We start from the raw sequence: 57671 nt of genomic DNA, 5'->3' as shown, positions 1-57671 counted from the left end.
TGCCAGCGTCTACAACGCCAGTCGCCGGAAGCGGTGGACGCGAGGTTGGCGGCACGGGTGGTGTTCGGGCACTTGCGCGCGCAGTGGTTGTATCTGGTGCCCGGCGGCCTCTGGCCGTCTGAAGCGCGGGCGATGCGCAGGGGGTAGGCTGGAGCGCGGTCAATGGCCCGCGTGGTTTCAGCGCAGAAGAGCGCGAGGGGGCACCAGGCGTACAGGTCACGAGGGCCCGACCGGTGGGACTGGGGGCGCAGGAAGCCGTACTGGAACAGGACGTTGCGGTAGAGGTCGCTGAGTGGGGATGGTGGTGGGAGTGAAGCGGGATCAGGTTGACCCCGCTGCGTGGCCGCGCAGTCAGCTCCACCAGGAACCGGGAGACCGGCGGGTGTTCACGAACGTGAGCCGCCGGGTGGCGGCGGAAGTGCATGTGGACCTGCTCCGGGTGAACGGACCCCAGCCGGGCGCGGGGGCGGTGACAGGCCTTCTGGGTCCTGCTTTGCACGGGCAGTCGAGGAGGAGCGCGCGGCGCGCGTGGCCGCGGATGGCGGATCGTCTCGCCTGCCCCCCGGCCCTCGCGGTTGTCTGGTCGCCCTGGCCATCCTCCTGATCTGGAGAGGTGGACGGCAGTTGCCTGGAGGCCTCCGCGCATGGACCCAGCCGTCGGAATAACTTCAGTGTCGGAAAAGCGTCTCTGTCCAACGGCCCTCAAGCGGGATGTAGAGCATGTGTCAACGTGCGGGCTTCTTTTGGACCGGGCCTGGCGAGCGGAATGCGCACGGGGGAGAATGGGGCGCCGTGAGGGCTGCCCCTTCCACGCGCGGCGCCATTCGGACAACTGCTCTAAACGGAAGCGGCCAGTGCCCGAGCCAGAATTTCGCGCAACAACGCAGCTTTGCCGTTGTTGTATTGAAACGCGTACTCGTACTCACGCTCCGCGACGGCCTTCTTATGCTCCCCGTACGCCCCCCGGTCCGTCTCATTTGCCCGGAGCCAGTCACGAAAGATGAGGTGCCGCTGCGCCTCCGGGCTCCCCACCGTCCACACGTGCAGATTGATGTCCGTGTCCGGCCCCTTGAACAAGCGGTGTTCGTGCCACTCCGGCTCGCGAATCGTCAGCCGGTACCCTGCCGCTTCCAGGACAGGCACATACGCGGCTTCATCCGCAGAATCGTCCAAGGTCAGGTCCACGTCGATGGTTGGTTTGGCAGCCAAGCCAGGGACCGACGTCGAGCCGACGTGATCCAGTGCCCTGACGCGCTCCCCCAGCAGGGCACGCAGCCTTGCCGCTTCCCGCTCGTACCACTGCGGCCACTCCGGGTTGTAGTCAACGACTTGCAGTTTGCTGGTGAGCTTCGGCATCCCGCCGACGAAGGCTGCCTCGACCTGCGCTTGGCTGAGAGGGGCGTCGGTGGGCATCAGTTCGTGGCGTTCCGGTTCCATGTCGCCGGGATTGTCTCTCGCCCCTCCCGGCTGAGCAATACACCGATTGCGCTATCTGCTGGTGTGGAAGCGAACTCGGCAGCTTCAGGCCAGATGCGGCAGGGGTGTGGAATAGAACTCCGCGGTGAAAGTCCCCCGTGGGTCCTACCGAGTCCATGACCACCACGTTCTCTCCCCGGCCATCCAGCCCCTGCACAAAGGCCTGTGTGCTAGATGGGGGGCAGATCCCCCTGAGGGACGCCCTCTTGTTGCGCATAATTCGCAGTCTCCGTGTGGAGTTGTGGATGTGCTGGGCCTGACGCCCCCTTCAGAACGTCAGGGAGGCGTGAAAAAGCCGGCCCCAGTCGGGTGTATCTGCGATGAAAGCACCCAGGAGCCGGGGCGCCCGACGCCAGTCGGTCTTCACCGGCGCCGATGCTGGGGATGACCCAGGCGCCAACGGCGGTCCTGTACCCGCTGAAGTATGCCGTTCCCCTGCCTGGAAGTGGAAAAACGCGGTACCAGCGTCTTGAGAACATGCCATTCTCGTTGCCCGAAGCGCTGTCCCCGCGCTTTGCCGTGTTCTTGCCCCCGGAGGGCGAACTCGGCCTGATTCCCGACCAATCAACTGGAGATTCGGACAGCGTGACGTCAACGCGCTTCTGCTGTGGAAGATGCGGGGCCCACTCGGCCGGAGCGCGTCAAGGCGCTGTTCACGGTCGTCACTGCGGCGTTCATCTGGGCGTGTCCGACCGGAGAGGTTCGGGAATCGCAACAAGGCGTCAGGCGCAGAGCACACGGACACCGCGGGTGTTTGCGTTTTGGCAGGGTGTGGATCCCCTCCAAGACCTCCTTTTGCATTCCTCCCCCACCTCACGGTGCACCTTGGCCGCTCTCCTCCCGCGTTCCGAAGGGAAATCAGGCCCCTGACCTATGCCGTTCTGGCGTCCACGCAGGGAAATGCAGCAGCCTTTCTCGCTACGGCGGGCGCTGGATTTGGAGGGGGCCTCATTTTTCGGGCTGGAGTGTTGGGTACTGCCGGGCAAGCAAGGGGTGGTGCAGCCGTTGTGCACCCCGGTAAGGACTGAGCTTGAGGATTAGGATGAGGTTGGAGGGCATAGCATGGACATGCTGGAGGGTTTCGGCCAAGAGGAGCGCGAACAGCGTGAGCGCTACCTCGCCCGGTGTGTGCGGGTCTCCCTTCGGCACCGCAAGTTCCAGATCATGGGAGCGGGAGTTATAGGTGTCCTCGGGGCGTTTCTCGCGGGATGGGGTCTGGCGTTGGCCCTTGTGCCAGGGGCGCTACTCATATTCGTGAGCATGCTGTTCGTGGCGATTCGGTCTCGGCAGCGGCACGCTCTGGATTGAGCGCTGACGGGTTGACCCTGCTACGCTCGCGTTATGATCGTCCCGTTTATTGTGGTTCAACTCCGTCGGACTGAGGATGTGCAGGAACGCGAGGGCGAGTGGCGATGCAGCCCCGCGCGTGCCCGCGCCCTGATGCTGACGCCCGAAGCGGCGGGTACGATCGACCGTTTAGCGGCGCTGTCCGCGGAGATCGACCAGCCCAGTCCGCACGGGCGTCCAGCTCTGGATCAAGTGGTGTTTGCCTTTCGGGAGCACGATGGACGGCAGCGTTTTGCCGGCGTGATTGTTCGCACGCCGGTGGGGCAAGTTCTCCGGCATTCCCCGGTGGTGCCGGGGGAATCGGGCAGTTTGGTGGCCTGGTTCCTGCCCATGCAGGTGACGGAACTGATTGCGTCCGCGAGGCAGCCCGAGGAAGTGCCCCTGTTGGAAGGCACCGCGAAGACGCCGGCTGTTCCCGCTCCTGCCGCAGAGGTGGCCGCGCCTGCGGCGTCGCCGCGCGCGAAGGTGAAGACGTTGGAGGACCTCATTGCTCTTGGGGAGGAGGCCTCCTTCAGCGACTACGCGGGTGTGCGGAGTGGACGGGACGCGTTCTCGTCGAAGAAGTTAGAGAAGTTGCGGGAAGAACTGGGCGAGCGGGCCACGGAAGCGGAGGAAGCGGCCCGCACACTGATGCCGGAGTTGGAGGATGCCGGGTTGGCGCGAGTGCTCCGGTGGGTGGGACGGGGGTTGTCTCCAGCGCAGGCGGCGCGCATCACGCAGGTGCATGACGAACTCGCGGAGGCACACCGCGGGCCCTCCAGCGCAGGCTGAGCGGCACGCCGCGAGATGTGAGGCGCCTGCGCTTGTTCAGCCCCGGGGCTGACTCCTCTTCAAAACGTCTGAAGGAAGTGGATAAGCCGGCCCCAGTTGGGTGTATCTGGGATGCACGCACCTCGGATCTGGAGGCCAGGGAGAGCCCTGACCGCCGTGCTTCTTGCCCAAGACATTCAGGCCGTCACGTCCGGAGGCTTGCACCTCAGTGTTGGTTTTGTGCTGGGTGGACCAGACGGCATCCTCAGCGGTGCAGGTACTTCCGCACAGTGGGGTGGCTGTGGCCTTTATCACCAGCCGACCAGGACAAATCCTGGGATGTCCTCGGCCAGTACGTACAACGGCACCTGTCTCAAGCAGAGGTTGCCAGAATTTCGCCCCGTGTCGTTCTCCGCCGCTGAGGACGAAAGCCATGGGTTTGCCGTACCCCTCGGCACGGAGGTGGATTTTGCCACCCGGCATCATCCCCTCAGCCGAGGCCCAAGGCGTCCGGCAGCGCGGCGCAGCGCCACCCGTCCGGCCGCTCTACGGCCGCCCGGGGCCGAGTGAACTGGACCCCCTGGAAATGGGGGCCCGCAGCTCACCGCCCCCAGCGCTCAGGGGCAACGCGTCGAACTCAGCGGCGAGCGCCCGGTAGGCCCGGCGAATGGTCGGCCAATTTGTCATCGCCGTGAGGCCCACTTGAACGCGGGGGGCAGATCGGGCCGCGCCTCACCTACCCCTGCGGCAGGAGCGCGCAATTCGCCCAGGATCGGCTCGTCTCGCGTGAACGTCCAAGGTTCGCCCGGAAAGCGGTGCAGACCCACCAGGAACGGAACGAGGCGCGCGGCGGCCAGCTCCACCCATCCTGCCCGGCCCGCGAACCACCCGGTGCCCGGCTCGCCCCGCGCCGTCGTCGTGACCTTCATGCTGGGGCCCGCACCGCCTGGGCCGAAGGCGAGCCCAGTCGTGAGCGACCAGTAGCGTTCGTCCTGCGGCGGGCAGTGCGGGCGCGCGGATCAGCAGTCCGGCGAGCGACCCCGAGTCGGGCCGCGCTGGAAAGTCCGAGTGCAGGCCGAGCGTCCCAACCCACGTCCTCACCGCGAAGTTGCCCTCCACGGTCGTGAACAGGAATGGCGCGTGAAACGCCCCCCACCTCGCACTCATCCCCGGCGCCAGTTCCAGCACCCCACCCCGTACCTCCGCGTGGGTGAGCCGCTCCGGCCAGCCCTCCGCCTCACGCAACCAGCGCCACCCCTCCTGGGTGTTTCCGAATAGACCGAGAGGTCCAGTGCAGGGTTGCCCGGTGGACCGGACCTTGTGGTCGCTGACGTCGTCATGGCCGCACCGTACCGGGGACGGCCTGGCAGGCCCATGGCAAGCATGGAGGGGGTTACTCCACACGAGTATTCGGGGGTACGGGAAGAACGGCGCGTCATCCCGGCGCCACGCTCCCCTCCATAGGGTTGCCCCATGTTCCTGCCCCTGCTGCTTGCCCTCGCCCTGACCCTCCTGCTCCCTCTTTCCCCCCCGGGGCCGCTTTACGTCCAGCCCAACGCCGCCCTGCTCGGCTTTCAGGACGACGCCCTGTTGGTCCAGCGGCGGAAAGGGGCCGACGGAAACACCCTGCTGCCGGAGGTGGTCTGGCTGGATGCGCGCAGCGGAGTGGTGCGCCGCTCGGTCACCCTGCGCGGCGACCCCACTGGGTTGAGCTATCCGACCCTCAGTCCCGGTGGTACCGTCCTCGCCCTGGACAACCACTCGTCGGTCTCCCTGTGGCTTCTGCCGAGTGGGCAGCCCTGGCCCTTCCACCTTCCCGACTCGCCCGCCGTTCACTCGGTCGCCTTCGACGGCGCGGGCCGCTCCGTGGCGCTCGGCCGCGCTCCCGGCTACGTCCAGCTCTGGGACCTGCACACTGGGCAGCGCCTGCGCTCCTTCGTGGGCCATGGGGCGCCTGTCAGCGCCGTGAGTCTGGCGGGAGGTCGGCTGCTCAGCGCCGGCCTGGACGGTACGGTGCGGGTGTGGGACGCGGCGACAGGAAGCGTGCTGTCCCGCGCGCAGGTGCCGGGGACCGGTGGTGAGCGGGCCGTGTCCGATGTGGTCCTGACCCCGGACGGTCTGACGTATGTGGTTCTGACGACCCAGGGACCACTGTGGCTGGGACATGTGGGTGAGGAGGGCCTGATGCGGGTGGATGTGGAGCGCGGGCGCGGGCTGGCCTTGAACGCGGCGGGGAATCTGCTCGCGGTGAATGGACCCAGTGAACGTGGGCTTGCCCTGGTGGAGTTGCCAAGCGGACGGGTACGGGACCGACTGGGGAACGTACCGGGGAGCGGTGAGGGCGTCGCTTTTGCCCCTAAGGGTGACCTGCTCGCTGAACAGGTCGGCAATCCCCAGGGGAGCCTGTCGAGTGATGTGCGTGTGATCCCCCTGCCCTGACTCCAGTTGTGCTGCCTGAATTGGCATCACGGCGGGTTGAGGGTAGGGGTGGCGTGAAGTTCACGCCACCCCCCTGCGATACCGTGCAGATTCACTCCAGCGCTGCGCCTTACACCGAGGTCGTGCAGCCGTCCAACCGGGGCCTGCCCCTCAAGAGCATCCGGGTGGTGGGAGTCCCCGGCCTGAATGGTGAGCTCCCCGCGCTGGACGGCGCGGGCGCGGTGGAGCCGAACACCCTGGCCTACACCAATCCCGTGTTCGACAACCTGGGCATGCTGCTGGTCCTGCCCCCCACGGGACGGGAGCGGTATACGGCCACAAGCCCGGCCACCTCGAAATCACGAACCTGGAAATCCGCGACGCGAGCAAGCGCAACACCCTGGTCAACCGGGCGGGGCAGACCACCGTCTGGGACAGTTTTGGCAGCGGCATCTACATCGAGCGGGCCGAACACATGGTGATCCGGGGATGCAAGCTGCACGACAATGGCGACGGCCTGTTTCAGAACGCCAAGTCCGTGAGGCGGCGCAGAGCCGGGACCTGCTGGCGGAGGGCAACACCTTCTTCAGCAACGGCAACCCGTCCAGCGCTCACGAACACAACGCCGACAGCGAGGGCGTGGGCACCATCTCACAGTACAACCTCCTCGGGCCCTGATGCCGGGCAGTTACGGCGACAACAGCAAGGAGCGCTCGGTGGGGCTCACGATCCGCTACAACGTCATCGACGGCGCGACGCACCTGCTGATGCTGGAAGACCCCGAATCCAACCACGAGTACGAGGTCACCCAACGGGACGCCCCGGGCAGCCTGCGGCCCAACTCCGCGTACATGTACGGCAATGAGATGTGGATGCATAACCCCGCCTGGGGCATCACGGGCGTGGAACTGGGCGACGGGCGCGTCCCGGGGGGACGGGCCGGGAAGCTGTACTTCTACAACAACACCGGGGTCTTAGAACAGGACGGCACTGGCTGGGGCACACCGACCACTTACCTGTTCGCCTTCCGCGTGGCCCCGCAACTTCAGGTCTACGGGCGCAACAACACCTTCCTGGTCCGTTCAGCCACCTCCGGCGTCAAGCCCCGGCCCTTGGCAGTCTTCTACAACAATGGCGCGGGTGACTTTGCCAACAACTGCACGTCAGCAGACTGGTCCCCGGTTGATCCTAACGGTCACGACCCCAGCACCACCCTGATGCACTACGGCAGCAGGTGGAACGGCACCGGCTGGGGCGCGAACCTGGTTCAGTCCTCTGCTCGTTCCCGACTTCGTCAGTGGGGCGGGCGGCGGCCACCACCTCAAGCCCGGCTCGCCCCTGACCGGCGCGGGAACAGCGCTGGACCCCGAAATCGCCAAGACTGGCAACCTTCCCACCCCGGAATACGTCTCGCCAGGCGTTGGAAAGCCGCGCGCGGGTCCCCTGGACTTGGGCGCACACGGCTTCTGAACTGACCTTTCCCCCTCCCACCGAAACCCTGCGTTCCTCCCGAAGCCAAGCCGGGACCAAGGACGTGGGGTTTGGTCCTCCTGAATTCCCCGTGTACAGAAAGAGGCGAGAACGATGAAGACAAGCGGGACCATCGGCCCCGTGAGTTGTAGGGCACAGATCAACGTCTGGTTGCGTCCGTGATTTCAGGAACATGGCCCTGAGCTCGCCCAGAACTATAAGCGCGCGTACCCACGCATCATGACCATCTGGAAACCACTTTCATCCACGAAGACCGGCCGCTCTGGAGGCGTGATACAGAGTTAAGATGGGCTCCAAATACGAGAGCTGCCGCCTTGATTCCATACCATACATCTGAAGAGCTTGAAGTGGCGTACCGCCAGCCCGAACATCCAATTGAACTTTCACGCCGGCAGATCATCCAACTCAAAAAATGAGGGAAAATCGATTCCAGAGATCATTGATTCAACCGGTTTTCAGGTACGACGAACAGCACATTTATCATTACCTACAATACCAACGGCGAACAGGCGCTTTTGGAAAAACGTCAGTTAAATACGTCTGATCCTGATCCTGCTCTCAATCCATTCGAGCAAGAAGCATTATTTCAGCTGACTCAAAGATCATCCTTTCAGGCGATCTCTGAGTCGGCAAAAAAGTCAAGATACATATTCAGGGGCATTGTGGGATCGAAGTGATGGAGGCGCGTACCCGGGGTTATTTGAAAAGACCTGGCTTTACTACTCGGAATTATTTAACATGACAGCTGCTGTCATACTGAATAGTTCCCATCTCCCTTTACCTACGACGGAAGTCGACATAAGACAGTATTGTTATCAATTTCCCCTCAGAAATGTGGTCGTCACATTAATTACCAGTAAAATTTTGGTAATTATTATAACATGCCGACACCAGTGTGTGGCCGGCATTTTCTGGTAGCACTCCCCGAGAACCACGACCTCATATATAGCTGAAATGGAACTGATCGATAGCAATCGCATTGGGTTTTACATATAATTTATCCAGCTCAGACTTGCATGCCTGCTCCAAGTCAGTACGCTATAGTACTACATCCTCACGTTCTCTATAAACTATTATATATCCTCTGATAGTGATCAATCAGCACGAGAACGAGAGCCGAGGAAGAAGCGCCTCGTTCCGGAAGACGCCAACCAAACCTTTATAAATCGAGAAGCCTTGCTTCTGAAGTTTGGAGAGGCAACTGCGAATGCGGCAGAAATTCTTTCCACCCACAGCGGAGCGGCCGCCACCGGACATCTTTCGCTTCACGCACCATCCCTATGTCTCGCTCGGCTTGGTTGTTGTCGAACGGTACGCCGTCCTCCTGGAGAAAGCACAGCACCTTGTCCCGGTGCTTCTGACATCGAAGGGCGAGGTTGCGCCCCGGGGACTGCTTCACCCGTCCCCGCCGCTCGGGAACCGGCTCTCCTCGCGGGGTTGGAGACCAACCCCGCTTCCAGGAATGTATCAAAGCGCATCAGGAACGCAGTTTTCTCTGCCTGAGCGAGGGTGCCCGCCTTGTGTTGATGGTAGGCGAGTTGCAGCGCAGCGCGTAGTTCTCCCGCCCAGTCCTGGTCCAGTTGTTCGTGGAGGCCAGGCAACTCCCGAAGCAGGTAGGCGTTCCACAGCGCGTGTTTTGCAGAGCGTTGGAAGTACGTGAGCCGGGCATCACGCATCAACACGCCGCTGTCCCGAGGCAAGACCCCACCGATTGGATGGCCGCCGGGCCCGCGGTGCGGGTCGTGCCCGTAGGGGGTGAGTTGCTTGCTGCTGATGGCACCCGGGCGAGCTTGCCGCCCACCTTGCTGCCCGTCTCGTCCACGTGCAGAAGGGGGGTTCTTTGAGCAATGCTTCCTTCAGAGCCGCCCCGAATCCAGCCAACCACTCTGTGTCGAGGTTGAGATGTGGCGCGAGGATCCCTTCCCTGGAAGGCTGGCCGCAGAGCGTTTCGAGCACGTCGCCCACACGCCTGAAGGGGAGGAACTGGGCCACGCCCCGCTACACCGCCAAAGCCTGGAACCGGGGGCCGTACTGCCCCTGACCGCGTACGTTCCCTGGAAACGCCGCCTGCTCTCTTTCGTGACAGCGCGGACAGACCTTCTCCTCGGCCTGCCACTCCGGCACCTGCAGCTGGACTTCTGGCAGGTCCAGCACTTGCCGGGCCAGCAAGACTTGCACTTCGGCCCCGTTCCAGCGGTGCCGGCAGCCGCAAGTTCCCGTCACCGGCAGGACGACCACTTTGCCGGGTGAGGCGCCCATCTTCAAGGTGGTTCCTGGGTGCCCCACCTGACCACCGGAAGGGTGGACCGCCCCTATGGCGTCCGCTCCTGGGCTTCTTCTGCCAGACCTGGTCCTGGCTGGGGGGCCGGACGTGAGGTCTCGCCCGTCCACACGACCTGCGCTTCCAACTCGCGGATACGCGCTTGGAGGCGTTCACAATTGGAGCAGATCACGTCCGAGATAGCCTCACCTTACCCCTTTCCACCCCGGTGTCCACCAGCTGAGTCGTCACCCGAGCTGTTCGCCGGAAAGCTGGGGAGCCAGGGAGTAGGCCCCAAGCGGACTGATCCGCGGACAACGTGTACTCCTTGGCCGCGCGGCAAGGGGGGCGCCTTTTTTGCCCTCCGCTGCTCGCTGTCCTCCTGTCCCGCCTGACCTTGGGCTAAGGTGCTGTGGTAGACACTTGAGGAGCAACGCCATGACCGATTCAGAACACACCCTGCCTCCAGCCGTGCAGCGGCGGCTGCAAGCCCTTGAAGAACAGGTTCGGGAACTCCAGGTCAGCGAGCAGCGGAGCGCCACCCTGTTCTACGAAGCTCCCACCCCGGCCTTCCTGTTGAACTCCCAGGGGCGTATTCAGAATGTCAATGCAGCGGGCTGCGGCTTGCTTGGCCGCACGCCTGAGGCGCTGCTCGGCAGACGGCTGGACGAGTTCATGCCGCCTCCCTCTCGGGGATCACTCGGCACGCTGCTCAAGCAGGGGGCAAAGGGCCAACTGAAGCAGCGTGGAGAAGCTCAACTGCTGCGGGTCGAGGGCAGTATGGCCAACGTGCAGGTCGACGTCGCGGTGATCCAACGTGAGGGCACGTTTTTGCATTTCTACGTGGGCATCACCGACGTCAGTGCGTACAAACAGGCCCATCAGCACCTACTGGATGAGCACGCCACCCAAAAACAACAGTTGCTGCAAAGAGCCCTGACAGTCCGCACGTTGAATCAGGAGCTCGACCAGACGGTCAAGGTCTTCATTCAGCAGCTTCAGCTGCCTGTGGCGCGCGCCATGAGTTGTCTGGGCCTGCTCCGCAAAGCCCTACCCGGGCCCTCGGAAGAGTTCCTTGGGCCCATGACGAACGCCGAGCGTGCCGTGCAGCAGGTGATTGCCCTGCTGGCCTCGATCGACCGCTACATGCAGGTGCGGAGCATGCGGGTACGGCTCCAGCGCGTGGACCTGAACCCGGTCTTGCAGGACGTGCTCAAGAACGCGCAGCCAGTGATGGCTGACCGGGAGGTTCAGATCACCCACGACGCGCTGCCGACGGTGCAGGGAGACCGCCAGGCGCTCTACCTCATCCTGGACGAGTACGTCGCAAACGCCCTGAAGTTCACCAAAGGGCGGGAGCTGGCCCGCGTGCACGTGATGGTGCGGGAAACGGAGGCGGAGCACCTGATCGGGGTGGAGGACAACGGTACGGGCTTTAACATGCGCTCGAGGGACAAGCTGTTTCAGCTGTTCGGGCGTCTCCATCCTTCCAGGGAGTATGAGGGGTCGGGCATTGGGCTGGCGACCGTACGCCGGTCCTGTGAGCGATTTGGAGGCCGGGTATGGGCGGAAGGGAAGCCGGGGCACGGGGCGACGTTCTGGTTCGCGTGGCCTAAAAATCTGAGACTGCAGGAGTAGACACGCTTCTGCTTTACGCGCCCAGACAACTTGCGCCGAACTCTGCCCCCCTTCCTGCAGGGCCTCAGCCGGTGGCAGGGGGAGCTTTTTAAGGCGCGGGACTGGCGGCCACCGCACCACGTGGTGAAGAGCAAGTTGGGCGGAAGGGAAACTGGAATTCCGCCGCGTCGGGGCCTATGCAACTCCAGCCGCCTATACGGCACAAACGACTTGTGCCGGTAAAGGGGAGGCGCCCCCTCCTCCTTTATGGCCCCACTCACCGCTGCCCAGGAAGGTCAAATTCGTGCGTGTGGGCGGGGAATCTGAAAGGTGCAGCGGCCCGAGCGGCGCATCATTTGTTGCAGAGCCACCCCACGGCCATTACCATTTTTGAGGGAGGCCGGGACCAATCCGCCGCGTTCGTGGAGCACCCCGGCCTGGGCGTCCTGAAGGCGCGGCTGATGCTGCGCCTTCAGGACGAAGGTTGGAGCGTTCACCGTTCAGGCACCGAAGGGGAAGCGTGCCGTGACCAGGCACCGACGTCTTGTGCGGCAATCGCCTGTAAAGCGGCCCCAATGGCACAGATGATGCCGTCACGCTGAAGTTGCACGGGTGCGCAGGAGACGCAGTTCAGCATGGGGGGCCGCACCCCTCTCCAGTTTGAATCGGGCTCAACTCGCCCTTCGCAAAATCCCGGCAGGCCCACACGCTTTTCCTCCGTCATAATGGAGTCTCCCGCCGTTTCATCAGACGCCATACCCATCGTCCTGGAGACTGTATGACCCTGACCGATGAAGAAGCTCGCCTCGCGGAGTTGCACCGATTCGGCATCCTCGATACCCTCCCCGAACCCCAGTTCGACCGTATCGTTGCGCTTGCTGCCAGGTACCTCAACATGCCGATGGCGGCCGTCTCCCTGGTGGACCGGGACCGGCAGTGGTTTAAGTCGCGCCTCGGAATCGAAGTGACCGAAACCCCCATCAGCGAATCTATCTGTGCCATCGCCATCCAGCAGGACAAAGTGCTGGTGATCCCCGATGCCCGGCAAGACCCACGCGTAAACAGCATGAACTGCGTGAGCGTCGATGAGACAGTTGGATTTTACGCGGGTGCGCCCCTCCGCACTTCCGATGGATATCGCCTCGGCACCGTGTGCGTGATTGACGCCGTACCCCGTACCTTTACGCGCGACGAAGAGGGCATTCTGGAAGATTTCGCCGAGCTCGTCATGGACGAGTTGCGGCTCCACGTGACCTTGCAGCAACTCGGCGACCTCGCGCTCCTGGACAGCCTGACAGGTCTCCCCAACCGTGCGAACTTCCGGCAGCGCCTCACCCAGGCCATGCGCCGCGCTGAGCTCACGGGGCACAAGGTTGTGCTTGGACTGATGGACCTCGACCGCTTCAAACTGATCAACGATACCCTTGGGCATGCGGCCGGGGACGAGTTGCTGCGCCTCACCGCGACACGTCTCCGCGAGTGTGTGGCGTCCAGCGATACGGTGGCGCGCATGGGCGGCGACGAATTCGCCCTGCTCTTCACGGACATACCAGACGCTACCCACAGCGGACGTATTCTCGAACGCATCCGCCATGCCTTCGCTGCGCCCTTTTCTCTGGCCGGTCAAGAGCTTTTTGTGCACTGGAGCCTGGGGCTGAGTGTCTATCCGGACGACGCCTCCGGCACCGAAACGCTGCTCTCCCAAGCGGACACGGCCATGTACCGCGCCAAACGCGCCGGGGGCGGACATACGTTTTTCAATGTGCTGCGTGACCAGCACACATCCGCTGAGATGGAAATGCTCACCGGACTGCATCACGCGTTGGAGCGGGGTGAATTTCAGCTCTATTACCAGCCAATAGTGGACGCCCGGAGCCGAACGACAGCCGCGCACGAAGCGTTGATCCGCTGGCTTCGCCCAGACGGTCTGGTCAATCCAATGGCATTTATTCCGCTGGCCGAAGCCTCCGGTCTGATTCTTCCTCTTGGGAGATGGGTTTTGCGCGAAGCCTGCACTGCCGTCGCCCGGCGTCACCTCAAGCGTGTGAGCGTCAACGTCAGTCCCTTGGAGTTTGGTCAGCCTGACTTCGCGGCACACGTCGAACAGATCATCCAGGAGACGGGGGTGGAGCCCCGGCGGGTTTTGCTGGAGGTCACGGAAAACAGTCTGCTTGACCCGGTCCGCAGCAGTGAAGTCCTGCAAGCACTGTCTGGTCTGGGCCTGCGCTTGGCGCTCGACGATTTTGGTACCGGCTACAGCAGCCTGTCCGCCCTGGCCGGTCTGCCGGTGGAGATCTTGAAGATTGACCGGTCTTTTACTCGCCAGGTGCATGAGCAGAGCCGTGAGGGGCAACGCGCGAAGGAACTGGTCCGCGCCATGATCGCCCTCGCGCACGCCTTCGGACTCACGACGGTGGCGGAAGGCGTTGAAACGGCCGAGCAAGCCGAGGTCTTGGAGGCGTTGGGATGCACCTACCTGCAGGGGTACTGGTTCGGTCGCCCAACGCCACTGCGCGCCAGAGACGCCGCGGCTCCTTGACGTCCAAGCGCAGCCCGGGTGGGCGCCGCTCCTCCCCACGCTCCACTGGCGAAGTTCCCACCTGGAGCTCCCGCCCGCACGGCTCCCCCGGAGCGTCAGAAGGCCCGCTGGGCTCTGCTCCGCCCTGCTCGCCGCGGACAACAGGAGCCTCCTGCGTTGTCCGCGGCGAGCAGGGCGGAGCATGAACGGGGAGGGATGCTGTTCTGCGCCCACACCCGTCATTTGGCGTCCTGCTCCAGCGCAGGGTGATGCGGCGGTCGCCCCCCTGGGCCGCCAGCAGGGTGGGCGTGGCTCCGCCCGCACGTGGACGGCTCACGGTGGCCGCGGCGCGCTGGGCACGCTGTTCACGCCCGAGGGGTTCACGGCGATCACCCGGAGCGAGAAGGCCGTGCCCGGCAGCACCGGGAGGGGCCGCCCGGGTGTTGACCGCGTGAAGGCGGTTGACAAGCTCACCGGCATCGCAGTTCGGACCATGGCGGGCCACGCCGAGCAGTGTTCGCGTGATCGCCAGCGGGGTGCGGCGTTCGTGAGAGGCGGTGGCGGCAAACCTGCGCTGTTTCGGCGACGTGCGCTTCGAGGCGCGTGAGCATCTGTCGAAGGCGTTCGGCGAGTTCTGCGGTGGGTGAGCGATCGCCGCGTGGCCATGCGCGTGGCGTCGGTGATTCGGGTCAGGGGAGCAAGCATGCGGCCAGCGAGAATCCATTCCTCCACAAGGCCGAACACCAGCAAAAACGCCAAGACCGTAAGTGCGGCCGGAAGGAAAACGTTGGGGCCAAAATTGTGGAGGTTGAGGGCACGCAGGAAGTCGGACAGGCTGGGAACAGACCAGCTGTATGGCCTTCCCCGCAGGAGGAATGCCCACACCGCACAGAGCAGCAAAGCGCCGGCCAGCATCAGAAACCCAGCGTAGCTGAGGGTGAGTTTGAGGCGAACGCGCAGCCCGGGCACCCTATCCACGTTCGTCTCCCCCGCCTTCGGTGCCCGGTCGTGCGCTGATGCGGTCGCCGACGCCGGGTAAAGATCAGCCAGGGCTCGCCGAGCCGTTTGCGCAGGGCCGAAACCGTGATGCGCACGGCGTACGGGTCAGCGCGACGTGGCGGCCCTCCCGGTAGACCTCGCGGCGAAACGGATCCAGCCGCAGGCCCGCCATCTCCCGCACGGGTGGCCTGCTGTACGCGCGCCTGCGGTCGAGGGCCCTGGGCCTGAGCGCGAGTTGCCGGAGCCCGAACGGCTCCGTGAGGTGGGCGTCGGCACCGAGCCCAGAGCCAGACGCTTTGTCGCCGATCCGGTCGGCAGCGGTCAGCATGAGGATTGGCAAGCCGCTGCCGAACGGAACGCCACGGGGCGTCGGGTGACGAGACCGCCAGGCGCCCCGGGAACGTACGTCGTAGGCGCTTACGCCCAGCAGTTCCAGGGCGGTGTCCCCAGCGCTGGCTTCCAAACGCAAGCTGTCGCGGACGGCTGCTGCCAGCTAAGCTTCGTCCTCGACGATCAGCACACCCCTGCACCCCCAATGCTACGCGCCGGAACATACCGCCCGCATACCGAAAACCACAGACATCCGGACAACACCCTGCCTTGGTGGCTGGCGGCATGTGCCGTCGTCCCCGCACCCACCCGCCGTGACGGGTCTGCCGCCCGCAGCGCCTCCATTCCCCCAATGGGAACTGGGCCGGGCAAACGGCCTCGTTCCCAACGGCGTGAGCGCCTTTGATGACGCGTATCCGGCGGTGTCCAGGCTTGATCCGGCCCTCCCCGGTGCCCTTCGTCAGGCGGCAACGGCCGCTGCAGGCGGGGGCGTCAAGGTCTTGGTCACCGGCGGCTGGCGTTCCCCGGCGTACCAGAAACAACTTCGCGTTGAGGCAGTGACGCAACGCGCCGCAGCCAGGGAAGCCGCCCGGTGGGTCGCCACGCCGCAGACGTCTCCACAGGTGTCGGGGAACGCGGTGGACACCGGGCCGTCCCGCGCCAGCTCGACCGCAACGGGCCGTGGCACTACGAACGCCGCTCCGGCACAGCGGGTGTCCGCCCATGTACGCCGACCCCACGCACGACCCCAGGCTGCGGTAACCGGGACCCTCGGCCCTGAACAGAGCTCCGTGCATTCAGCGCGCGTGGGAGAAAACGAGCCGCCGGACGTCCTGACCGCTCGGGCCGCCGCGTCGGCCTTCGACAGCCTCTTTCCCGGACTCGGAGTGGTGGCGCTGGCTGTAGGGGCTGTCGGTGCGGCCAACATCATGATCGTCTCGGTGCTTGAACGCCGCTCGGAGATCGGCCTCCGCCGTGGGTTGGGCGCAGCGCGAGGTCAAATCCGGACGCAGTTTCTCGCGGAGTCGGTTCTGCTCTCCATCATGGGCGGCGTTGCCGGCGTGCTGCCTGGAGCTGTGGCGACGGCTGTCTACGCCAGTTCGGAGGGCCGGGCCGCCGTGATCCCGGTTGAGGCGTGGGCAGGCGCGGTCGCCTCGGCCATCCTGATCGGCGCGTTCGCTGGTCTGATCCCGGCCATTCAGGCGTCCCGAATGCCGCCAACGGTGGCTTTGCGAACGCGGTATGCGCACGACAAGAGGGTGTGCCGCCTGAACGCTGAACGGGACCTGCGGCGGGCGTTCAGGCGCTGTTCCTGCTCAGCGCTCAACTGCACCACCGGCAGAGGGGGGTTTACACCCAGCGCCGTCAAATTGAGAAACGCCGCACTGGCACCTGCAGGCCGGTGGAAGGTACTCCAGCGAGGAGGGGGCGTGGACCCAGGACGGCGTGGTCTGGACGCAGGAGATCGCCAAAGGTGTGGAGGCACAGCGGAGCTTCGCCGCCCTTTCAAGCCGCTGGGGCGCCGGGCAGTTCTGCGCCCGGTTCTCCCCTGGAGCGGTGTGGTGCGGCGGGCTGCCCGTCCATCAGGTTCCTGGGCCCGGCTGCTCCTCGCCATGGCCTGAGGCGCCGAACTTCACCGGACCACCCGGGCAGGATGTGCCGGCTTGAAGCCGTGTGGGGGCGCCCGGCCCCGGCGACAGCTACGCGGAAGTGCTGTGCCGGTCAACGAAGGCGGCAGCTTCTTCTGGGCTGGTAAGCCATGGGAAGAAGTGCGGCGGGTGGTTGAATGCGTTCACAAAGGCGTGGGCCACTCCCGGTTGGGTTTGGGCGGCGGTCAGAACCGCCAGAACGTGGGGCGGAGGGGGTCCGAGCATGGCATTGGTCCACGCGGTGGTGAAGCGGGCATGGTCCCAGTACGCCCCGAACGTGTCCTGCATCCAGGAGCGGTTAAAGGGGCGTTCGGCCCGCCTCAGGATGCTTTCCAGGTAGGTGGCGGCCGCCCGGGCGGCGCTTCCGGCGCCCTGCCCGGTAATGGGATCATTGACCACCAGCGTGTCTCCCAGGCCCAGCACCAGCCGGCCCGACGGAAGTGCAGCGACCGGACGCCGCACCTGCGGCGTCACCCGTCCCGTCAGGGTCGCCTGAGGATCGGTCAGTTCGCCGTCCTTAATGCGTTCGTACTCCCAGGGGCAAAACGTCTGCATCAGCTGGAGCATGGTGCTCAGCAGCTCGTCCGGGCTGGTGATGTTCTCAAAGACGTCCAGCGGACCGCCCGGCACGGCCTCAATCAGAACATTCTCGTAAGGCTGCAGACTTCCGTCCGGACTGCGGGTCAGTCCGGGCAGCAGGAAGCATTCTCCCGCGCCGGGAATAAGATTAAAGCTCACCGCACTGTGCTCAGGTCTGGGAACGGTGTTTTTGAGGTAGGCGAGTGCGAGGTGGCGCTGCGGAGCGCGGTAAGGGCTGTGCACATCGTCACGCGCGAACAGGCGGCCCAGTTCACCTTTCCCGGTCGCAATCACCGTCAGGTCGTGACCCTCGCTGAGTTGATCGACACTCTGGACGTCAGCCTGTTCCAGGATCACCGTGCCGCCCCGCTCCTTGAAAACGCGGAGCCAACCCGCAAATTTGACCCGCTGATCCACGCTGTAGGCGGGATGATCCAAACGGGCCGCGAACGCCACCGCCTTGTCCCCGTTGAGGTCGGGATGAGGCACACTGAAGGCAATGCCTTCCACAGGTGGGCACATCTCCTCCCAGAAGTTCAGGTTCAGCTGGCGTTCGGTCAGGCAGGCGTCGTGAAAAAGCGCCTGGGTGCTCATGACCCGCCCCGTTTCAATCTGTTCAGGCGTTCGCTCGGACACCAGGGTGACCGTGTACCCCTGGTCCTGCAGTCCAAGGGCCAGCTGCAACCCAGCCTGGCCAGCGCCAACAATGGCAATTTTCCTCATTTCCAACTCCTCTTTGTCGTTTTTGAGCGGTGTGAAGAGCGTCAGCCTTCCGGTTTGCCCGAACACTTGCGTCCAAGAGCCTTTTGGAGCATGTGTCAAAGCGCGAACTACTTTCTGACCGGGCAGCGCAAATTTGAATGCGCATGGGGGAGTATGGGGAGCCGTGCTGGGTGCCCTTCCGCCCACGGCGCCATTCGGACAAATGCTCTAGGGAGCTTGAGAAAGATTCAGCATGCCGCTGCCCACTTCTGTGGCCCCGCCCGCGGCGAGGGGCGCAGCGTTGGCTTTGAGCTTCTGTTCGATCTCGCCTGGAGTGGCCGCCGGATAAGCTTCTCGCCACAAAGCCAAAGCCCCTGCCACGAGCGGCGTCGAAAACGAGGTGCCTTCGTACGAACCGACGGTATTGGTGGGGCTGCTGCTCGCGACGCCCTGTCCGGGCGCAGCGATATCCACGTACGTTCCACGCGTGCTGAAAGACGCGGGACGCCACTCCCCAGTTGGCAGGACCTGGAGCGCGCCAACGGCGACCAGACCAGGAAGGTCGAAGGCGGCAGGATAGTGCGTGGGGCCGTTACTCCCTTGATTCCCGGCGGCGGCGGCAACCAGGACCTGCTGCTCCAGGGCGTAGGCCAGGACGCTTTTCAGCCCCTGGGTGGGGGTATCTCCACCGAAACTCAAGTTCAGCACCAGGTGTTTGGGCGGCACGTTCTTCAAAGCAAAGCAGACGCCCCGAACGGCCTGACTCGCCAGAACCTGGCCCTGTGCGTCCCCAATGCGAATGGGAAGAATCTGCGCCTGGGGCGCAACCCCGAAATCCGCACCAGCGGCGAGAACAGCCACTGGCGTGCCGTGTCCGTCCTGGCCGGGGGTTTGTGGATTGTCAAACGCGTCGTCTGGCGCCGCGTCTTCCTCCACGAAGTCATATCCGGGGAGGAGATTTTGCCCCAGATGCCTTTGTTGGGTAACGCCCGTATCGAGGACGGCGATGGTCACGCCTTTGCCGCTGCGCCCCCGCTGACGCGCTTGCGGAACGCCGATGGCCGTGAGGTGATCTGCATCCAGGCCCCAGAGGCTCTGCGGATCAACCTGAAGCACCACGTCCTGCTCCGCAGGTTGCCGCAAGCGGCTGAGCACCAACCCGATGCTCTGACCGACTGGAACCCCGACGCGAGCCAGGATATTTGCGCAGGGTCCTGGTCCACCGAGGGGCTTGAAATCGATGAGGGTCAGCCCCATGTTGAGCTGATTCAGCCTGGCCGTGAAGTCACTTTCCGCAACGCCCGCTTTGACCAGCACGGCCACCTCGGTGGTGGAAACCTTCCCCAGCACCTCCAGCGGCTGCCTGAGGCTCTGACCTCTGGCGTCCACCCGCACCACCTGTGGACCTGCTTTCAGGCCGGAGGGCAGGCTGAAGACGAGGGTTTCTCCCGTTGTTGAGACCACGCTCGCCTCCGCGTCACCCACAAAAACGCGCGCGTCCTGAACAGGGACGCCCGTCAAGGTCGCCGTAACGCGTTCAGTGGGGAGCGCCTGGGTCAAATTGAGGCTCAGGGTTGCTGGCCTGGTGTCGGCTGGGCTTGTTGGGCCACAACTGGAGAGCAAGCCAAGCAACATCAAGAATTGGACTGATGATTTCATCCTCTACCTCCAGGAACATAACCCCATTGATTTCGGTAAAGATCCAGGGCATGCCTCAAGCTTGCGTGCTGCGGAGTGAACGGGCGATGAACGCCTGGTACTCCGCTTGATAACGCGCGACCATGGTCGCGTTGCCGCTCTTTTCGATCAGGCGCAGGGCTTCTTCGAACGCTTCTTGGTCCCCTGTCAGTTCTGCCAGGTTGGCCAGGACTGTACCCAACAGGACTTTCTCACCACCCTTCTTGGCGAGCGTCAATGCCTGCTCGTAGGCGTGCTGGGCTTCCGAAATCTGATCTCCTCGGTGATACAAAGCGCCAAGGTTGTTCCACACTCTTGCTGAAGTGTTTAACGAACCGGCGTCCTGGGCAAGCATTGCTGCCTCTTGGTAGGCCTGTACCGCACCAGCCACGTCCCCCCGGCGTTCACGGACTTGTCCTAAGTTCATCGTGGTGAGTGCCCGGACAGCAAGGTTGTCGCCGGCCGCCTGAAGCGCTTCGCTGAACGCCGTCTCAGCGTCCTCCCCGGCCGCACTCAGGGCCGCCGCGCGGTTGTTCAGCACCCCCGCCCAGCGGGCATTGTCGCCGAGGGTCTGCCACAGGGTTGCCGCCCGGCGGTAGCGCTTCTCCGCACTGGCGTAGTCGCCCTGCTGAAAGTCGAGATTGGCCAGCGTGTTGAGCGCCTCGGCCCTGGCTTCATCCTCTCCGTCCAGCGCGGCCTCGGCGTGTTGCCGCGCCAGGTCCGGTTGCCCGAGTCGCCAGCACAGCGCGCCCTTCAGCGCACAGACCTCCGGACCAGTGGGCAGGTCGGTTAGCGTGAGCAGCGCCTCCTTGAACTGCCCAGCACGTTCCAGAGCGCGGGCACGCAGCAGGGAGAGGCTTTCGGTTGGCGGCGCTTCCCGCAGGGCCTCGGCCGCTTTGAGCGGAAATCCCCGCCGCAGGGCCTCCTCTGCCCAGGCCTGGTAGGACCTCCGCACCATTTGCAGGTCTTGTTCCTCCCACAGTGCGCGGGACTTTTGGAAAAACGGCAGGGCAGCGCCTCCGCCGACCTGCCTGGCGATTCGCAGGGCGAGATCGGCTTCCAGCGTCGGCCGCGCCGCCAGAATACGCTTCGCCGCCGCCTGCCCCCGGACCTCCCCAGAGGGCTCAATGAAGCCGCCGTCCATGAGGTGTTCCAGGGCCAGCGCAAGCTCAGGGGCATTCATGGCCAGGGCCTGACGAACGAGGGGAAGGTCAGGCGAGTCCAGAAGCGTCAGGGCCGCGTAGAGCTGCTGGGCGGAGGGGGGCAGGCCCTGGATGCGGCTGTCCAGGGCTGTCTCGACGGATTCTGAGCGCAGCCAGGCACCCAGCAGGCTGGGCAGGCCTGCCGTGGCCTCAAACGCGCCTGGAAATGCCGTGAGTTCCTGCGCCGTGAGAGAACCAAGTTCTGCGCGTTCATCCACGGGGAAAGGGGGTTCTGCGCAGGACGTGAGGATCACCGTGGCCCGCGTGCCCAGATGCCGGAGCTTCGTCAGCAGCGTGCGGCTCTCCTCGTCCATGCTTTCCCAATGGTCGAGGAGCCAGACGCCTTCCTGAGAGGCGAGGTGCCGCAGGAGGAGGGCCTCATCTCCACGTTGAAGCACCTGTTTGAGGAGGGGCTCAAGCGTGGCGTAAGGCAGACCTGAACGCCCAGGCAGAAGGTGACCCGTCAGTTGCCGCAGCAAACTGCTTTTGCCCAGGCCGGAGCCGCCTTTGATCCAGATCCAGCGCCCAGATGGCAGGTGGCGCAAACGGGCCAACTCCACCTCTCGACCGACAAAGCTCTGGCGCAACCGTGCGCGCGCCGATTCGGCCGTCCCTTCCAGCTTCAGGTCCCACTCGGCGGCCCGTTGCCGCGCCTCTTCGAGCAGCGGACTCTCACCGGCCAGCAGCAGGGGGGCGGCGCGCAGCCAGAACTCCGGGGTGGGATCCGGCGCGCCAGGCACGCGAATGGCCCGTTCCACCCACAGGGCTGAACTTCCAAAGTGCCCCACTGCGGCCTGCTTCTCCGCATGGGCCAGGGCCGTCTCGCGGAGGGCCTCTGCCAGGGACTCGCGCTTGGCATACGCCCACTCTTCGAGCTCAGGCCCCCATTCCAGCAACTCGGACGCGTCCAGAAAAGCGCCCTGGTAGAGCTCAAAGGCCACCTCCGGCTGCTTGGCGCGAACAGCACGTTCAAACTCGAGGGCGTCGCACGGCAGGTCGGCCCACAGGCGGACGCCGTCGTCCTGCAAAACGTCCGGCACAGCCTGGCGAATCTGCCGCACTGCGACGGCAATGGAGTTTGTGGGGTTGCTGGCTTCCGGCCAGAACAGCTCGCCCAAAAAACGCCTGGGCCGTGGACCTTCCAGGGTGAGATAGGTCAGCAGCAGCAGTGGTTTGGGACGCCCCAGGCCGCTGCCTTCCAGGGAGAGTCCTCCCAGGGTACGTAGGCGCATGCCGACAGTGTATGGGTTTTTTTGTAGGTCTTCTCACTGTTCACAAGCCGTTCACTGAACATTCATCCTGGCTTTTCTACTGTCTGTTCAAGCAAGCGGAGACGGGCAAGCGGGCGCCACTCCCTCCAGAAGGAGAGCCTCCCCAGCAGTCATCCATGCCGCCCCTGAAGTTCCTTGTCCGCCTGACGCCCTGGGTCCTGCTCCAAAGGGTTGTCTCCCCACGGCCCCCCCTTACTTCCAAGGAGAACCTGACCATGCACAGCATCAAGCCCCTGAGCCTGCTCCTCCTGAGTGCCCTGATCTCTTCGTGCGGAGGCAGCACCCCACCCCACCGGCGGAAACGTCCCGGCCGGAGCCCGCGGTCATCGCCCCGGCCGACACCACGCTCTCGCCCAACACCCGCGTGCTCACGCCGAGTGTCCGCGCGGCCCTGGTGTCGGCCACACCGGACCTGCGGGTGCTGCGCTTCAAGACCCAGCCGGGCATGGCCTTTGCAGCGGGGCAGATCCTGGTGTCGGAGAACACCCCGGTGATTCCCGAGGGCATGTTGCGCCGGGTGCTGAATGTGCGGGTGCTGGGTGAGTTTACCGAAGTGGACACCGAGCAGGCGAACCTGGAGGACGCTGTGGAAAATGGGGACCTGCAGGCCGAAGAACCCCTGACCCTGGACGACATCGAAGAGCAGCGTCTTGCGGATGAGGGGGTCGAGGTCCTGATCAATGGCCGGCCTGCCCTGATTCCGCAGGGTGTGGGGGGCAGCGGCGGGGGGCTTAAGGCGCAGGGGCAGGGGACCATCGGCAGCCTGGAACTGAAGATCAAGGACAAGGTGCTGTGCGAGCTGGACGGGAAGAGCAAGGTGGTGATGAACGGGTCGTTCAGCGCGGACTTCAAGGTATTTGCGAGCGCCAAGCTGCGCTGGTTCAAGCTCAAGCACTTCGATGCTGGCGTAGAGATGAACGAGAAGTCGACCGTGCGGCTGACGGGGGAGTGCGCCAAGAGCGTGTTGAACAAGGAAGTGGAGTTGGCGCGCTTCAAGATGCGCGTGCGGACGTACTGGATTGGACCGGTGCCGGTGGTGGTGCGTCCGGAGATCGTGATGACCGCCGGAGCGAACGGGAAGATCACGGCCAAGGTGGACTTCAGCGCCACGCACGAGTTCCACGCCCGTTACGGGGTGGAGTGGAACCGGGGCGAGGGCTGGGACTGGATCAACGAGAAGAGCCAGTCGTTCACCTTCACCCAGCCCAAGTTCAGCGTCAGCCTCAACGCCGAGGGGTACATCGGGGCGCGGACAGGCATCCGCTTCTACGGCCTGGCGTCGGCCTTCGTACACCCGAAGATCTTCGCGGAGTTTGCCGCGGACGTAACGCTGCCGCAAAACACGTACAAGTGGGGCCTCGACGCGGGCTTCCGGGTCGGCGTGGGCGCAGAGGCCAGCCTGTTCGGGTACGAACTGGGCAAGGTGGAAAAGGACCTGCTCGAGCTCCGCAAGACCCTCGCCTCCGGCGCCGGCAAGCTCTAGCGCGGTGTAGACGAATAGCCTGTGCCTCTTCCTTGCCCTTCTCCCCCAGGGGGAGAAGGGCAAGTTGTTGGGCCAGGGCGGCGCAGCGTTGAGAGCTCAGAAGCTCCCCGGCTACCGGTTTCCGCCGTTCATCGGTCGTTCACTGCGGCTTTTTTACCGTCTGTACAGGCCAAGCGGTCCAAGTCAACTCCAGGAGGACGCACCTGACCCACACCAGCCACCAACCGGCCACAACTTCCGGTCCTCTCAACCCTTCCGCATCCTTGTACAGGCCACCCGTTCTCGCTGCGCTTTGCGACGCCTGCTTGCGTCCACAGCCCGTCCTTGTGTCGAGGTTTCCCATGAACCTGTCTTCCTTCCGGCCGCTGTCCACCGAACCCACCTCCCACAAGCCACAAGCGGTGGCAAGGCGGGCCTGGCGCGCGTGTATCCCCGTCCTCGCCCTGACCGCCCTCGGTTCAGGGCACGCTGCTCCCGCTGACTTCGTGGGCACCTGGACCAACGCCAACGCCTCGACCCAGGGCATCACCCGGGTGGTCATCTCCCGCACCAGTACCACGGCGCTGCGCGTGCAGGTCTTCGGCAAGTGCAGCCCCACAGACTGCGACTGGGGTCAGGCGCCTGCAATCACCTACGGAGCAAACGTTCAGGACGCCGACCACCGCACCGCGAGCGCCGTCTTCAGGAAGGGGTTTTCCACCACGCTGCTCGTGCTCAGGCTCTCGGCACGTTCGTTGAGCGTGCAGTCCCTGACAGAATTCACCGACGGAAGTGGCCGTCAGAACTACGCCTCTGAGGAGGTGTTCCGCCGCTAAGAGCCTATCCGGAAGATATTGGTCTACTGAGAGGCAGTGACGACGACGCAACCGCACCAAGATCAGATCAATGACCAGAACACGCTCTGGGAGGTATCGGACGAGCTTTGGGTCCGTCTGGGCCCAGTGCTGGTGATCAACACACCCAGGAAAAAGAGCGGGCGTCCCTTGAGGGACGCCCGCTCAATCTTCAACGGGCTGATTTGGTTGGCCCGAACCGGCAGTCAGTGGAGCGAGTTGCCCCGCCGGTACGGTCCGAAATCGACTGTCCACGAGCGGTTCTGTGCCTGGGTGGAACACGAATGCCTCCGTGCGGCATGGGCCCTCGTGCTCGAAGAGTACGACCAGGAACTGGGCATGGATTGGGAATGGCAAGCCGCCGACGGGAGCATGGTCAAGGCCAGGGTGGGAAAAAGGGGGCCGCTGGTGCCCCGGAAGCGACGGGCAGCAACCCCACCGATCGGGGCAAGGCCGGGTGTAAACGTACCCTCCTCAGCGACGCGAAAGGCATTCCACTCTCCGTCGTGCTCTGTGGTGCCAAGCGTCATGACAGCAAGATGCTGAGTGAGGCCCTCGATGCTGTCGTCGTTGCTGTTCCTGCTCTCCAGGAGAGCAGGAACAGCGCCATCTCCTCCTGGACCGTGGGTACGACACGCAGGCGTGTCGTCAACTGGCTCTGGATGAAGGTCTGCTCGCGCATATCCCCAAGAAATCGACGGCCGCTCCGCCCATTCCTGCTCCTGGTGATCCACAACGACACCCACCCCGGCGGTGGGTGGTCGAGGTGGGCCACAGTTGGTTCAACCGTTTCCGTCGCATCCAGACGCGCTGGGAGAAGCGGCAAGACCTCTATCTGGGCTTTGTCGAATTGACCGCTTGCCTCATCATCTGGCGCAAACTCGCCCCCATTGCTCCTCTCAAAAAATCTTCCGGATAGGGTCTAAGTACTGGACTGAACCCTTAGGAGCGGACCAAGAGACCAAGCACTTCGTCCCCGTCAGCCCGTAGGCTGACGGCACCGAAGGAGCCCGTATGCCCGGACGTACCCACAGCCGTGAGTTCAAGCTCGACATCGTGAATCAAGTTGACGGGGGTCAAAAGACGACCGCTCAGCTCTGCCGAGAACACGCTCTCTCGCCCAGTCTGATCCGCCGCTGGCGGAAGGAGGTCGAGGTGCGTGGGGAAATGGCCTTCACCGACCAGGCCAAGCCCGACCAGTCGTTGGAACAGCGAATCGCCGAGTTGGAACGGTTTTGCGGGCAGTTGTCGTTGGAGAACACAATCCTAAAAAAGTCGTTGGCGACGTACCGCTCGAAACAAGGCACCAAATGATCGAGGATGCGCGGAGCGCGCCCAAAAGAGGTGTCGGTGCGTCGTCTGTGTGAGCTGCACGGGGTTAATCGCTCGTGGTTCTACGAACAGCAGGGCCGGGAGGAGATGGACGCCGATCAGGCGTTGTCCCAGGACATTGAGGCCGTAGTGGTGGAGTTCGACGGATACGGATATCGGCGTGTCACCCGCGAGTTGGCCCGACGAGGCCGCCCAGTGAACCACAAGCGCGTGTTGAGAGTCATGCGGGAACGCCGGTTGCTCTGCCGCCCGAAGCGCCGCTATCGGGCGACAACCGATTCCAACCACAACGAGAAGCGCTTCCCAAATCTGCTACGCGAAGTCGTCCCAGTACGGCCAGATCAGGTCTGGCAAGCCGATCTGACCTACGTGCGAGTCCGCCAAGGCTTTGTGTACCTGGCCTGCGTGCTGGACGGTTTTACCCGTGAGGTGGTGGGCTGGTCCATGTCAAAGTTTCTGGACGCAGATTTACCGCTGGCAGCGCTCAACAACGCGCTTGCAGCGCGTTGTCCTGCCCCCGGTCTGCTGCACCATTCGGACCAGGGCGTGCAATACGCCAGTCGGGTGTACGTGGACCGCTTGCGGTCCGCAGGAATCACGCCAAGTATGTCCAGGACAGGCAATCCCTATGACAACGCCAAAATGGAGAGCTTCTACAAGACCCTGAAGACTGAGGAGGTCGATCTGCAAGAATACGTCGATCTGGACGACGCTCGACGACACATCGAGTTCTTTATTGCGGACCTGTACAACCGTCGCCGACTGCACTCCAGCCTGGGGTACGTTCCACCCGCCGAGTTCGCCGCCCGCTACACTACCGCCCAGATGTGACTTGCCCTGCGGTCCGCTCGATTGGGTTCACTCCATACATCACATTTGGCATTTAGATAAAGCGCTCCGAGAACCTTGAGTCCAGTGACAAGCGCTGCTCGAAGTTCAGAGATCGAGTCATAGCAGCGGCGTGGCATCAAAATTCCCTTGGGTTGACGCCACACGCCCTCAATAAGAGTGAGAAACGGCGCATAAGGCTGGAGGTATTGCAGGTACAAACCCTGCTCTTCCCAGCGTGCGACCTTTTCCCTGAGCTTCGCGCCCTTGTGAAAGGGCGCGTTGTCCAACACGGCGACTGCGATTTGATCCGCGGTGCACTGAGCGGCCAGGGTATCGAGGTACGCCATGACTTGTTTACCAGTACAGGTGCCTTGCAACTCTCGGACTTCCAGGTCCTGTTGATCACCGTGCAGGCTGTAGGTGCCGATGAGGTTGAGACGTCCGGCGGATCCCCACCGTGTGGGGATCCTGAACTGCTGGCCAGATCCCCGCCTGGACCAGGTGGCACCCACGGAGAACATCAGGGACAACCCCGTCCGAGGTACTTCAATGTGAGCTTGCCGTCCAGGGCCCCCTTTTTAAGGTCTCCAACGAGGCTGGATGCTCCTGTATAACGTCTGGACCGAGGGTCTTGGCGGGTGGGTACCTCGCGCGTTTCCAGCTGTACCTCAAGCGCTGAAGATGATTGGAGAGTGCCCGGGGCGGATCACGACCCCCCACCAGGTGCTGAGTTCCTCGCACAACATGGTGGCTTGCCAGAAGCGCGCTTCTCGCAGTTTCTCGTGGAGAAACTGCTCGGTTTCTGCCGTGATCAGCGAGGGTGGTCCGGCTGGGGAATCATCGGCTAAACCTGGTATTCCACGCTCTATGAAGCGCGTCAGATCCTTGAGAATCGCTTGAGGATTGCGATCAAAGCGTTTGGCGAGTTGAGGAATGCTCCAACCCTGGCGGTAAAGTCGTATAGGAACTTGCCTGCAGGCGGGTTTTAGGGTGTGTGCCGGCTGGTCTCCAACTCACGCAGCGCCACATCATCCTCGTCCGAGATGTCGATACGTCGAGCAGGTCGTGCCATACCTAATGGTCTGATGAAGAGGTACTTCGGGAGTTGAACGGAAGGGGTCCTTTTGGCTTCGCGCTGTGATTGCACGCTCTACGGTGCGGAGGGGAACTTATCTCCCAACTTACTTCCCCATTCGACCACTAAATCTATAATCTCAAGAAGCTTCGTGGCGCGGCCCCCGCCCCACGTTTTGAGCAGTCAGCCGAAAACACGCAAGACCCCGCGTGGGCCCACTTCACCCCGCGTCATTCCCGCATCACCATTCATGTCCCCCGTGCACACTCTGGGCAGACCAGCATCCCCCGCTTTCTCCCCCACTCCGGAGGACCACCCATGAAACGCACCCTGATGACCCCGGCCGTGCTGGCCCACCCCTCTGCGGCCTGCGCCTCACAGGTGGCGGGCGCCTGGCCGCACGGCCGTTGGAGCCGTGTGATCGGTGGGCGCGCTGCACAAATGGCCTGGGAAGTCGTTGACGATTCCCAGAGGACCTGCAGCGGCGACGTCTGCTCGGCGTCGAGCGGCGTGGGTGTTCGCGGACGGTTTAGAGATGGAAGCGGACCCTGGGTCAAGCCCATCCACCGGAGTGCCGCTGGTACGGAGCTGCACTTCACCTGCGCAGGGAACAACACCCGCTGGTTCCTGCGGTATGACGCCACCCGGACAGCCAATGGGAACACCGTTTGGCGTGGCAACCCCTCCCCTGAATACAGCCCGGGGGAGGGGTTGAGCCGCTGGGCCGTGAGGCAAGTACGGAGCCCTGGAACTTCTCACGGGAGCGCCACTCTTGGCGTCACCGCTTCCCCTTACGCCCTGAGGATGACTGCATCTGTGCTGACGTGGCGGGCGACGCCGTGAAGCGTCTCCTCCTCTCCCTGGCGCTGCTCGTCGCGGCGGACGCCCAGGCTGCAAGGGTGCAGCTGCAGGGCAGCGTTCCTGGCGGTCCTGCCCAGCTCGTGGCGGTGAGCGCTGACGCGAGGACCGTGGCGATCACTTCTGCCGACCGTGTGGGCCTGTTCCAGGCTGGAGGAGCCCGCACCGCGCTGCTGTCTCCCACGGGGCGCCGCCTGACCAGCCTGGTGACGGCCGGTCCCAATTTTCTTACCCTTGACCGGAGCGGAACCCTCGCGAGGATCAGCGGCGGGCGGGTCACCATCCTGGCCCGCGACCTGTGCCCGGTGACCGGAGGCGATCACCCTGGACCGGAGCTCGACTTCGCTGCCGGAACGTTCGCGGTTCGCTGCGAAGCGGCCGTCTTGCTGGGCCAACCAGGCGCGTGGCAGAAACTGACGTTGCCGCCCTCCTCCTCGTTTACAGGCGTGGCCCTCAGCCGAGATGGGCGGCAACTCGCAGCCCTGGTGGACGCGCGAATCGTGCGGTATGCCCTGCCGGCCATGAATCCTCTGCCAGCGCTGACGCGCCTGGCAGGAGAGGACACCCCCCTGATGGACAATCCCCTGACCCCAGCCGCGGCCAGCGCCCTCGCTTTCGATCCAGCCGGGCGCCGACTCGCGGTGGGTTGGGGAATGAGCTTTGGCAAAGCGTACAACCAGTCGGTCACCGTGTACGACCTGAGAACCGGGGAGGGCCGCTCGCTGCCGACCTACCCCGACTGGACCGACAGGCTGGCGTTCAGCGCCGACGGACGCCAGCTCCTGGCCAACGGCATCAGCAGTCCGCGCTTGTGGGACCTGGGCGCGTGGAAACGCCTGCCGCCCCCTCAGGAGATCAACACCTCTATCGGGGTGCAGGGCGTCGCCTGGCTTGGAAGCAACCTCATCAGCGCCAGCAGTCTGGGCGCTGTGGCCCTCACACCTTCCGGAAAACTGCGCGCCCGCTACCCCATGCCGCAGCTGCAGCTCACCCTGGCGGCATACAGCGGCGACGGAAGACTCCTGGCGGTGACGGGCGACAACGGCCAGCTTCACCTGGTCGATGCCCGCACAGCGCAGGTGCGCTGGAGCGCTCCCGCGCACGGCGGGCAGGTGGACAGCCTGCGGTTTAACCGGGCGGGGACCTTGCTGGTGGGTGGATCCTCAGACGCCGATCACGTCCAGTTCTGGGACGTGCGCAGCGGAAAGCCCACCGGACCCACGATCACGGGCGTGCACACGGTGGCGGGATTCACCGCCGGGGACCGGGAACTGGTTTTCGGCGGACGGGTTGTCCCGCTCAGCGAGGTGCTCTCCCGCACAGGCGAGGTCGGCCTGGAACGTTTTTCAGGTCGGAGCGACCGCGAGCCGAGCAGCGACGCTGCGGACCTGACCCCAGCGGGAAACGCGGTCTGCGAGCGTGCAGCCGTTTATACCTCCAGCGGAACGGGTGTTCGGGCTTCGCTCCGGGACCTCAACGGCACAGCACAGGTGCACTTTGGACTGACCCTCCCCGAAAACCGGACGCTCGCCGCAACCACGGCAGACTGCCACACTTTGGTTGTTGCCACCCAGGCGCCGACGAAAGCCGCAGCGTCCTCCCCATTCACTCCAGTCGGCGTCGAAGTCTATGATCCCCGAACCGGAAAGAAGCTCCGCAGCTGGGCCACCGCGGGAGAAGTCCACTCGCTCGCCCTTTCACCGGACGGACAGTGGGTGGCGTATACCGAACAGGGCCGAGAAGAACTCGTCATCGGGGACGTGCGGACAGGCAGGCAGACCCGCTGGCCCCTCCCAGCCCGGTCCGAACCACCCAACGTCGCCCTGACCTTCCGTCCCGACAGCCAGGCGCTGCTGGTGGGATTGGGTGCGCGACCGGAAGCCAGCTTTACGGTGCTGAGCCTGCCGTAACAGGACAAGGGGGGCGGGGCCAGCTCCCTTCTGTGTGGAAGCCGGACTCCCCCTGCGACCGGCACGGTCACCGGGGTGGGCTGGGGAGAGCGCTGCTTGAGGGCCCCAGCGTCCTCAAAGAACAGGGCCTTCTGCGCTCGAAGGGTGCCGGTTGCGGGAACGTGACGGGCGAGGGGACTGTCCTGCGAGATGGTTTTGGCATTCTGCGCGGTGCTCATCTGCTCCACAGCTGTGTACGAGGGCCGAGACAACGTGAGCCGGTGGGCTGAGAAACAGGTTGCCAGGCCGCCGAGCGTAAGCCTCAGGGGATGGGAGCACGTACCAGGAGGACCGGGGCTGGAAGGTGAAGGGCCCCGGAGCAGGAGTCCGAATGGCCCCGCGAGTGGAAGGGCGCTCCTCACGGCTTCCCATTCTCCCCATGCGCATTCAAGCTCGCTCGCGCTGCTCGGTCAAAAAGAAGTTCCCTTTTTGACACAGGCCCTGGCATGACTTTGTCACTTTGGTTTGGGGCAGCCGAGGGGCACTCTTCATCCGTTCCCGACCATCCAATCCACGAGCACCCTGAGCCGCTCTGGGGTGTGTTCAGGGGGCAAACGGCCAGCGCGGGTCAAGGTGACCAGGCCGTGCAGCGCCGCCCACGCAACCTCGGTGAACAAGCCTGGCGCAACCGTACCAGCGACCTCACGCAGGGTGTCCAGCAGGGCCATGAACCCCTCGCGCATGGGTGCCGGCGTGCGTTCATCGGCAAACGGCAGCCCGTTGCTCAGACCAAACATGCTGTCGTAAACCGCAGGATGTCGCTCGGCAAAGGCCATGTACGCCTCCGCCAGCGCCGACACAGCGCTGCGTCCGGTCGCCTCTGCGGGAATGGCATTGCGGATGGCCAACGTCAGCTCGGCGAAGCCCTCAAGCGCAACGGCCCCGACGATCTCGTCCTTACTGCGAAAGTGGCTGTAGAGCACCGGCTGGCTGTACTCGATGTGTTCAGCGAGCTTGCGTACGGTCACCGCGTCCCATCCCTCGGTCTCGGCGAGCTTCCGGGCTGCCGAGACGATCATCTGTTGGCGTTCTGCGCGCCCGCGTTCCTTCCGTTGCTGGATCGTCATCCCATTATTCTAGCATCACTTGACATTCTAGCATTGCTAGAAATAATATGGCTCTAGTAACTGGCGCCGCTGGTACGCACTCAAAGACGGGGGAAAGTATGCAGGCATGGCTGGTCATCCTCACGATTGTCCTGGTCGGATTGATGGTAGGCGTCGAGTTCTCTGTCGCCGCTTTTGTCGAACCAATCTTTGGTCGGCTCCCGGAAAATGCTGCGGTTGCGGCCCGCAGCGATGGGGCCCGGGTGCTTGGACGGGTGATGCCGTTTTGGTACATCGGATCGGTCATCCTTGCGGTCGTTTGGGCTTCCCAGGCGTGGGGTCACCCGCAGGCGTTGACAGTCGCTATGGCCGTCACGTTGCTGCTGGTCAGCGTCGTGATGTCCATCATGCTCCTCGTTCCCATCGCTTCACGGGCCGCTCGCTGGTCTGCAGAGAGTGCGCCGGGGGATTGGCAGGCGCAGGTCAGTCGCTGGAATGGCTTTCATTATGTCCGCGTGGGCATCATCACTGCCGCGTTCGTTCTTCTGGTTCTGGCTGGCGTGGCTTAGCAGCTTGGTGGGAACGCCAGGGTTTCAAGGCTGGGAAGCGAGAAGTCGAGAAATAACCGCTGCCAGCTGCAGGGGATGAGCGCATTGCCGCCAAGAGCGGTCACCACAGCGAAGGGCAGCTTCAAAGTGACAAAGTCCTCCTGGAGCAGGAGGACCGCCGCTCCAGGCCCCGGGCAACGCACCGGGATGCCACGCGGAGGTGCGGGCGGCAGCGGGCGAGGTCTGGCAGGAAGCTGTTCGCGGATCAGCCAGAGTACGCGAACGCAGCAGACATCAAGTGCAGGCTGGACGTGGAGTTTGCCCTGGGCTGCGCTGCACAGAGTGAAGTCACGGACACGACGTAGGCCTTTCCCTCAGTATGGAGCGAATGACTGTCCCCCCCCGTGCCAGGAAGCGCGTTCCAGCCCATCCACTTGAGGAGCACGCTGTGCCCGAGCCCACCTCGGTGGTGGAGGTGCCCGCCCCTCTGGAAGAACCAAGGCCTGAAGACCTGCTCGAAGAGGAGGACGCGTTCCTCAAAGAAGACCAGGAAGAGGACGCGCTACTGGACGAAAGCCAGGAGGACCAGGAGGCTGAACCGGACGGGGACGCTCCAGTCCTGCTGGAACTGACGGACGTGCCGCTGGCGGTCAGCATGGACCCAATGCGGCAGTACCTGCAGGAGATCGGCCGCGTTGCTCTCCTCACGCATACGGAGGAAATCGAGCTGGCCCGGCGCATGGAAGCGGGCGAGGAAGCCCGCCAGCGGCTGGAAGTCGAGGCGGAGCTGGGAGACCGGGAGAAGCGCACGCTGGTCCGAATCGTGGAGGATGGTCAGGCGGCCAAGCAGCAGTTGGTGGAGGCGAACCTCCGCCTGGTGGTGAGCATCGCGAAGAAGTACAGCAACCGCGGGATGGGCCTGCTCGACCTGATCCAGGAGGGGAACGCCGGGCTGATCCGGGGAGCGGAGAAGTTCGAGTACCGCAAGGGCTTTAAGTTCTCGACGTACGCGACGTGGTGGATTCGGCAGTCGGTGAGCCGGGCACTCGCGGACCAGTCCCGCAACATTCGTCTCCCGGTGCATGTGACCGAGACGTTGAACAAACTCTCGCGGACGTCCCGGAGCCTGGGCCAGGAGCTGGGGCGGGACGCCAGTCCGGAGGAGGTTGCGGAAGCGATGGGACCTGGATGGGACGCGGAGCGGGTCAAAGAGATGCGGCGGGTGACGCAAGACACCATGAGTCTGGCCTCCCCGGTGGGTGAGGAGGGGGACAGCGTGTACGGGGATTTCATACCCGATGAGACGCGGGAGTCGCCCCTGGAGCAGGTGACGAGCGTGCTGCTGGGCGAGGAGATTGAGCGGGTGCTGGGGATGCTCGACCCCCGGGAGGCGCAGGTGTTGCGGTTGCGCAAGGGGCTGGTGGATGGTCGGGAGCACACGCTGGAGGAGGTGGGGCAGCACTTTGGGGTCACGCGCGAGCGGATTCGGCAGATTGAGAACAAGGCGCTGCGGAAACTGAAGTACAACCAGAGTCGCCGGAGTTCATTGCGGGAGTATCTGGAGGACTGATACGGATTCCGGTCAATCGGCTGTGAAATCACTGGTTGATCCAAGCGGAGGCGCAACGCTGCGCAGCAGCGTGAGCAGGAAAAACGGTGACACAGAGGCGTGGACGCACCGGAGCCCAGGGGACGGACGATCCGGAATGCGCCTACGGCGAACAACCGTATGGGGCGGTACAAAGCGGTCTGCGTGGAGGAGGACCTTGCCGCTGCTCGTTCTCTTGCAGGAGGTGCCGCCCTGGCGCTTGCATGCCGAGGTTGATCAAGTCGCTTTGCCCAACACGGCGCGGATGGCCTCGACGACCAGTTGGGGCTCTGTGATCTGAGGAAAATGGCCGCTCCGCTTCGCGAAGTGGTGTTCACCCCATGGAGAAAGCCTCACGACGTTCTCTTGATGCACCGTACGGGCATCTCGCATTGCCTTCGGCATCCCGCGCGGGTACCGGGTGCCGCTCAGCACCAACAGCGGGACCGGTGGGAAGTCGCCGGCGGCCTGGACCTGCGCGCTCAGGGCCCCGACGTGTCGCGTCTCTTCCCAGGGGTGAGGGCGGTGAAATGCCCGGTTAAGCCGGACCCGCCACCCTGATGAGGGCGGGCGATGCAACAGCACGTCTTCCGGGGTTGCTGCGTCCAGCACCACGCCAGCAGTTTGCTCAGGAAAGGTTCGGGCAAATAAATTGACAAGGAGACCGCCCGGAGAATGTCCTACCAAGACAAAGGGTGGGGCCACCTGCGCGTGCGCCAGAAGACCCTGCAAGGTACGCAGCATGACAGGGCCCGTTTGAGGCACGGATGGGCCAGACCGGGACGGTTGTAGGCAAAAACAGTGGATTGCCGCGTGATGGGCCCAAAGACGCGAAACCAGCTGTCCATGGGACCGCCCGCACCATTGACGAGCACCACTGGAGGCGCGCCCGCGCCTGACCGGGTGTATTCCAGGAGTTGCCCCTCGATGGTGGCGAACTCCGACGGGGACCGGAGGAGATTACCCATGCCGCTCCTTACGACCTTTCCCCACGGAACGTTGCGCTCCCATCAAGGCGGTGAAGGAGCAACGTCCCAATGGGGACAGAGGGGTCAGAACCTGCCTCGTCGAGGAGTTGTTCGAACCGCTTCTTTGCAGCGTGTGTGGAGGGGAGGTGGTGTTCTCCCTCCATCCCATGGCCCAGCACCGGGAACGTTGGGGGAAGGTGCCTCCCCGAGCGGTCACGATGGCGCGTTCTCCAGCTTCGGAGACGAGGGCCAGGAGCAGGTCACTGCTGACCGCAGCTGCACCGGCGGCGACCCCTCGGGCGTTCTTGTTCGGTGCGGGCACGGGCCCCCTGCCGCGCCAGATTCGCGGCGTCTGCGCCCGATCGAGCGGTTTCCGCATCATCCGTTCCGCCCCCGCTGCGGCGCAGCGTTGCACGTCCGCTCGGGGTGGCCCGGTATTTCATCACGGACGCTTCACCGTTTTTCTGCAACAGACCAGCAGGTGCGCAGAGATGGCAAAGTGACGCCATTCACGCAACTCAACCCCAGAGGAGCATTCGGCGAAGTAAGCTCGTCTGTTCAAGTCCCGCTTGTGCCTCATTATTTACTTTAGGAGGCGCACACTGTTGTAAAAGGACAGGCATATTTTTCGAACGCTGCTGCGCGGCTCCGGAAGCAGGAGAAAGACCGGAATCAACGCCGTACCCCTGTGAAAGCGTGGCTGCAACGAAATTTCCCGTTGTCACGCTGCTGGTGCCAGAGGCGTAGACCCGTGGGAGGCTCTGGACCTGGTGGCTTTCGCGGTGGGAACACTGGTACCGAGGCATGTCTCCGCCAACCGAGCTGAATCTTCTCTCCTCTGACAATGTAACCCGTTCATTTCCTACGGATAAAATCGCAGCTGGGGGTACGCTGCTGATCTCATCGCTTGCGCGGCCCTCCCCTCCTGAGCCCCATCCCTACCCTCCCCCGGTCCAGACGGCAGCCGTGGAGGATGAGGGAGACGGGGGCTGAAGGGCCACATAAGGCGGAAAGCTGTATTTCTCCTGGTCGGGTGAGCGCCTTCGCTGCTGCCCTGACGTTAGACGTTTCGTCTAAGGTTGTTGATAGACGAAACGTCTAATACACTCCTCCTTATGAACCCTACCGATGAACAGATCAGGACGGCGCTGCGGGCCGCTATGGCAGCGCGGAACGTCACCCAGGCAGAGCTGGCCCGGCGGCTGGAAGTCAAACAGCCTTCTGTTGCAGCGATCCTGAGCGGGAAGCGGGGCAGCATTCCCCAGAGTCTCTTGGACGTGCTCGAAGCCCTGGACCTGGAGCTGACAGCCCATCCCCGGAGTGAAGCGGAGAAAAGCGGTAGGAAATGAATCGAGCACCGTGGCGGGTGAAGCTCGGCAACATCATTTACAACTCAGATACGCAAGCTGGGCGTAACTTCGATCTGTTCCTGACCGCAACTATCTTCGTCAGTGTCCTGGCAGTCATGCTCGATAGCGTTTCGGAGTTTAGGGCGCACTATGGCCCTCAGCTCCAGCTCCTGGAGTGGGTACTGACGTTGCTTTTCACAGTAGAGTATCTTCTACGTCTCATAACAGCCCGGCGGGCCAGTCATTATGCCCAGAGCTTTTTTGGTGTGGTTGATCTGCTGTCAATTCTTCCCGCCTACGTAGCCTTATTCCTTCCGGGTGCTCAATATTTGCTGATCATCCGGGTTCTACGCCTACTTAGGCTTTTCCGTATCCTCAAGCTGGTGCGCTACCTGAGTGAAGCCAGCATTCTAACACAGGCGCTGCGGGCGAGCTTGGCAAAAATTACCGTCTTCTTTGCCGTGGTCATCACGCTCGTCATCATTATTGGAACACTGATGTACGTCATAGAAGGGCCGCAGCACGGTTATACAAGCATTCCAACCAGCATCTACTGGGCGATCGTAACATTGACAACGGTAGGATATGGAGATATAGCGCCCAGGACAGCACTTGGAAAAGGACTCGCTTCTCTCGCAATGATCCTGGGCTATTGCATCATTGCTGTTCCCACAGGCATTGTTACTGTTGGGCTGACACAGGCACACGCCAGCAGTCGAGAACAGCGGATATGCCTGCGCTGCGGCCTGGAAGGGCATGAAACAGATGCCCGCTATTGTCGGCGATGTGGGGAAGCTCTTGTACGTGGGGTGGCAGCCCCTCCCTCTATTCTCGACTGAGTGAGGAAAGCGCGAGCGGTATTTGGCCTCCATACTGAGGCTTCTCCTCCCTGCTCACCAGCGTGACGGCGGCCGCCCAGGTCTACGTGCGGGAGACCGTCACACTCTCCGAGGCGGCCAGCGTGCGGCGTGCCCGTGTCCTGCGCGCCCTCCAGCAGGCCGGGCAGGTGGGTCTGGGGCGGGGCGACCGCGATCGGCAGCGAAGATGGACCGTGCAAGGTGTGGCGCAAGCGTACCCGCGACGGGAGAGCGCGGCCCTCGGTGGCCCAATAACAGCCACGCCGCACGGGTAGGGATGGGCGTTGCACTTGACACATGCTCTAAACCGACATGGCAGCGACAGCCCACCAGCAGTTGGCGTTAGCGGAAATACGGTTTAGGTCAGGAAGGGAAGGAGTGGACGGTGTTGCCATGACGGAGGGAATGGCCATTTTGAGGCGGTAAAGATCCCCAGAGCAGCAAAGACCAAGCTGCCCAGGACGTCTAAAGAGTGGTGAGCTCCAATGGCCAAGCGCCCCAATATGATTGCGGCCAGACCCAGGGCAAAGGCGAGGCTCCAGCGCCGATTCAACCATCCTGCCCAGCCTACAAAAAGGGCCGCTACGAGCGTGTGATCACTGGGGAAACCGTTGTCAGCCGATGCATGCGCCAGGGGCGAATAATGCTCCACCACAAAGGGGCGTGGGTCGAGTACCAAATGGTTGGTCAGAAGGGTTAAGACCGTTGCCACTGTCAGGGAAACCACGACGCGGGCGGCGTATTTCCAAGTGAGCTGCCGGCGCATAAGCCACGCTGCAACTGCGAGGAGGCCGAGCAATACGAAGAGGAGGAGGCTGGCACAGAAACGGGCCAGAGAAGCGGCGACCGGTTGATGAACCGCCAGGGTATGGAGTGAGGCTTGAATCCCGTCAGTCATTTTTCCTCCTGAGGCGCGTGGCGCCGTACCGGTAGCTCAGCACGGTGGCCCACCCCGTACTGAAGGCCGCCTTCAGCGTTCAACCTGGGAGGTGTGCGGCAGACGGGCCTTCACTGACGGCCATTCATCGTCGGTGATGCTATACACGACTGTGTCTCGCGCTGTCCCATCAAGCCGATACCGGTCCTTTCTCAATACCCCTTCTCGTACGGCACCCAGCGCAGCAATGGCCACCTGTGAACGGAGATTGCGGATATCGGTTTTGAACTTCACTCGAGACGTGCCCATCACCTCAAAGGCGTGGGCCAACAACAGACGTTTGAAGGTTCGGTTTGCACCCGTCCGCATAAACTGCGGAGCGAGCCAGGTGCCACCAATTTCCAGGCTGCGCCGAACAGGACGGATTTCCAGATAGCGCGTACAGCCTGCCAACTCACCGTTCAGGAGCTGCACAAATGGCATCTGATCCGCAGCACGCAACGGGTGGAGGTAGGTCACTTCGGCTGTTGGTGCGACTCCCATATGGATGTATTCGTGAACGTTGCGTGATGCGAGCGCGATGAGGTCGGGAATATCCGCCTCTGCGAGAGGACGGAGGGTGTGGGCACCGTCCGACAGCATCACGTCGTGTTCCATGAGAAGAAGTATCGCGCTCATCCTCTGACTCGTCGAAGAATTGTCCACCCCAGTTACGCAGGAAAGGAGGAGGGATGCATACGGTTTGCGGATCATCCATTCCGTCCCCTGCGCTGCGCTGCGCAGCGTTGCACGTCCGCTCGGGTTGACCCGTTATTTCATCACAGATGAACCGATCCCTCTGGCCAGGGTCGAGCCCGCAGGCGCTCTGGAGATCGAGGGGCATTCCCACGCTGACCGTTTGGAGGACTTTTCGGCGGCGTGGGATACCAGATTCCGGGGTGGGAGAGGTTGCCACCCAAGAAAAGTGCCCTGCGGGCGGGGAGGGTGGGTTACGCTGAGCAGGTGTATGGCAGGAAAAAAGCCTGCGTGGGGCCTGCCCGCCAACGTTACCCGGTGGGCGCGCGTGACACCCAGGCGCCGCACCGGCCAAATGGATGAGGCGCGGTGGCGAAGGTGCGTGCCGTGCCCCGTTTCCGGGCGGCGTCGCAGAGTGAAGAGGTCGCGTGGCCAACCCAGAGGATCGCCAAAGATCTGGATACGATGGGGTGTGACGGGCATACCCCATCCCCAGAGCATTTGTCAAGAATGAGGACTTCTTTTTAACCGAGCCCGGTGGGCGAACCTGAATGAGGATTGAGGAGAATGGAGCCGTGAGGGGTGGCTTTCCACGCACGGCGTCATTCGGAGAAGCGCTCTAAAAAATCTGCCCCTGGGGACCAGAGTCAAGGTGTTCCAACCGCCCACGGCCGACAGTTGCTGAAGTAGATCAGGAATAGAGGTGCATCAGATGGAACATCCTGGAAGCAGCAGACGGTCTCAACCCGGATCGCACGGGTACTACACGGTGCCGTTCCCCTGGGAACGCAATGATCTGGTGCAGCTTCACAAGCAGATGGGTGGGACCTTCCCGATTGCCACGGCACCTCGCCGTACCGATGCCAGCCACCTGCGTCAGCAGGTCGTGCAGGAGGACAGCAGCGTGACCGGGCCCACCCACTGCTTTTTCACTCCGGCGCAAGTCGCGTACTCCTGGAATTCCCTGCGCACCTGGGTGGAGCAGGGACAGGCGCCCGACAATGAGGACATCACCGGGAAGTAGCCCGGCCAAGGGAAACGGTCTGTTGCCCGGCGGCGCACTTATAAGCGCGCCGCCGGGCCCGCCTTGGGCGGTGTGCGCGTCCCCAGACGGGAGCGGCTGCGTCCACCCCCCATTCGGCCGGTACGCGCCGTCGACCACCGGCCTGGTACGCACGAAGTCGTCCGTCCCGCGTCTCAAAACCGTCCAAGGGCCGTGGGGTTTGGGCCACGGGGCCAGGTTCGGCAGCCCCTGCTCGCCCAGCCGAATGGGGGGTGCATGCCCCGCGCGCCGCATCTGCTTGGCGTCTTCCCAGGCGGACTGCTGTTTCTGACATGGAGCGTCGCGGCACGCGCTGAAGGAGAGCCCGTCATTGCTGGTCCGGGGGAGCGGTCTCGTTCAGCCTGTGCGGGAGCAGGCCAATTGCCACTCCACCTACCGTTCGGTCCCGGACGACGTCCATTGAGGAGGGCGGAGTGCACCGGGCGAACCAAGCGGGGAGGTCAGGTGAGGCGCAGACCATGACAGGATGACAGGGGTATGCGCCGCCCTTCTCTCCCGTTGCTGGCCCTGACATTGTCGCTCGCCCTCGTGGCGTGTCCACGCTCACCTGAGCGCACGCCTGTCTCGACCACCCCAACAGAGACCCAGTCCTCCTCCGTGGCCATCAAGCCTGCTCCCGCAGTGGAACAACCGGCCACCGCCACCCCGGCCACCGCCACGGCACACCTGGGGGAGGAGCCTGCGGTGGCGCCCGCAGTCACGTCTTCCACGCCTGGCGCTCCACCTGCCAGGGCCACCCCGGTGGGCCCTGCACCGGGCGGAACGGCCTTTGCGAAGGCGAGCCCTGCCGCGCAGCAGCAAGACCCTCAGCCGCAGCGGGCACCGGCGGGTTTGCCGTCCGCCCAGGGCACGCCGCAAAAGCCTTCGGTCGCGAGACCTTCGCCTGTGGCGCCTCAGATTCAGGTCAAGCGGCCTCAAGTGCCCCATCCGCCGGCAGCCACGCCGCCCCTGCCTGTCCAGCCTGGCGCAGCCGGCAGCGCGCCTGAGGGCGCCACCACCGCAGTCGCTTCGGAGGTGGCGAAGGCGGGGCCTGCGGCGATCACCGTTCATGCTGCGGCTTCACCGTTGTCGCCAGCCCGCGTCTCCACAGTCAAACCGCCTTCAGCCAGGCCACCACAGTCCACCTCGGGCTCCGGGATCAAGCGTGATCCCATCAACGTGGCAGTCCCTGCTTCAGCGCCTGCGCCCCCTGTCGCCGAGGCTCAGGAAGTCGCAGCTCCATCCACACCGTCTGGAGGCGCAGTGCCGCCGGAGAGCAAGCCTGAAGCCAGGCCAGTTCCCGGCCCCCTGGAGCCGGGTCCGGCGATCCGCGGCCTGTGGGTCGATGCATTTGGGCCTGGCTTCAAGACGCCAGTTGAGGTGGACCAGTTGATTCGCGACGCCCAGGCGATGAACATCAACACGCTGTTCGTGCAGGCTGTGAAGCGTGGTGACTGCTACTGCGGTGGCAGCCTGCTGCCCCGCACGGAAGATCCGGCGGTCCCGGCCGACTTTGATCCTCTGGCGGACGTGCTGGAAAAAGCGCACGCGCAGCACATCAAGGTTCACGCCTGGGTGATTCCCACCGCCGTGGCCAGCCGCGCCGTCCAGTACCCCGTGACCAATCCCGAGCACATTGCCAACGCGCACGGGGAAGGCTCGGAAAGTGACTGGCTGACGCGCAGCGCTTCCGGCGTGATCTGGGCTGGCAATGACCAGCAGTTGGATCTGGGCAACCCCGATGCGCTGCGCTACATCGTGGAGGGCGTGCGCAGCCTCGCGGCCGCCTACCCGGTCGATGGGATTCAGCTTGACCGCGTTCGGTACCCGGATCCCCTCGGGAAGGTGCAGGACTGGGGGTACAACCCGGGGGCCCTCGCCGCGTACCAGGCGGAGAGCGGCACGACCGACACCCCGGACCCTGAAGACGCGGCATGGATGGCCTGGCGCCGAGGACGCGTCGACGCGTTGGTTCATCAGGTCTCCGAGGCGGTCCGCGCAGCCCGTCCCGGAACGACGATGAGCGTCGCCGCCATCACCTACGGTGCGGGACCGAAAAACCGTGAGGACTTTACCCACACCCGCACGTACGCCGAGGTCTTCCAGGACTGGCCAGCGTGGCTGTCGGGCGGAGATACCGATCTGGTCGTGATGATGAATTACAAGCGGGAGGCGCGCGTGGATCAGGCGCGCGCATTCGACGTGTGGAACCGGTTTGCCCAGTTGGTCAAAGGTGATGGTCAGGTGGCGGCGGGTACGGCACTGTATCTGAACACCGCCGCCGAGAACCTCGCGCAGGCCAGGCGCGTCGTCGAGCAGGGCCTTGACGGGTGGGTGGGGTACTCGTACCGCACGCCTGAGCTCGGCGTCGAGGACGGAAGCAAGGACGGCGGCAAGGCGTACCGTGAGTTGAGCAACCTGCTGGTGGGGGAGCCGGGCCAAAGCAGCCCAGACGGGCGCTGATCCGCAATCCGGATCACCCGTCCCCTGGGCTCCTCTCCGCTCCAGGGCTTCCACGCCTCTTCGTCACCGTTTTCCCTGCTCGCGCAACTGCCCAGCGTTGCGCGTCCACGCCGGTTCACCCGTGACGGCCGTCACGAATCAACCGAAATCCTGATGAAGGGCCTGAGGCCGCAGGGCACGAGGTTCGGGTGTCGGTGTCTCAGTACGGCACGCACGCGGTGCGGGTACCAGGCCGAAGTGAAGGTGTGTCCACGCCGTCCCCAAAGACAACCGGCGGCGCTTCCAGGGGGAGGCGTTCAGCGCAGCGGCCGGAGGCAAACGAAAAAACGCCCTTTGCGGGCGGAGGCAGGCGGCCCCGCTTCCGTTCAGGGATAGAGGTCAAACCCGGCTTCGTCGAGGAGCTGCTCCAGGCGTTTCTTGGCGGCGTGGATCTGGGGCATGGTTTCGGCCTCGAAGTAGACCTTGATGGGGCGGCCCGCCCGGGTTTTGCCGAGGTCCCAGGTGGTCCCCCCGTGGGCCTGGTCGTCCTGAAGTTTCTGCAGGGCGGCTTTGACGGCTTTTTCGGGGATGCCGGCGTGGATGGCCATATCGTCTTTGAGCATGGACTTAAGGTAATGCAAGGGCGTTGCAGGGAGAGGCACCTGGTGGGTGAGGGCCAGGAATCAGGCGGGGGGCGGTTGGCGCCGCACGCCGGGAAACGTGGCAGGCACCCTCCCTGGGCGCGACATCTCATCATGACTCCCCTTCATCCATGATGAAATTAGGGGCCAACCCGAGCAGAGCGAGCAGGAAAAACGGTGACCGAGCGGCGCGGAAGCCCCGGAGCCCAGGGGACGGAACGGATGATCCGGAAACCGGATCAGATGGACGCCCTCCGGTCTGACAGTCTTCAGGCAGGGTGGGCGCCCTGTTGGGGGCGTGGCATCAAGGGGAGGGGCACCCCCCGGAGCACCAGGAGGGCGCGGCAGGCGCGGTCAGCGACGTTGCCCCATCCGGGGCGAGGTCCTGGGCGTGGTAGACCGCGCCGAGAGGAGCCGGAGTGGGGGTCATGGTAAGGAGGTCGCCGAGGCGCCGCAGGTCCTGGAGGTGTCGGGGGTGGATCGAGCCGCGCTGCTCAAGGGCTTCGGTGCGCAGCACGCCCGTTTGAGGGTCTCGTCGCCAGGCGGTGACCTGGCCGTTGGCGGGCGCGCGGACGGCGACGGTGCCGGCGGTTGGGTAAGGCGCAACAGTCATGGCGTGGGCGTGCGTATGGGTTCAGCCAACTGTGGCGTTCTCGCCAGCCGCCATGGCCAGGAGGCCTCCTTCCCCCATTGCACTCCGCTGTACACCCGCTGCAGTCACCCTTATCCAGCGCCTGTTCAACAGGGATGTGGCCGCGCAGGACGTAGAACACGCGCAGCAGTGGGCCTGGCTTCAGGACGCGGGCTGTTGTCGCGCGCAGGGGTCTGGCCCTGGGGTTCCGCTCCCCACCCCAGCCCCAGACGCACTGCCGCCGCCGCTTCACCGACGCCCCCTGCCCACCTGAGGCTCCGGACCGGGAGCGCGTGAGTCGCGGTGACCAGGAGCCCCGCCGCCAGCGTCAGCAACGCCCACCAGCCTGCGCAGGACAAAGGCCCGAATCAGCTTAGCGGCGAACGGGGGCGCTGGCCAGCAGGGCGGTCGCCGGTTGGCGGGTGAAATCCAGGGCCAGCGCATTCACGAACAGGGGATCGGCGATGCGGTCAGTGGCGCTCAGCTTGCCATTGTCGATGCTGACGTAGGGACGGCCACCTTTTTTCCAGAAGACGTTGTTGTACTCGGTAAAGGGAGCGTCGGCCCACATGGGGGTCATCTTGGCAGCGGGTACCAAACCGCTGGCGGTGTCGCGCTGCCACAAGACGTTGTCGTACGCCTTGAGGATGCTGGGGCCGCAGCCGTCCGAGCAGATGATGCCCATGTCCACCATGTACCCAACGTTGTGGTGAAACACGGTTCCGGGGTTGCCGCCCCACTTGCTCTTCGTGCCGCGCAGCACGATCATTGCGCCGCCGGACTTCACCGGCGCGTAGGTGTTGTACGCGAAGGTGTTGTTCTTGCTTGGCGTCTTGGGGGTTCCGCCCAGCTCCGTGAAGAAGGGGTCTTCCGTGCTGACGTTGTCGTGGATATTGTTGCTGCTCGCCTCGTACAACTCGACGCTCGCCCCGTCCTTGCCGTAGTCCTCACTGCAGGCCCAGTTGCCGCCGAAGGTGTTGCCGGCGATCTCATTGTTGTCCGAGTTGACCAGGACGCCCCAGGCTCCGGAATCGTCATCGAAGACACCGGCGGTGTTCTTCTTCATCACGTTGTTGTTGGTCAGCTTGTTGTGCAGCACCTTGTTGTTTCCAGCGCTCAGGTGAATGCCTGCCGTAAAGCCGCTTGCTGAGGAATTCTGCACGGTGTTGTACTGCCCGGCCACCTCGAAGCCCACGCGCCAGCCCACGGGCGTCTTGCTGCATTTGCCAGCTGTGCTGGGAACGCTGGGACGCGCGCTGGTGACGCTCAGCCCATTGAAGACCAGGTGATTGCCGCTGGCCAGCACCGCCTCGGCATCGGTCGTCAACTGAACGGCCGGGTTGGTTCCTGCGCCGTATGAGGTGTACCGGATGGGCGCTGAGGCCGTACCGCTGGATCTGGCCACCAGGGGACCTGCGAAGGTACAGCCGCGCTTGAGCAGGACGTGGTCACCGGGCAACAACTTCAGGGCATTCACCTGGGCGAGGGTTCGCAGGGGCGCAGCCGCGGTCGTTCCCTCCGCCGCGTCCTTGCCCGCCGTGCAATCAACGTAGAAGCTGCGGCCTGCGGCCGAGGCGTTGTTGGAGGTGCTTGCCGCCAGGACGGTTTGATTGCAGGTGGCGATAAAAGCAAACGGCAGCAGCCAGACCAATTTCTGCACAGGATCCCTCGTTTCGGTGGCCCGGCTGACTGCGTGAGTCCCGTGGCTTTGCGCCCCCTGCTCGCGCAGGGTTTGCCTTTTCGTCGAGCTGCGCAGAGTGTCTCTCTGCCGCCAACGTTGATTAGGTTAGAGCCGAAGCTCTGACATAAAGCTTACGCCATGTCTATAAAAAAGTGGGGCCCGTGCCTGCTGCCCCCAACGGGGGTGAAGAAGGGCGCCTGGCGGTGGCGTAACTGCCGTCCTCCGGCCCAGTGGATGTGCCCCTAAGCCACGGCAGGTGATGCGGCCCGCCGTCCGGCGCAGGACCGGTAGATCTCGGAGGGCAGCCCTCCGAGATCTACCGGGTTCCCGAAGGGCCCTCCTCCGCCGGGTGACCGTGTGGGGGCGGACCAGACAATTGGGAGCCCGTTTCCTCCCGGTCGGCGGCTTGCCCCTTTCCCGATCGGTGCCCAACGCCTGGTCGTCCTCTTCGGGGATGATCGCCCACACCGCGCGGAAGCGTTCGCGTTCTCCCCAGGCACACAAGCGCTGGTGGACTGTGGATGCTGGGCCGTGTCGCCGGGGGAGTTGGCTCCACTGGCCCCCGGTCCAGGCCAGCCAAACGGAACCGTTGAAGATCTGGCGGGCGTCCCGCCTGGGACGCCCGCTCTCTTTCCAGGGTGTGCTGACCAGCACAGGAGCCAAACGCAGACAGGGCCCGTCCGCCACCTCCCACAGCGTGTTCCGGTCATGGATCTGATCTTGATGCCCTTGCGCCGTCCCTGGCCTTCAGGAGAACAGCATCTTCCGGAGAGGCGCTCAGCGTGAAGTGAAAGGTGCTGCCCTCCCCAGGTGTACTCTCCACCCACAGGCGACCCCCATGATGCTGAACGATTTTCAGGCAGAGTGCCAGGCCAATTCCGGTCCCCTCGAACTGCTCCCGGGGATGCAGCCGCTGAAACACCTGGAAGATTCGCTCGAAATACTGTTTTTCAATGCCGATGCCGTTGTCAGTCACCGTGAAGTGCCACAGCTTGCCTTCCTGCTCGGCACGGAGACGGACCTGGGGCGCAACGCCCGCACGGTGGTATTTCAAAGCGTTGCTGATCAAGTTCTGGAACAACTGACCGAGCTGAGACGCGTCGCCCATAACGGTTGGCAAGTTCTCGTAAGTCACCTCACCGGCCACTGCGGCGATATCGCTCGTCAGGCGGCTGAGCGTATCGTCCACCACCTGACGGAGCGGTACTGGCTTAGGAGGGCGCCTGTGGGTGGTGACGCGGCTGAAACTCAGGAGCTCATCGACGAGGCGTTTCATGTGTTGCCCGCTTGCCATGATGTGCTCCAGGTACGTTCGTGCCCGCTCATCCAGCTGGCCGCTGTACCGGCGTTCCAGCAGCCCCGCGAAGCTCGTGACCGCCCGCAGCGGCGCTTGCAGGTCGTGCGAAGCGATGTAGGCGAACTGCTCAAGTTCTGCGTTGCTCCGCTGGAGTTCCGTTTGCACCTGCACCAGGTCCGTCACGTCAAATGCGAGCGTGATCACCCCGGTGATCCGTCCGTCCACGCCCCGGAACGGTACCTTGTCCACCCGGTACCACCTTGGTGGGGCGTCTTGGAGGGCAACTTCCACCACTTCACCCAGTCGCGCTTCGCCGCTGCGAATCACCTGCTGCTCGGTTTCGTGGGCGTCAAGCCGGGGAAGAACATCCTTTGCGCTGCGCCCCAGCAGCCCGTCTGGAGCAAGGCCTGTGGCCGCAGCGACGGCCGTATTTGCGCGGCAGATCTGTCCAGCTTCATCTGTATGCCACAGCAAGGCTGGGACAGCGTCTATCAGGGCGTTGAGTTCATTGTGCCGCGCGTTGAGTTCCCCCGTGCGTTCCGAGACGCGCGCTTCAAGCGCCTCGTTTCGCCGTTCCCCCTCCCGCACCGCTGACAGCTGGTGGGCCAGGCGGCGCTCCATCAGTAAAGTCGACAGGGCCGCGAGGATCAGGACGCTCGTCACCACCGCAATGCTCCGGGCCAGCATCAGGTGAGACTGCTCTTGCGCCCCCTGTCCCATCTGCGGTACCGGGTGGGCCGTGACGTGGAAATGTGCGGCCGCCATCGCGGTGTAATGCATTCCGACAATCGCCAGCCCCAACACCAGCGAGGCCAGGAGGCGCAAACGCCGTTGCAGGAGGGTGTCTGGGTTCTCGAAGTAATGGGCGAGCCACAGCGCGACCGTGGCGGCGACGAGGGCAATCCATACGCTGAAACCGACGAGCACCGGCTGGTAGGTGATGGTTCCCGGTAGGCGCATCGCGGCCATACCGACGTAGTGCATGATGACGATACCCAGCCCGAGCAGGCATCCGCCACACAGCAGCCGTGTCCGCGTCAGGGGCCGAACGCCCACCATCCACAGCGCCAGCGCGGCACCCAGCGTACCGACCACGGCCGAAAGCACGACCGTGCCGGTGTCATACCCGACGGGCACGGGCAGTCTGTGCGCGAGCATCCCTATAAAGTGCATGGCCCAGATGCCGAAGCCCATCACCAGCGCGCTGCCGAGCAGGTGCGGTGTGCGCAGACGCCGCCCGTTTGCCTCAACGCGAGCTGCGACGCTCAGGGTGGCGTACGACGCCAGACAAGCGATGGCCACGGAGAGCAGGACCAACTGCGGGTCGTAGTGAACGGGCGGCATCGGCGTGCCTCGCATAATAGGGTGTTCCACCCGCCAGCAAACACATCAGCCCCTCCTCACCCAGGACGGTTGGTGTGCTGAGGTATGAGGCCGCCGCTCCGCACATTTTGCCAAGCGCCGCTACACTGCGCCAATGTGCCCATGCGGGGCTTCTGAATGCCGCAACGGATAACCAGGGCTGCGCAGGTGTGGGCCGGCGGGGCGGCACCATCCACCGGATGACCGGTGCCCCCGGCGCCGAACAACGCCTCCGGGCCGCCCTGCTGGGGAGTGGGTCTGCCGCTGAGGCCCTCTGGCACCTGCGGATGGCGTGCGTGCACTTCACCCCAGTGGGGACCAGGCGGAACGCGACCTGATCGGACAGGTGTGCGCCGCCTTCCCCCGGAGTGTGATGGGCAGAAGAAGCGCAAGGACCAGGCGAAAGTTTTACCGGGGCCTTGACAGCCGTATGGCCCCAAGGACTTCCGTATCTTCCGTTTCGTTCTGGTGAATGACCTTCATGAATATGAAGTGCGGCCAGAAGAATACCGTTCTGGAAAATGCTTGACAGACTCTTGTACGCGCGTATTGTCCGAGTTGAGTTCCCAGATATCAACCTGCTTCGGGTGTAAGCGGTCGAGGCAGAGGAATTCGAAACGTTTGCGCCGCCCCTGGCCTGTGATGACAGTGACTTCAGAGTGCCAGGACCTCAGCGAAACCATCATCCGGTAGCGACTGGGAATGGCGATCTGCTTTTCTGCCGTCCAGGCATTCACAAACCGGATGTTCTGTGGACCGTTGAGCTGACGCCTGACTTCCGCCTCGCACTCCCGGCGCAGCCTCTGGTTCGAACCTTCGAGGAAAGAAAAGATGGGTTCTGCAGGAGGGAATTCGGACAGCCACCACAAGAAACCATACAGCGAGCCGGCAGTCATGACGACGATGGCCAGCCCTCTTCGCCAGCGGCTTTTCCTGGGGGTTTTAGGCATATCAGCACGGTCGTTGTTGAATCCACGCATTCCTGGCCCCAAACATAACCCATGTCACTACGGCGATCAGATCCTATGCCTGTAAGTGGTCACTTACGGGAAATACAGGTATAGAGGAAGGGCCGTTCAGTCACCGGAGGTCTCTGATTCCCTTTGCGTCAGCACCGGAGGAGAAGTAAGGCGTTTGCCACTGCCCTTGCTGTGTTCGCGCCCAATGTGTGCGTGCCAAATGTTGGTGATTCCCCATAACTGCCATAGTGCCGACATGAATATCCAGGTTGCCGTCCAGCAGGTCAGCGCCACCGCCTCACAGGCCCAGGCCCGGACACATCAGGTGCTGGTCGACCGTCCCTTAGAAAAGGGCGGCGAGGACCAGGGCATGATGGGAGGCGAGTACCTGCTCGTTGCCCTCGGGGGATGCTTTATGAGCAACCTTCTGGCTGCAGTCAAGGCGAGGGACGCCAGCATCCGTGATGTACGGCTGGATGTCACCGGCACGCTGGCCGGTACCCCTGCCCACTTCAGCGACATCGAAGTGGCCGTAAAAGCCCAGACAGAGGACCGAGAATTGCTGGAGAAGCTCGTGGTGATCGCGGATAGGGCGTGCATCTCGTCCAATACCCTACGTTCAGCGGTCAATCTGACCTTTCGTGTGGTGTGATACGGTCTGCGGCTCATCCGTTCCGTCCCCCCTGCTCCGCTTCGGTGATTCCACGCCTCTGCGTCACCGCTTTTCCTGCCTCCTCTGCGGCGCAGCCTTGCACGTCCGCCCGGGTCGGCCCGTGATGTCATCACGGATGAAGCCCAATCCCGACGAGGTGTGCGAAGATGAAGCGGCCCGCCCTCCAACGCTGTCCTGCTCGTCGACGAGGTCGCCACAACTGCTGACTGACGGCAAAGGAGGAGTCGCGAATGTCCCAGCAGCGCAACCCACCGACCACCTCGACCAGCGGTACGCGCACCGCGAACGACATCATCCATTACCAAACGGCGGGCCACAGCACCCCCCGGTCATCGCCCTGCACGTCTTGATGGGCAGCGGCGCGTGCTGGGCACCCCTGGCGCGCGTTCTTGAAGACGAGTACACCGTGCTCATGCCCGAAGCGAGAGGGCACGGAAGATCAAGCGCTTCAACACACGGATACCTGTACCCGGACCACGCCAATGACGTTCTCGGCCTCATCGGTGCCCTGAAGCTGACGCGTCCAGTCCTTCTCGGCCATTTCATGGGCGGCATGACGGCCGCCCTGACGCGGATCTTCAAGGCGCCGTATTGGTCGACCCGACGTGCATCAGTTCCGAGCGGCAACGCGAAAGTCTACGGGAGTGACGTGGCTGAGCAGCATCGTCACGCGCTGAACTTGGACAAGAGCGAACTGGCCGCGCAGGCGAAGCGTAGGCGTCCATCCCGTTCGACCGAGGTGAGTGAGCGCCTCGTTGAAGCGGGGCTTCAGACACGCATGCAGGCCTTTGAAGTACTCGCCCCTCTCAACCCCGAATACCGCGAACTCATCCAGAGCGTTCGCGTTCCCATCCTCTTGATTTTGGGAAGTTCAGGCACCGTCACTCTGAATCAGGCCCAGGAACTCCAGACCCTCGATCGGGGTCCGCGCTATGAGGGTATCCCGACGTTGGCCACGGTCTGCCATACGATATGCCCGAGCAGGTTGCGCGAGCCGTCAAGGCCTTCTTCCGGTCCCTCCCAGCACAGTAATCTGCCGTAAGACCCAGATCGCCCTCTTGTCCCTCCCCGGCGTTTTCTCCCTGCTCTCCGCCGCAGTGCCCCAGCCTTCAGGCATGTGCGGCAACGGCTCCAATTGCACGACGAAGAGGCGAAGAAGCTCGTTTCGCAGCCCGACCTCATCTGCCACGAAGACCTGAACGTGAAGGGGATGGCCCAGGGCAGCCTGAGCAAGCAGATCCACGACGTGGGTTGGGCACTCCTCACTTCCAAGGCAGAATGGGCCGGGGAACGAGTTGTCGCCGTAGGTCCGAGGTACATGCCGTGCTGCGCGTGCGGCCACACCGGGCGGGGAAACCGGAGGGGGCAGGCGAACTTCAGATGTCTGAGTTGCGGGCACGCCGGGAATGCGGATGTGAACGCGGCGAAGGACATCCTGGCGCAGGGACTGCGCTTCGTGGCAGGGCGTACTTCACTAAAAGACGCGTGCCACGCTAAGCCCCGACATGAAGGTCGTTCACCTTCCTTCTCCTGGCCTTGTCCGCCGGCATGGTCTTGATCCACTCCAGAATCTCCTTTTGCCTCCCTTCCTGGCCTTATGGCGCACCCTGGCCGCCCTCCTCCCGCGTAAGGGAAGGCATGATGATTCCGGTAGATCCCTTGTGAAATAACCGCTTCACCCGAGCGGACGTGCAAGTCGGTGGAGTCGATGCCCTTCACCCCCAGCGCCTTGGCGTCATGTGGAGCCTGTGGTGACGCGGCGCCTGCGTCTCCCTGAAGCCGAACCGAGGGGTTCCCCAGGCGGAGGTGAAAGGATGAATTGGGGAGCCGTTCTACACGCCCTGCTCCCAGGGACATTTACAATGCAGCTTGTGGGGACCTGGACCCAAAGGACGTGCGGAACTGGCCTTCCTCTTCGCCGTGGGAGTGCGGGCAAGCCTCCTGTGCAGAACGTGCAAAAGGGTAGGAAGCTCCCCAGAGGTTCAGACTGAGTGGCTTCAGGGAGCAAGGGTCCATCTTCAGCAGGAAAAGAACAGGTGCCACGAGGGGTGTTCCCCTGGTCTCTCCTTTTCGCCCCCTCTGGAAGTGGACGCTGCCCCTGTGGCTGGTGGTGGCCGGACTGGGCTCCTGGGCACTGCTGGAAGACAGGCGGGCGGAGCTGCGGGAATCGTTTGACCTCGACGCCCGCGTCCTGCACCGGGTGCTCTCGCAGCGAATGGAGCAGCAGGAAACCGTGCTCAACGCCGTGGAGTCCCTTGCGGCGCAAGGGGTGGAGCGGCGGACCCTGGGGGGGTACGTAAAAGCGCTGATTCGCCCTTACCCACAGATCACCGCGGTGGAGCAGTGCACGTCCGCAGGCTGTGAGGCGCTGACGCCTCTGCCCGGTACTCTGCCCGTTCTGCCGTTTACACCGGGTGGGAGTTCCAGGGTCCGGTGGCCTGCTGGAACGGGGACGCGCTACGCCCTGGAGCGCGGCCGCATCCGGGTCTGGGTGGAGGCCCGGGCGCTGCTTCCCGGTGCGGACCTGCCCCCTGAGCCGATGACCGTCCGGATCTACCGTCCGGAGAGCAGGAGCGTCCTGGCGCAGCGTGAGGGGGGGGGCCGTCCAGCGGCGCTGACCTTCCTGGTAGAAAAGCAGCTCGGCACGCCTTTGGAACCCTTCCCCATCCTGTTCCAGCGCGAGTATTCGTGGAACGTGTGGCCGTGGACCACCTTCCTGACCTGGTGGGCGTTCACAGCCCTGGGCGCCTGGACGCTGGCACGGGGTCTGACCGCCCGCAGGCGGGCCGAGCAGGCGCTGCTCGATGAACGCCGCCGGGCGCAGGGCATCGTGCAGGCGAGTACGGACGGCATCGTGGTGCTTGATCCGCAGGGAACCGTGATGCAGGCCAACCCTGCTGCGCACCGCATTTTGAGCGGGCTGCGGGTCGGGGAGGACGTCCGGCAGGTCGCGCGGTTTCGGGCCACCCTCGCGCAAGCGCCGCTGAACACGGCACGCTTCTGGCAGGGGCAGGAGGGGCCGACCCTGCCCGACGGCACGGCCCTGCAGCGCGGTCTGGAGCGGGTCCTGATCGGGGGGAGCCTCACGCCACTGCTGGGCGAGCGGGATCAACTGCTGGGCCGCGTGCTGACTGTGCGCGAAGTCGGGCCGTTGCAGCAGCGCCTGCTGGCGCAACTCGACGCCGGGGAGCGGCGTATCCGCGAGCACGAAGCGCTGCTCGCCCACGTCTCCAGGCTGTCCACGCTCGGCGAGATGAGCGCCGGACTTGCCCATGAGCTCAACCAGCCGCTGACCGCCATCGTCAGTTACGGTCAGGCGGGCATGCGGCTACTCGGTGAGGAGGAACCTGACCTTGCCCCTGTGCGGCAGTCGGTGCACAACATGGTGCTTCAGGCACAGCGGGCCGCCGAAATCATTTCCCGCCTGAGGACGCTGGTGCGGCGGGCACCCGCCCAGCGGGTGAAGGTCGATGTCGTGCAGGCCGCGCAAAACATCCTGACGCTGTGCCAGGCTGACCTGAACCGGCTCGGCGTCACGGTGGAGACCCAGTTTCCCGCCACGGCCCTAGTGGAGGCGGACCCGGTGCAGGTCGAGCAGATCATCCTGAATCTCATTCGCAATGCCCTGGAGGCCATGGCGGGCCTCCCGGAACCCCGCCTCTTCCTGGGACTGACGCCCGCAGCGGGAAGATGGATCCTCACCGTGCAAGACAGCGGTCACGGCCTGTCCGGGGAGATATTGCCATATCTGTTCCAGCCGTTTCACACGGCCAAACGCGATGGGCTGGGGCTGGGGCTGAGCCTCTCACAGACGCTGGCGCAGGGCCTCGGCGGTGACCTGGTGGGCGAGAACGGCCCCACGCACGGCGCACGCTTTACGCTGACCCTGCCACAATGGACGCCGGATGACTCCGTCGCCTGAACCCACGGTCTACCTCGTCGATGATGACGCGGCCGTGCGTGACGCCCTAGCATTTTTGCTCGGAACCGTGGGACTGCAGGTCAGGGTTTTTCCCGATGGCTCTGCCCTGCAGGGCGGCCTGGACGGTGGGAACGTGGGCTGCTTGCTGCTCGACATCCGCATGCCCCATGTCAGCGGCCTCCAGCTTCAGGAGCAATTGCGGACGCAGGGGGTCGATCTGCCCATCATCATCATGACGGGGCACGGCAACGTGGACCTGTGCCGCCGCGCCTTTCAGCAGGGCGCGGTGGATTTCCTGGAAAAACCCATCGACGAAACGGCGCTGCTCGAAGCCGTCCAGCGCGCCATCCGTCAACACCTGTGGCAGCGCGAGCGGGCCGAGAGCAGTGCCGAGGCGCGGTCTCGCCTCGCCCGACTGACCGAGCGGGAACGTGAGGTCCTGGCGGGCGTGATGGACGGGCAGACGAGCAAGCAGAGCGCCAAGGTGCTGGGCATCAGCGCCCGCACCGTCGAAACCCACCGCGCCAGCCTCTTCGAGAAACTGGAGGTGCACTCGCTGGCGGAACTGATGCGGGTCTACCTGAACGTGGTGGAGGGGCAGGGCGGGAGCGATCCGTAAAAATACGGACCTCCTTCCGGAAATGTCCGAATGGTTTCCCGGGCCTCCTCTTGGCACCATGACGGCGTGAAGAACATCGCCCTGATAACCCTCCTGACAGCCTCCACGGCCCCGGCCCAGCAGGCGCCCGCGCCCGTCAACCTGGCGACCACACCGACTGTGCAGGTCACGGCGCTGAGCCTGGACGCCGCGAACAGACTGGCGATGCAGGCGGTGGCCCAGTGCGCCGCCGCGGGCTACCACGTCACGGCCACGGTGGTCGACCGTTCCGGCGTGACCCTGGCTGTGGCCCGCTCCGAAAATGCCGGACCGCACACTGTCGGAGCGAGTTACGGCAAGGCGTTCACCAGCGCCAGTGGGCGCAACCTGACGAGCGAGATGGCCAAAGGGCTGCAGAACAACCCCGGTCTGGCGGCCATCCCCGGTTACCTTCTGCTGGCAGGTGGCGTTCCCGTCCGAATCGGCGCTGCGGTGGTGGGCGCCGTCGGTGTGGGCGGAGCGCCCAGCGGTCTGATCGACGAGAAGTGCGCGACCGACGCCCTCAAAGCGGTCCTCGGCCTGTAAAACCTGCGGAAAATGGAGCGGGGCCGGAAGGAAGCCCGACTCGGCGTCCGGAAGCCCCTCGCCCGCAGTACTTTCACCGACGCTCTCTCAATCGGTCGAGCCGGCCGTGGGGCGTCCGGCGCACGACCGCGAGCGGACAGCGCTGGAGGAGTCGCACGACATCTGCGGGGAGACCCAGACCCAGCGCCACGCGCCGCAGCAACGTCAGCCCGGCTTTCGCTGGGTGCTTCAGCCCGTCCGGTTCTCTTGGGTGTCATACGGATTCCAGATAACCCGTTTCATCACCGTTTTTCCTGCTCGCTCCGCTTGGGTCAAGCCGTGATGAAATCATGGACGAACCGCAATCCTCATCATGCCTTGAGCGCAGGTCCTGGCGTTGGCCTGCTTCTGCCTTGTCGGTCGTGATTTCTCGCGCTGTTCTGGGCAAGAGGGGCCTGGGTGGCCGCGCCCTGAACAACGCGCGGCTCCGGACGGCTGGGTGAGGAGGTGCGGCCCGCTGGCGGCCTGGGTGGCCAGGTACCCTGCATCCTCTCCCTACCCCCACCCTGGTCTGGCCCACCCTGCCCCCCTTCCCCGTGCCCTTGCCGCCCAGGGTTCCGGGTACGATTCCAGGTACAAGCCAAGGCGAAGGCAGTGGCGCAGGGACATAAAGGAGGCACAGGATGCGCGCAGTATGGAATGGCGTCACGATTGCGGAGAGTAACGATATCGTCACTGTGGAGGGAAACGCGTATTTTCCGCGAGACGCCCTCCGGAACGCGTACCTGCGGGAGAGTGACACACAGAGTGTCTGCCCGTGGAAAGGCACGGCAAGGTATTACACGCTGGTGGTGGATCAACGGGAAAACCAGGACGCAGCTTGGTATTACCCGGAGCCGAAAGAGGCTGCACGTGAAATTCGTGGACGCGTCGCGTTTTGGCGCGGTGTACAGGTTCAGCCCGATTAACGGGGGACCCCGGGCCGCCCTGCGCCGCAAACGTCCGCCCCGCCCCCTCTCCCCCATCCTCGCGGCCTTTTCCCCCGCGGGGCCGCATACACCGGCATAAGCTGATGCAACCCGTTCTGCAATGTTCAGACCGACCACGGCGCAGATCCCTGTCGTGGGCGGTGGAAGAAGGACCCAGGTGACGCACGCTGCAGAAAGATCCATGGCGCCCATATATGCGTGGAGCCGCGTTGGGAATGGCGGAGAGAGCACGCGCCTGCAGGACGGGGTAACGCCGTTCTTCACCGCAGGACGTGGAGGAATTTGAGTTTCAAGCTGATAAGGATCCGGGTTCATCCATGATGAAATAACGGATGAACCCGAGCAGAGCGAGCAGGAAAAACGGTGGCGGAGAGGCGCGAAATCACCGGAACGGACTTGCAAAGCTGCGCAGCAGAGGGGATGGAACGGATGATCCGAAAACCGTAGGGACGTGGCAGATCGTCTGCCCGGCAGGAAGATCGCGAGGCCGTACCCCGCCAGGCGACGGCCTGCGCGGAGGACAGAGAAGACGCCGTCCTGAACTTTTCGCAACGACCACATGCGGGGACGACCCACAAGAGATTCAGGAGGGGGCAGCGGCCCGCGGACATTCCACCTGGCATCCGCGAGGTCGCCTGGGGCGGTGACGCCCACGTTCTGCGCGCGCCACCGCCCGATCATTCCTCCATTTCATGTTCCGGTAAAACCCGCGACAGCACGCTTTTCAGACGCACCTAAGGCATTTGTCTGAATGGGGAGCCGCGCGCGGAAGGGCGCCCCTCACGGCGCCCTTCTTCCCTCTGCTCAATCAAGTTCGCTTGCCCTGCTCGGTCAAAAAGAGGCATTCTTTTTGACCCACACTCCAGGTTCCCAGAACCCTTTGGCGACTTTGGCCCACTGCGGCGCAACAGGTCTTCCAAGTATTGGTACTCCGTTGACTGGCGGGAACCTGATGGATGGCGCCCGTGTTTCTGGGGTCAGCGCGGTACGCAAAGAGTGGGAATCCACCGTGTTCTTCGCCAGCACTTTCAGACCCAACCGAGTACCAGTATTCAGCCCACCGTTGAATGGGGCTCATATTCATCGCGCGCGGCCTTGTCCCGCAAGGCGGCATACTCCGCCATCCAATAGGGCGGCTGCGGCACCCGGTCGAGGCACTGCCGCGCCTGTTCGTACTGGCCGAGGGCCAAGTGGGCCTCGGTCAGTACATACTGCGCGGTCTCCTGCGCGTCTTCTGCAGGAGCAGTCAACGCAAGATGAGGTTCCAGACGTGCGAGGGCCTCGGCAGGTTGGGCCGGCAGGCAGGCGCGCGCCTCCTCGGTGGCGAGCCACAGCTGCTGAGCGGGCGTCTGTCCGACCAGGGGACGTGCCTCGTCCACGTACCGTTGGGCCTGATTTCGCTGCCCTTGTTGAGACAGGTAGCGGGCCAGCAGCAGCCGCATTTTGGCCTGGTTGCCCCGTTCGTCGGTGCGGTCGAAAGCCGCGATTGCGCGGTGCAGGGCAGCGGTGGCGGCGGTAGGGTCGCCTTTCGCCCAATACACTTTGGCGAGCCGCTCCTGAAGGTTGGCCTCGTCCCGCGCAGACGGTTGCGGTCCGAGAAGGGGCCGGAGTTCTTCGGCGGCGGCCTCCGCTTCGGTCAACTTCCCCAGCCGGGGATAGAGCTGGCTTAAGTTGAGGAGAAACGCTTTTTGCAGATCGGCGTGCCTCAGCAGGCGGGTGATCGCCAGGGCCTCTTCCAGGGCCTGCGTGGCCTGCTGCACCTGCCCCTGCAGCATGAGGAGTCTTGCCCGTAGATTCAGGGTAATGGCGTGCCGCCGCTGCTGACCCTGTTGTCTGGCCAGCACTTCCACCTCAGCGCATTTGACCAGCGCCGCCTCCACGTCTCCCTGCTCCATCAGGAGGTAGGTCCAGGAGGTCAGCAGGGTGGTGAGCAGCGGAACGGGTAGCCGCCCTCTTCCCAGCGCCAGAGCCTGTTTCAAGTCGCTCTCGGCTTCCTCCAGACGCCGAAGTCGCCAGAGGATATCCGTTCGGATGGCCAGAAATTCAACGATCAGGGCCGTCACGTCCGAACTCTCCGGCAGAGCCTGCAACCGTTCCAGAACCTGCGCGGTTTCCTGCAGCACAGGCAGATAGGCGCCGCGGTGCACGTGAAGGCGTGCCCAACGCAGGCTGACATAGCCCCAGACGAGCGGATCGGTGGACTGCTCGGCGATGGGCCGGAGGATTTCCAGGGCCTTTTGCTGCCCCTCGGTATC

General features: G+C 64.0%; 47 protein-coding genes, 2 pseudogenes and 1 riboswitch. Of the genes and pseudogenes, 31 read left to right on the top strand and 18 right to left on the bottom strand.

The window, feature by feature from the left end; all coding sequences use genetic code 11:
• Positions 1 to 837 precede the first annotated feature (837 nt).
• Entirely contained in the window at positions 838 to 1437 is a 600-nt protein-coding gene (locus tag B9A95_RS29975) for a GrpB family protein (protein WP_245808588.1), read from the bottom strand.
• Between the two features lie 1101 nt (positions 1438 to 2538).
• Between B9A95_RS29975 and B9A95_RS29970 the strand changes: the two genes are divergently transcribed.
• Positions 2539 to 2784 (top strand): hypothetical protein, encoded by a 246-nt coding sequence (locus B9A95_RS29970; protein WP_084051249.1) that lies wholly within the window; start codon positions 2539 to 2541, stop codon positions 2782 to 2784.
• 33 nt (positions 2785 to 2817) lie between these two features.
• A complete protein-coding gene (locus B9A95_RS29965) occupies positions 2818 to 3594 on the top strand; it encodes a hypothetical protein (RefSeq protein WP_084051248.1) in 777 nt (258 codons plus the stop codon).
• Between the two features lie 662 nt (positions 3595 to 4256).
• On the opposite strand, the gene B9A95_RS29955 is transcribed toward B9A95_RS29965, so the two are convergent.
• Entirely contained in the window at positions 4257 to 4502 is a 246-nt protein-coding gene (locus B9A95_RS29955) for a hypothetical protein (RefSeq protein ID WP_084051247.1), read from the bottom strand.
• Positions 4503 to 5046: 544 nt separating this feature from the next.
• Between B9A95_RS29955 and B9A95_RS29950 the strand changes: the two genes are divergently transcribed.
• Genes B9A95_RS29950 through B9A95_RS29940 form a run of 4 tightly spaced genes read left to right on the top strand, consistent with a single transcriptional unit; the run spans position 5047 to position 7466 of the window.
• Positions 5047 to 6012, top strand: a complete 966-nt coding sequence (locus B9A95_RS29950) for a WD40 repeat domain-containing protein (RefSeq protein ID WP_084051246.1) — start codon at positions 5047 to 5049, stop codon at positions 6010 to 6012.
• 53 nt (positions 6013 to 6065) lie between these two features.
• On the top strand, positions 6066 to 6473 hold the full coding sequence (locus tag B9A95_RS32945; RefSeq protein ID WP_139807160.1) for a hypothetical protein: 408 nt from the start codon (positions 6066 to 6068) through the stop codon (positions 6471 to 6473).
• A gap of 7 nt (positions 6474 to 6480) precedes the next feature.
• Complete coding sequence (locus B9A95_RS29945; protein ID WP_084051245.1) at positions 6481 to 6669, top strand: hypothetical protein; 189 nt, start codon at positions 6481 to 6483, stop codon at positions 6667 to 6669.
• Positions 6669 to 7466, top strand: a complete 798-nt coding sequence (locus tag B9A95_RS29940; protein WP_084051244.1) for a hypothetical protein — start codon at positions 6669 to 6671, stop codon at positions 7464 to 7466. Before B9A95_RS29945 ends, B9A95_RS29940 begins: the two co-directional genes overlap by 1 nt.
• A gap of 1114 nt (positions 7467 to 8580) precedes the next feature.
• Here the strand turns inward: B9A95_RS29940 and tnpC are convergent.
• Positions 8581 to 9935 (bottom strand): annotated as a pseudogene (gene tnpC, locus B9A95_RS37420) (IS66 family transposase).
• A gap of 245 nt (positions 9936 to 10180) precedes the next feature.
• On the opposite strand from tnpC, the gene B9A95_RS29930 reads away from it, so the two are divergent.
• The 3 genes from B9A95_RS29930 to B9A95_RS36465 all read left to right on the top strand — a co-directional run bounded on the left by B9A95_RS29930 (position 10181) and on the right by B9A95_RS36465 (position 14484).
• Positions 10181 to 11380 carry a sensor histidine kinase gene (locus tag B9A95_RS29930; protein WP_084051243.1) on the top strand — a complete coding sequence of 400 codons (1200 nt, stop codon included), beginning with the start codon at positions 10181 to 10183 and terminating at the stop codon, positions 11378 to 11380.
• A gap of 757 nt (positions 11381 to 12137) precedes the next feature.
• Positions 12138 to 13898: a putative bifunctional diguanylate cyclase/phosphodiesterase gene (locus B9A95_RS29925; RefSeq protein ID WP_084051242.1), complete on the top strand. Its 1761-nt coding sequence runs from the start codon at positions 12138 to 12140 to the stop codon at positions 13896 to 13898.
• Between the two features lie 181 nt (positions 13899 to 14079).
• Positions 14080 to 14484: a hypothetical protein gene (locus B9A95_RS36465; RefSeq protein WP_170928864.1), complete on the top strand. Its 405-nt coding sequence runs from the start codon at positions 14080 to 14082 to the stop codon at positions 14482 to 14484.
• Between the two features lie 435 nt (positions 14485 to 14919).
• On the opposite strand, the gene B9A95_RS29915 is transcribed toward B9A95_RS36465, so the two are convergent.
• Entirely contained in the window at positions 14920 to 15345 is a 426-nt protein-coding gene (locus B9A95_RS29915; RefSeq protein ID WP_281255907.1) for a response regulator transcription factor, read from the bottom strand.
• 175 nt (positions 15346 to 15520) lie between these two features.
• Here B9A95_RS29915 and B9A95_RS29910 point away from each other — a divergent pair, with 175 nt between their 5' ends.
• Positions 15521 to 16828, top strand: coding sequence for an FtsX-like permease family protein (locus B9A95_RS29910; RefSeq protein ID WP_212648426.1), 1308 nt, complete (start codon positions 15521 to 15523; stop codon positions 16826 to 16828).
• 78 nt (positions 16829 to 16906) lie between these two features.
• On the opposite strand, the gene B9A95_RS29905 is transcribed toward B9A95_RS29910, so the two are convergent.
• The 3 genes from B9A95_RS29905 to B9A95_RS29895 form a co-directional block, all read right to left on the bottom strand.
• Positions 16907 to 18157 (bottom strand): styrene monooxygenase/indole monooxygenase family protein, encoded by a 1251-nt coding sequence (locus B9A95_RS29905; protein WP_084051274.1) that lies wholly within the window; start codon positions 18155 to 18157, stop codon positions 16907 to 16909.
• Between the two features lie 207 nt (positions 18158 to 18364).
• The gene (locus tag B9A95_RS29900) at positions 18365 to 19696 is read right to left on the bottom strand and encodes a S8 family peptidase (protein ID WP_212648425.1); all 1332 of its coding nucleotides are present in this window, start codon (positions 19694 to 19696) and stop codon (positions 18365 to 18367) included.
• A 154-nt stretch (positions 19697 to 19850) separates the two neighbouring features.
• Positions 19851 to 22247, bottom strand: coding sequence for a tetratricopeptide repeat protein (locus B9A95_RS29895; protein WP_084051240.1), 2397 nt, complete (start codon positions 22245 to 22247; stop codon positions 19851 to 19853).
• 307 nt (positions 22248 to 22554) lie between these two features.
• Here B9A95_RS29895 and B9A95_RS29890 point away from each other — a divergent pair, with 307 nt between their 5' ends.
• From B9A95_RS29890 to B9A95_RS29870, 5 genes and pseudogenes are all read left to right on the top strand, one after another.
• Positions 22555 to 23769 (top strand): hypothetical protein, encoded by a 1215-nt coding sequence (locus B9A95_RS29890; RefSeq protein ID WP_084051239.1) that lies wholly within the window; start codon positions 22555 to 22557, stop codon positions 23767 to 23769.
• A 341-nt stretch (positions 23770 to 24110) separates the two neighbouring features.
• The gene (locus tag B9A95_RS29885; RefSeq protein ID WP_212648424.1) at positions 24111 to 24584 is read left to right on the top strand and encodes a hypothetical protein; all 474 of its coding nucleotides are present in this window, start codon (positions 24111 to 24113) and stop codon (positions 24582 to 24584) included.
• A 66-nt stretch (positions 24585 to 24650) separates the two neighbouring features.
• Positions 24651 to 25521: pseudogene (locus tag B9A95_RS29880) on the top strand (IS5 family transposase).
• A 95-nt stretch (positions 25522 to 25616) separates the two neighbouring features.
• The gene (locus tag B9A95_RS29875) at positions 25617 to 25916 is read left to right on the top strand and encodes a transposase (RefSeq protein WP_084047075.1); all 300 of its coding nucleotides are present in this window, start codon (positions 25617 to 25619) and stop codon (positions 25914 to 25916) included.
• A 6-nt stretch (positions 25917 to 25922) separates the two neighbouring features.
• The gene (locus tag B9A95_RS29870; protein ID WP_084044985.1) at positions 25923 to 26765 is read left to right on the top strand and encodes an IS3 family transposase; all 843 of its coding nucleotides are present in this window, start codon (positions 25923 to 25925) and stop codon (positions 26763 to 26765) included.
• Here the strand turns inward: B9A95_RS29870 and B9A95_RS29865 are convergent.
• The gene (locus B9A95_RS29865; RefSeq protein ID WP_084051238.1) at positions 26744 to 27286 is read right to left on the bottom strand and encodes a transposase; all 543 of its coding nucleotides are present in this window, start codon (positions 27284 to 27286) and stop codon (positions 26744 to 26746) included. The two genes, B9A95_RS29870 and B9A95_RS29865, sit on opposite strands and share 22 nt — an antisense overlap.
• Positions 27287 to 28158: 872 nt before the next feature.
• Between B9A95_RS29865 and B9A95_RS32935 the strand changes: the two genes are divergently transcribed.
• Positions 28159 to 28683 (top strand): DUF6006 family protein, encoded by a 525-nt coding sequence (locus tag B9A95_RS32935; protein WP_139807157.1) that lies wholly within the window; start codon positions 28159 to 28161, stop codon positions 28681 to 28683.
• Positions 28680 to 30608 carry a WD40 repeat domain-containing protein gene (locus B9A95_RS29860; RefSeq protein ID WP_139807156.1) on the top strand — a complete coding sequence of 643 codons (1929 nt, stop codon included), beginning with the start codon at positions 28680 to 28682 and terminating at the stop codon, positions 30606 to 30608. Before B9A95_RS32935 ends, B9A95_RS29860 begins: the two co-directional genes overlap by 4 nt.
• Positions 30609 to 31135: 527 nt before the next feature.
• Here B9A95_RS29860 and B9A95_RS29855 read toward each other — a convergent pair.
• Positions 31136 to 31714 carry a TetR/AcrR family transcriptional regulator gene (locus tag B9A95_RS29855; RefSeq protein WP_084051236.1) on the bottom strand — a complete coding sequence of 193 codons (579 nt, stop codon included), beginning with the start codon at positions 31712 to 31714 and terminating at the stop codon, positions 31136 to 31138.
• Positions 31715 to 31812: 98 nt separating this feature from the next.
• Between B9A95_RS29855 and B9A95_RS29850 the strand changes: the two genes are divergently transcribed.
• From B9A95_RS29850 to B9A95_RS29825, 5 genes are all read left to right on the top strand, one after another.
• Positions 31813 to 32262 carry an anthrone oxygenase family protein gene (locus B9A95_RS29850; protein ID WP_084051235.1) on the top strand — a complete coding sequence of 150 codons (450 nt, stop codon included), beginning with the start codon at positions 31813 to 31815 and terminating at the stop codon, positions 32260 to 32262.
• A gap of 427 nt (positions 32263 to 32689) precedes the next feature.
• Positions 32690 to 33811, top strand: coding sequence for a sigma-70 family RNA polymerase sigma factor (locus tag B9A95_RS29845; RefSeq protein ID WP_281255906.1), 1122 nt, complete (start codon positions 32690 to 32692; stop codon positions 33809 to 33811).
• A gap of 2101 nt (positions 33812 to 35912) precedes the next feature.
• Complete coding sequence (locus B9A95_RS29835; RefSeq protein WP_245808585.1) at positions 35913 to 36146, top strand: helix-turn-helix domain-containing protein; 234 nt, start codon at positions 35913 to 35915, stop codon at positions 36144 to 36146.
• Positions 36143 to 36985, top strand: a complete 843-nt coding sequence (locus B9A95_RS29830) for an ion transporter (RefSeq protein ID WP_084051231.1) — start codon at positions 36143 to 36145, stop codon at positions 36983 to 36985. Before B9A95_RS29835 ends, B9A95_RS29830 begins: the two co-directional genes overlap by 4 nt.
• Positions 36986 to 37047: 62 nt before the next feature.
• Complete coding sequence (locus tag B9A95_RS29825; RefSeq protein WP_084051230.1) at positions 37048 to 37278, top strand: hypothetical protein; 231 nt, start codon at positions 37048 to 37050, stop codon at positions 37276 to 37278.
• A gap of 83 nt (positions 37279 to 37361) precedes the next feature.
• Here B9A95_RS29825 and B9A95_RS29820 read toward each other — a convergent pair whose 3' ends face one another.
• Positions 37362 to 37901 (bottom strand): phosphatase PAP2 family protein, encoded by a 540-nt coding sequence (locus B9A95_RS29820; protein ID WP_084051229.1) that lies wholly within the window; start codon positions 37899 to 37901, stop codon positions 37362 to 37364.
• Positions 37902 to 37973: 72 nt separating this feature from the next.
• Positions 37974 to 38522 (bottom strand): GNAT family N-acetyltransferase, encoded by a 549-nt coding sequence (locus B9A95_RS29815; protein ID WP_425429991.1) that lies wholly within the window; start codon positions 38520 to 38522, stop codon positions 37974 to 37976.
• 805 nt (positions 38523 to 39327) lie between these two features.
• Here B9A95_RS29815 and B9A95_RS29810 point away from each other — a divergent pair.
• Positions 39328 to 39639, top strand: a complete 312-nt coding sequence (locus B9A95_RS29810) for a hypothetical protein (RefSeq protein WP_139807155.1) — start codon at positions 39328 to 39330, stop codon at positions 39637 to 39639.
• Positions 39640 to 40920: 1281 nt separating this feature from the next.
• Positions 40921 to 42120: a glycoside hydrolase family 10-like protein gene (locus B9A95_RS35910; RefSeq protein ID WP_245808584.1), complete on the top strand. Its 1200-nt coding sequence runs from the start codon at positions 40921 to 40923 to the stop codon at positions 42118 to 42120.
• A 365-nt stretch (positions 42121 to 42485) separates the two neighbouring features.
• Here the strand turns inward: B9A95_RS35910 and B9A95_RS29800 are convergent, their stop codons facing one another.
• The 6 genes from B9A95_RS29800 to B9A95_RS29770 form a co-directional block, all read right to left on the bottom strand.
• Positions 42486 to 42722 (bottom strand): hypothetical protein, encoded by a 237-nt coding sequence (locus tag B9A95_RS29800; RefSeq protein WP_084046205.1) that lies wholly within the window; start codon positions 42720 to 42722, stop codon positions 42486 to 42488.
• Positions 42723 to 43044: 322 nt separating this feature from the next.
• Positions 43045 to 43353, bottom strand: a complete 309-nt coding sequence (locus B9A95_RS29795) for a hypothetical protein (RefSeq protein ID WP_084051225.1) — start codon at positions 43351 to 43353, stop codon at positions 43045 to 43047.
• 391 nt (positions 43354 to 43744) lie between these two features.
• Positions 43745 to 45031, bottom strand: a complete 1287-nt coding sequence (locus tag B9A95_RS29790) for a hypothetical protein (protein WP_084051224.1) — start codon at positions 45029 to 45031, stop codon at positions 43745 to 43747.
• 12 nt (positions 45032 to 45043) lie between these two features.
• Positions 45044 to 45118, bottom strand: a riboswitch (cyclic di-GMP riboswitch).
• Positions 45119 to 45157: 39 nt separating this feature from the next.
• Positions 45158 to 45706: a transposase gene (locus B9A95_RS37415; RefSeq protein WP_425429990.1), complete on the bottom strand. Its 549-nt coding sequence runs from the start codon at positions 45704 to 45706 to the stop codon at positions 45158 to 45160.
• A gap of 52 nt (positions 45707 to 45758) precedes the next feature.
• Positions 45759 to 47708, bottom strand: coding sequence for an MHYT domain-containing protein (locus B9A95_RS29780; protein WP_084051222.1), 1950 nt, complete (start codon positions 47706 to 47708; stop codon positions 45759 to 45761).
• A gap of 482 nt (positions 47709 to 48190) precedes the next feature.
• Complete coding sequence (locus B9A95_RS29770; RefSeq protein ID WP_139807154.1) at positions 48191 to 48691, bottom strand: hypothetical protein; 501 nt, start codon at positions 48689 to 48691, stop codon at positions 48191 to 48193.
• A gap of 235 nt (positions 48692 to 48926) precedes the next feature.
• Between B9A95_RS29770 and B9A95_RS29765 the strand changes: the two genes are divergently transcribed.
• The 7 genes from B9A95_RS29765 to B9A95_RS29735 all read left to right on the top strand — a co-directional run bounded on the left by B9A95_RS29765 (position 48927) and on the right by B9A95_RS29735 (position 55395).
• Positions 48927 to 49322 carry an OsmC family protein gene (locus B9A95_RS29765; RefSeq protein WP_084051219.1) on the top strand — a complete coding sequence of 132 codons (396 nt, stop codon included), beginning with the start codon at positions 48927 to 48929 and terminating at the stop codon, positions 49320 to 49322.
• Between the two features lie 124 nt (positions 49323 to 49446).
• Positions 49447 to 50385, top strand: a complete 939-nt coding sequence (locus B9A95_RS29760) for an alpha/beta fold hydrolase (protein ID WP_342744638.1) — start codon at positions 49447 to 49449, stop codon at positions 50383 to 50385.
• Between the two features lie 168 nt (positions 50386 to 50553).
• Positions 50554 to 50901, top strand: a complete 348-nt coding sequence (locus B9A95_RS35905) for a zinc ribbon domain-containing protein (RefSeq protein WP_281255909.1) — start codon at positions 50554 to 50556, stop codon at positions 50899 to 50901.
• A gap of 549 nt (positions 50902 to 51450) precedes the next feature.
• Entirely contained in the window at positions 51451 to 53265 is a 1815-nt protein-coding gene (locus B9A95_RS29750) for a PAS domain-containing sensor histidine kinase (RefSeq protein ID WP_084051218.1), read from the top strand.
• Entirely contained in the window at positions 53249 to 53884 is a 636-nt protein-coding gene (locus tag B9A95_RS29745; RefSeq protein WP_084051217.1) for a response regulator transcription factor, read from the top strand. The genes B9A95_RS29750 and B9A95_RS29745 overlap by 17 nt, the downstream gene beginning before the upstream one ends.
• 66 nt (positions 53885 to 53950) lie before the next feature.
• Positions 53951 to 54448, top strand: a complete 498-nt coding sequence (locus B9A95_RS29740; protein WP_212648422.1) for a GlcG/HbpS family heme-binding protein — start codon at positions 53951 to 53953, stop codon at positions 54446 to 54448.
• Between the two features lie 662 nt (positions 54449 to 55110).
• Positions 55111 to 55395: a DUF427 domain-containing protein gene (locus B9A95_RS29735; protein WP_084051215.1), complete on the top strand. Its 285-nt coding sequence runs from the start codon at positions 55111 to 55113 to the stop codon at positions 55393 to 55395.
• A 1073-nt stretch (positions 55396 to 56468) separates the two neighbouring features.
• On the opposite strand, the gene B9A95_RS29730 is transcribed toward B9A95_RS29735, so the two are convergent.
• Positions 56469 to 57671, bottom strand: a 1203-nt coding sequence (locus B9A95_RS29730) for a tetratricopeptide repeat protein (RefSeq protein ID WP_170928861.1), incomplete at its 5' end; no start/stop codon positions are given.

Source organism: Deinococcus hopiensis KR-140 (assembly GCF_900176165.1).
In the GTDB taxonomy this organism is placed as follows: domain Bacteria; phylum Deinococcota; class Deinococci; order Deinococcales; family Deinococcaceae; genus Deinococcus; species Deinococcus hopiensis.
This window is presented reverse-complemented; position numbering and strand designations above follow the sequence as displayed.

Excerpts from the sequence above, each read along its gene's own strand:
- B9A95_RS29865 (WP_084051238.1), bottom strand. The coding sequence starts at position 27,286 with ATGTTCTCCGTGGGTGCCACCTGGTCCAGGCGGGGATCTGGCCAGCAG.
- B9A95_RS29870 (WP_084044985.1), top strand. The coding sequence starts at position 25,923 with ATGCGCGGAGCGCGCCCAAAAGAGGTGTCGGTGCGTCGTCTGTGTGAG.
- B9A95_RS29735 (WP_084051215.1), top strand. The coding sequence starts at position 55,111 with ATGCGCGCAGTATGGAATGGCGTCACGATTGCGGAGAGTAACGATATC.
- B9A95_RS29950 (WP_084051246.1), top strand. The coding sequence starts at position 5,047 with ATGTTCCTGCCCCTGCTGCTTGCCCTCGCCCTGACCCTCCTGCTCCCT.
- B9A95_RS29930 (WP_084051243.1), top strand. The coding sequence starts at position 10,181 with ATGACCGATTCAGAACACACCCTGCCTCCAGCCGTGCAGCGGCGGCTG.
- B9A95_RS29885 (WP_212648424.1), top strand. The coding sequence starts at position 24,111 with ATGAACCTGTCTTCCTTCCGGCCGCTGTCCACCGAACCCACCTCCCAC.
- B9A95_RS29940 (WP_084051244.1), top strand. The coding sequence starts at position 6,669 with ATGCCGGGCAGTTACGGCGACAACAGCAAGGAGCGCTCGGTGGGGCTC.
- B9A95_RS29810 (WP_139807155.1), top strand. The coding sequence starts at position 39,328 with ATGGAACATCCTGGAAGCAGCAGACGGTCTCAACCCGGATCGCACGGG.
- B9A95_RS29770 (WP_139807154.1), bottom strand. The coding sequence starts at position 48,691 with ATGCGTGGATTCAACAACGACCGTGCTGATATGCCTAAAACCCCCAGG.
- B9A95_RS29975 (WP_245808588.1), bottom strand. The coding sequence starts at position 1,437 with ATGGAACCGGAACGCCACGAACTGATGCCCACCGACGCCCCTCTCAGC.
- B9A95_RS35905 (WP_281255909.1), top strand. The coding sequence starts at position 50,554 with ATGGCCCAGGGCAGCCTGAGCAAGCAGATCCACGACGTGGGTTGGGCA.
- B9A95_RS29945 (WP_084051245.1), top strand. The coding sequence starts at position 6,481 with ATGCAAGCTGCACGACAATGGCGACGGCCTGTTTCAGAACGCCAAGTC.
- B9A95_RS36465 (WP_170928864.1), top strand. The coding sequence starts at position 14,080 with ATGAACGGGGAGGGATGCTGTTCTGCGCCCACACCCGTCATTTGGCGT.
- B9A95_RS29745 (WP_084051217.1), top strand. The coding sequence starts at position 53,249 with ATGACTCCGTCGCCTGAACCCACGGTCTACCTCGTCGATGATGACGCG.
- B9A95_RS29760 (WP_342744638.1), top strand. The coding sequence starts at position 49,447 with ATGTCATCACGGATGAAGCCCAATCCCGACGAGGTGTGCGAAGATGAA.
- B9A95_RS29875 (WP_084047075.1), top strand. The coding sequence starts at position 25,617 with ATGCCCGGACGTACCCACAGCCGTGAGTTCAAGCTCGACATCGTGAAT.
- B9A95_RS29965 (WP_084051248.1), top strand. The coding sequence starts at position 2,818 with ATGATCGTCCCGTTTATTGTGGTTCAACTCCGTCGGACTGAGGATGTG.
- B9A95_RS29925 (WP_084051242.1), top strand. The coding sequence starts at position 12,138 with ATGACCCTGACCGATGAAGAAGCTCGCCTCGCGGAGTTGCACCGATTC.
- B9A95_RS29835 (WP_245808585.1), top strand. The coding sequence starts at position 35,913 with ATGAACCCTACCGATGAACAGATCAGGACGGCGCTGCGGGCCGCTATG.
- B9A95_RS29795 (WP_084051225.1), bottom strand. The coding sequence starts at position 43,353 with ATGACTGTTGCGCCTTACCCAACCGCCGGCACCGTCGCCGTCCGCGCG.
- B9A95_RS29895 (WP_084051240.1), bottom strand. The coding sequence starts at position 22,247 with ATGCGCCTACGTACCCTGGGAGGACTCTCCCTGGAAGGCAGCGGCCTG.
- B9A95_RS29955 (WP_084051247.1), bottom strand. The coding sequence starts at position 4,502 with ATGAAGGTCACGACGACGGCGCGGGGCGAGCCGGGCACCGGGTGGTTC.
- B9A95_RS29850 (WP_084051235.1), top strand. The coding sequence starts at position 31,813 with ATGCAGGCATGGCTGGTCATCCTCACGATTGTCCTGGTCGGATTGATG.
- B9A95_RS29765 (WP_084051219.1), top strand. The coding sequence starts at position 48,927 with ATGAATATCCAGGTTGCCGTCCAGCAGGTCAGCGCCACCGCCTCACAG.
- B9A95_RS29800 (WP_084046205.1), bottom strand. The coding sequence starts at position 42,722 with ATGCTCAAAGACGATATGGCCATCCACGCCGGCATCCCCGAAAAAGCC.
- B9A95_RS29820 (WP_084051229.1), bottom strand. The coding sequence starts at position 37,901 with ATGACTGACGGGATTCAAGCCTCACTCCATACCCTGGCGGTTCATCAA.
- B9A95_RS29855 (WP_084051236.1), bottom strand. The coding sequence starts at position 31,714 with ATGACGATCCAGCAACGGAAGGAACGCGGGCGCGCAGAACGCCAACAG.
- B9A95_RS29815 (WP_425429991.1), bottom strand. The coding sequence starts at position 38,522 with ATGCTGTCGGACGGTGCCCACACCCTCCGTCCTCTCGCAGAGGCGGAT.
- B9A95_RS29830 (WP_084051231.1), top strand. The coding sequence starts at position 36,143 with ATGAATCGAGCACCGTGGCGGGTGAAGCTCGGCAACATCATTTACAAC.
- B9A95_RS29905 (WP_084051274.1), bottom strand. The coding sequence starts at position 18,157 with ATGAGGAAAATTGCCATTGTTGGCGCTGGCCAGGCTGGGTTGCAGCTG.
- B9A95_RS29780 (WP_084051222.1), bottom strand. The coding sequence starts at position 47,708 with ATGCGAGGCACGCCGATGCCGCCCGTTCACTACGACCCGCAGTTGGTC.
- B9A95_RS32935 (WP_139807157.1), top strand. The coding sequence starts at position 28,159 with ATGAAACGCACCCTGATGACCCCGGCCGTGCTGGCCCACCCCTCTGCG.
- B9A95_RS29970 (WP_084051249.1), top strand. The coding sequence starts at position 2,539 with ATGGACATGCTGGAGGGTTTCGGCCAAGAGGAGCGCGAACAGCGTGAG.